The 57,671-nt window shown below is 52.8% G+C and carries 49 protein-coding genes and 2 pseudogenes (1 of these 51 running past the window's edge); 22 read left to right on the top strand and 29 right to left on the bottom strand.

Annotated elements, in window-relative coordinates; translation table 11 throughout:
• Positions 1 to 2,811: pseudogene (locus tag AACY98_RS06820) on the bottom strand (hypothetical protein); the annotation flags it as partial.
• A 457-nt stretch (positions 2,812 to 3,268) separates the two neighbouring features.
• Here AACY98_RS06820 and AACY98_RS06825 point away from each other — a divergent pair.
• Positions 3,269 to 3,736 carry an RcnB family protein gene (locus AACY98_RS06825; protein ID WP_339803237.1) on the top strand — a complete coding sequence of 156 codons (468 nt, stop codon included), beginning with the start codon at positions 3,269 to 3,271 and terminating at the stop codon, positions 3,734 to 3,736.
• A 128-nt stretch (positions 3,737 to 3,864) separates the two neighbouring features.
• On the opposite strand, the gene ettA is transcribed toward AACY98_RS06825, so the two are convergent.
• From ettA to AACY98_RS06845, 4 genes are all read right to left on the bottom strand, one after another.
• Positions 3,865 to 5,529 (bottom strand): energy-dependent translational throttle protein EttA, encoded by a 1,665-nt coding sequence (gene ettA / locus AACY98_RS06830; protein WP_126977016.1) that lies wholly within the window; start codon positions 5,527 to 5,529, stop codon positions 3,865 to 3,867.
• Between the two features lie 221 nt (positions 5,530 to 5,750).
• Positions 5,751 to 6,191 (bottom strand): hypothetical protein, encoded by a 441-nt coding sequence (locus AACY98_RS06835; protein WP_339803243.1) that lies wholly within the window; start codon positions 6,189 to 6,191, stop codon positions 5,751 to 5,753.
• Positions 6,192 to 6,297: 106 nt separating this feature from the next.
• Positions 6,298 to 7,332 (bottom strand): hypothetical protein, encoded by a 1,035-nt coding sequence (locus AACY98_RS06840; protein ID WP_339803246.1) that lies wholly within the window; start codon positions 7,330 to 7,332, stop codon positions 6,298 to 6,300.
• A gap of 236 nt (positions 7,333 to 7,568) precedes the next feature.
• Positions 7,569 to 8,492 (bottom strand): fatty acid desaturase family protein, encoded by a 924-nt coding sequence (locus tag AACY98_RS06845; RefSeq protein ID WP_339803249.1) that lies wholly within the window; start codon positions 8,490 to 8,492, stop codon positions 7,569 to 7,571.
• A 234-nt stretch (positions 8,493 to 8,726) separates the two neighbouring features.
• On the opposite strand from AACY98_RS06845, the gene AACY98_RS06850 reads away from it, so the two are divergent.
• Positions 8,727 to 10,145 carry an FAD-binding oxidoreductase gene (locus AACY98_RS06850; RefSeq protein WP_339803252.1) on the top strand — a complete coding sequence of 473 codons (1,419 nt, stop codon included), beginning with the start codon at positions 8,727 to 8,729 and terminating at the stop codon, positions 10,143 to 10,145.
• Positions 10,146 to 10,239: 94 nt separating this feature from the next.
• On the opposite strand, the gene AACY98_RS06855 is transcribed toward AACY98_RS06850, so the two are convergent.
• Complete coding sequence (locus tag AACY98_RS06855; protein ID WP_339803255.1) at positions 10,240 to 13,617, bottom strand: autotransporter outer membrane beta-barrel domain-containing protein; 3,378 nt, start codon at positions 13,615 to 13,617, stop codon at positions 10,240 to 10,242.
• Between the two features lie 196 nt (positions 13,618 to 13,813).
• On the opposite strand from AACY98_RS06855, the pseudogene AACY98_RS15030 reads away from it, so the two are divergent.
• Positions 13,814 to 13,960 (top strand): annotated as a pseudogene (locus AACY98_RS15030) (FAD-linked oxidase C-terminal domain-containing protein); the annotation flags it as partial.
• A 15-nt stretch (positions 13,961 to 13,975) separates the two neighbouring features.
• Here AACY98_RS15030 and AACY98_RS06860 read toward each other — a convergent pair.
• The 6 genes from AACY98_RS06860 to AACY98_RS06885 form a co-directional block, all read right to left on the bottom strand.
• The gene (locus tag AACY98_RS06860) at positions 13,976 to 14,806 is read right to left on the bottom strand and encodes a M48 family metallopeptidase (RefSeq protein WP_339803257.1); all 831 of its coding nucleotides are present in this window, start codon (positions 14,804 to 14,806) and stop codon (positions 13,976 to 13,978) included.
• Between the two features lie 13 nt (positions 14,807 to 14,819).
• Positions 14,820 to 15,287, bottom strand: a complete 468-nt coding sequence (locus tag AACY98_RS06865) for a YbjQ family protein (RefSeq protein WP_339803260.1) — start codon at positions 15,285 to 15,287, stop codon at positions 14,820 to 14,822.
• Between the two features lie 5 nt (positions 15,288 to 15,292).
• Positions 15,293 to 15,613, bottom strand: a complete 321-nt coding sequence (locus AACY98_RS06870) for a heavy metal-binding domain-containing protein (RefSeq protein ID WP_126978459.1) — start codon at positions 15,611 to 15,613, stop codon at positions 15,293 to 15,295.
• A gap of 295 nt (positions 15,614 to 15,908) precedes the next feature.
• Positions 15,909 to 17,306 carry an MFS transporter gene (locus AACY98_RS06875; protein ID WP_126977028.1) on the bottom strand — a complete coding sequence of 466 codons (1,398 nt, stop codon included), beginning with the start codon at positions 17,304 to 17,306 and terminating at the stop codon, positions 15,909 to 15,911.
• Positions 17,307 to 17,792: 486 nt separating this feature from the next.
• On the bottom strand, positions 17,793 to 18,776 hold the full coding sequence (gene dusA / locus AACY98_RS06880) for a tRNA dihydrouridine(20/20a) synthase DusA (RefSeq protein WP_339803265.1): 984 nt from the start codon (positions 18,774 to 18,776) through the stop codon (positions 17,793 to 17,795).
• A gap of 191 nt (positions 18,777 to 18,967) precedes the next feature.
• Entirely contained in the window at positions 18,968 to 19,393 is a 426-nt protein-coding gene (locus tag AACY98_RS06885) for a DUF4870 domain-containing protein (RefSeq protein ID WP_339803268.1), read from the bottom strand.
• A 236-nt stretch (positions 19,394 to 19,629) separates the two neighbouring features.
• Between AACY98_RS06885 and AACY98_RS06890 the strand changes: the two genes are divergently transcribed.
• The 5 genes from AACY98_RS06890 (at position 19,630) to AACY98_RS06910 (ending at position 23,294) form a co-directional block, all read left to right on the top strand.
• On the top strand, positions 19,630 to 20,280 hold the full coding sequence (locus tag AACY98_RS06890; RefSeq protein WP_339803271.1) for a hypothetical protein: 651 nt from the start codon (positions 19,630 to 19,632) through the stop codon (positions 20,278 to 20,280).
• A gap of 299 nt (positions 20,281 to 20,579) precedes the next feature.
• Positions 20,580 to 21,434, top strand: a complete 855-nt coding sequence (gene panB, locus AACY98_RS06895) for a 3-methyl-2-oxobutanoate hydroxymethyltransferase (protein WP_339803274.1) — start codon at positions 20,580 to 20,582, stop codon at positions 21,432 to 21,434.
• A gap of 2 nt (positions 21,435 to 21,436) precedes the next feature.
• Positions 21,437 to 22,285 (top strand): pantoate--beta-alanine ligase, encoded by an 849-nt coding sequence (gene panC / locus AACY98_RS06900; RefSeq protein ID WP_339803277.1) that lies wholly within the window; start codon positions 21,437 to 21,439, stop codon positions 22,283 to 22,285.
• 16 nt (positions 22,286 to 22,301) lie between these two features.
• Complete coding sequence (gene panD, locus AACY98_RS06905; protein WP_126977038.1) at positions 22,302 to 22,691, top strand: aspartate 1-decarboxylase; 390 nt, start codon at positions 22,302 to 22,304, stop codon at positions 22,689 to 22,691.
• A gap of 270 nt (positions 22,692 to 22,961) precedes the next feature.
• Positions 22,962 to 23,294, top strand: coding sequence for a hypothetical protein (locus AACY98_RS06910; protein ID WP_126977040.1), 333 nt, complete (start codon positions 22,962 to 22,964; stop codon positions 23,292 to 23,294).
• Between the two features lie 178 nt (positions 23,295 to 23,472).
• Here the strand turns inward: AACY98_RS06910 and AACY98_RS06915 are convergent, their stop codons facing one another.
• Entirely contained in the window at positions 23,473 to 23,664 is a 192-nt protein-coding gene (locus AACY98_RS06915) for a hypothetical protein (RefSeq protein WP_339803282.1), read from the bottom strand.
• Between the two features lie 262 nt (positions 23,665 to 23,926).
• Complete coding sequence (locus AACY98_RS06920) at positions 23,927 to 24,211, bottom strand: hypothetical protein (RefSeq protein WP_339803284.1); 285 nt, start codon at positions 24,209 to 24,211, stop codon at positions 23,927 to 23,929.
• 504 nt (positions 24,212 to 24,715) lie between these two features.
• Here AACY98_RS06920 and AACY98_RS06925 point away from each other — a divergent pair.
• The gene (locus AACY98_RS06925) at positions 24,716 to 26,044 is read left to right on the top strand and encodes an MFS transporter (RefSeq protein ID WP_339803287.1); all 1,329 of its coding nucleotides are present in this window, start codon (positions 24,716 to 24,718) and stop codon (positions 26,042 to 26,044) included.
• Positions 26,045 to 26,258: 214 nt separating this feature from the next.
• Here AACY98_RS06925 and AACY98_RS06930 read toward each other — a convergent pair whose 3' ends face one another.
• The gene (locus AACY98_RS06930) at positions 26,259 to 26,555 is read right to left on the bottom strand and encodes a hypothetical protein (protein ID WP_339803290.1); all 297 of its coding nucleotides are present in this window, start codon (positions 26,553 to 26,555) and stop codon (positions 26,259 to 26,261) included.
• A 549-nt stretch (positions 26,556 to 27,104) separates the two neighbouring features.
• Here AACY98_RS06930 and AACY98_RS06935 point away from each other — a divergent pair.
• The gene (locus AACY98_RS06935) at positions 27,105 to 27,929 is read left to right on the top strand and encodes a ZIP family metal transporter (protein ID WP_423817551.1); all 825 of its coding nucleotides are present in this window, start codon (positions 27,105 to 27,107) and stop codon (positions 27,927 to 27,929) included.
• Positions 27,930 to 28,541: 612 nt separating this feature from the next.
• Here the strand turns inward: AACY98_RS06935 and AACY98_RS06940 are convergent.
• Together AACY98_RS06940 and purM are read right to left on the bottom strand one after the other, a co-directional pair.
• Positions 28,542 to 29,762, bottom strand: coding sequence for a DUF445 domain-containing protein (locus AACY98_RS06940; RefSeq protein WP_339803293.1), 1,221 nt, complete (start codon positions 29,760 to 29,762; stop codon positions 28,542 to 28,544).
• 144 nt (positions 29,763 to 29,906) lie between these two features.
• A complete protein-coding gene (purM, locus tag AACY98_RS06945) occupies positions 29,907 to 30,947 on the bottom strand; it encodes a phosphoribosylformylglycinamidine cyclo-ligase (RefSeq protein ID WP_339803296.1) in 1,041 nt (346 codons plus the stop codon).
• A gap of 276 nt (positions 30,948 to 31,223) precedes the next feature.
• On the opposite strand from purM, the gene hda reads away from it, so the two are divergent.
• Genes hda through folK form a run of 4 tightly spaced genes read left to right on the top strand, consistent with a single transcriptional unit; the run spans position 31,224 to position 34,614 of the window.
• The gene (gene hda / locus AACY98_RS06950; protein WP_339803300.1) at positions 31,224 to 31,928 is read left to right on the top strand and encodes a DnaA regulatory inactivator Hda; all 705 of its coding nucleotides are present in this window, start codon (positions 31,224 to 31,226) and stop codon (positions 31,926 to 31,928) included.
• A 21-nt stretch (positions 31,929 to 31,949) separates the two neighbouring features.
• Positions 31,950 to 32,618: an HAD family hydrolase gene (locus AACY98_RS06955; RefSeq protein ID WP_126977054.1), complete on the top strand. Its 669-nt coding sequence runs from the start codon at positions 31,950 to 31,952 to the stop codon at positions 32,616 to 32,618.
• Positions 32,615 to 34,090: a polynucleotide adenylyltransferase PcnB gene (gene pcnB / locus AACY98_RS06960; protein ID WP_339803304.1), complete on the top strand. Its 1,476-nt coding sequence runs from the start codon at positions 32,615 to 32,617 to the stop codon at positions 34,088 to 34,090. The genes AACY98_RS06955 and pcnB overlap by 4 nt, the downstream gene beginning before the upstream one ends.
• A complete protein-coding gene (gene folK / locus AACY98_RS06965; protein WP_339803308.1) occupies positions 34,087 to 34,614 on the top strand; it encodes a 2-amino-4-hydroxy-6-hydroxymethyldihydropteridine diphosphokinase in 528 nt (175 codons plus the stop codon). Before pcnB ends, folK begins: the two co-directional genes overlap by 4 nt.
• On the opposite strand, the gene AACY98_RS06970 is transcribed toward folK, so the two are convergent.
• The 3 genes from AACY98_RS06970 to AACY98_RS06980 all read right to left on the bottom strand — a co-directional run bounded on the left by AACY98_RS06970 (position 34,545) and on the right by AACY98_RS06980 (position 36,047).
• Positions 34,545 to 35,186 carry a YiiX/YebB-like N1pC/P60 family cysteine hydrolase gene (locus AACY98_RS06970; protein WP_339803311.1) on the bottom strand — a complete coding sequence of 214 codons (642 nt, stop codon included), beginning with the start codon at positions 35,184 to 35,186 and terminating at the stop codon, positions 34,545 to 34,547. The two genes, folK and AACY98_RS06970, sit on opposite strands and share 70 nt — an antisense overlap.
• Before the next feature lie 34 nt (positions 35,187 to 35,220).
• A complete protein-coding gene (locus tag AACY98_RS06975; RefSeq protein WP_339803314.1) occupies positions 35,221 to 35,622 on the bottom strand; it encodes a DUF4878 domain-containing protein in 402 nt (133 codons plus the stop codon).
• Positions 35,623 to 35,714: 92 nt separating this feature from the next.
• The gene (locus AACY98_RS06980) at positions 35,715 to 36,047 is read right to left on the bottom strand and encodes a DUF4878 domain-containing protein (RefSeq protein ID WP_339803317.1); all 333 of its coding nucleotides are present in this window, start codon (positions 36,045 to 36,047) and stop codon (positions 35,715 to 35,717) included.
• A 265-nt stretch (positions 36,048 to 36,312) separates the two neighbouring features.
• Between AACY98_RS06980 and AACY98_RS06985 the strand changes: the two genes are divergently transcribed.
• Positions 36,313 to 36,861 (top strand): disulfide bond formation protein B, encoded by a 549-nt coding sequence (locus AACY98_RS06985; RefSeq protein WP_126977066.1) that lies wholly within the window; start codon positions 36,313 to 36,315, stop codon positions 36,859 to 36,861.
• Between the two features lie 183 nt (positions 36,862 to 37,044).
• Here the strand turns inward: AACY98_RS06985 and AACY98_RS06990 are convergent, their stop codons facing one another.
• From AACY98_RS06990 to AACY98_RS07000, 3 genes are all read right to left on the bottom strand, one after another.
• The gene (locus AACY98_RS06990) at positions 37,045 to 38,412 is read right to left on the bottom strand and encodes a metallophosphoesterase family protein (RefSeq protein WP_339803322.1); all 1,368 of its coding nucleotides are present in this window, start codon (positions 38,410 to 38,412) and stop codon (positions 37,045 to 37,047) included.
• 134 nt (positions 38,413 to 38,546) lie between these two features.
• Entirely contained in the window at positions 38,547 to 38,891 is a 345-nt protein-coding gene (locus AACY98_RS06995) for a GlpM family protein (RefSeq protein ID WP_339803325.1), read from the bottom strand.
• Between the two features lie 3 nt (positions 38,892 to 38,894).
• A complete protein-coding gene (locus tag AACY98_RS07000; protein ID WP_339803327.1) occupies positions 38,895 to 39,941 on the bottom strand; it encodes a CDP-6-deoxy-delta-3,4-glucoseen reductase in 1,047 nt (348 codons plus the stop codon).
• 171 nt (positions 39,942 to 40,112) lie between these two features.
• Between AACY98_RS07000 and AACY98_RS07005 the strand changes: the two genes are divergently transcribed.
• Entirely contained in the window at positions 40,113 to 41,039 is a 927-nt protein-coding gene (locus tag AACY98_RS07005; RefSeq protein WP_339803330.1) for an NAD-dependent epimerase/dehydratase family protein, read from the top strand.
• Between the two features lie 60 nt (positions 41,040 to 41,099).
• On the opposite strand, the gene AACY98_RS07010 is transcribed toward AACY98_RS07005, so the two are convergent.
• On the bottom strand, positions 41,100 to 42,077 hold the full coding sequence (locus AACY98_RS07010) for an ABC transporter substrate-binding protein (RefSeq protein ID WP_126977076.1): 978 nt from the start codon (positions 42,075 to 42,077) through the stop codon (positions 41,100 to 41,102).
• A 106-nt stretch (positions 42,078 to 42,183) separates the two neighbouring features.
• Positions 42,184 to 43,152, bottom strand: a complete 969-nt coding sequence (locus tag AACY98_RS07015; RefSeq protein ID WP_339803947.1) for an ABC transporter substrate-binding protein — start codon at positions 43,150 to 43,152, stop codon at positions 42,184 to 42,186.
• A gap of 285 nt (positions 43,153 to 43,437) precedes the next feature.
• Between AACY98_RS07015 and tadA the strand changes: the two genes are divergently transcribed.
• The 3 genes from tadA to AACY98_RS07030 all read left to right on the top strand — a co-directional run bounded on the left by tadA (position 43,438) and on the right by AACY98_RS07030 (position 48,335).
• Entirely contained in the window at positions 43,438 to 44,547 is a 1,110-nt protein-coding gene (gene tadA / locus AACY98_RS07020) for a tRNA adenosine(34) deaminase TadA (RefSeq protein WP_339803333.1), read from the top strand.
• A gap of 399 nt (positions 44,548 to 44,946) precedes the next feature.
• Positions 44,947 to 45,966 carry an LD-carboxypeptidase gene (locus AACY98_RS07025; RefSeq protein WP_339803335.1) on the top strand — a complete coding sequence of 340 codons (1,020 nt, stop codon included), beginning with the start codon at positions 44,947 to 44,949 and terminating at the stop codon, positions 45,964 to 45,966.
• A 68-nt stretch (positions 45,967 to 46,034) separates the two neighbouring features.
• The gene (locus AACY98_RS07030; RefSeq protein ID WP_126977084.1) at positions 46,035 to 48,335 is read left to right on the top strand and encodes an NADP-dependent malic enzyme; all 2,301 of its coding nucleotides are present in this window, start codon (positions 46,035 to 46,037) and stop codon (positions 48,333 to 48,335) included.
• Between the two features lie 62 nt (positions 48,336 to 48,397).
• Here AACY98_RS07030 and AACY98_RS07035 read toward each other — a convergent pair whose 3' ends face one another.
• From AACY98_RS07035 to AACY98_RS07045, 3 genes are all read right to left on the bottom strand, one after another.
• On the bottom strand, positions 48,398 to 48,691 hold the full coding sequence (locus AACY98_RS07035) for a putative quinol monooxygenase (protein ID WP_339803338.1): 294 nt from the start codon (positions 48,689 to 48,691) through the stop codon (positions 48,398 to 48,400).
• A gap of 155 nt (positions 48,692 to 48,846) precedes the next feature.
• Positions 48,847 to 50,154, bottom strand: coding sequence for a Glu/Leu/Phe/Val family dehydrogenase (locus AACY98_RS07040; RefSeq protein WP_339803340.1), 1,308 nt, complete (start codon positions 50,152 to 50,154; stop codon positions 48,847 to 48,849).
• Positions 50,155 to 50,530: 376 nt separating this feature from the next.
• Positions 50,531 to 51,238 carry an HAD family hydrolase gene (locus AACY98_RS07045; protein ID WP_339803343.1) on the bottom strand — a complete coding sequence of 236 codons (708 nt, stop codon included), beginning with the start codon at positions 51,236 to 51,238 and terminating at the stop codon, positions 50,531 to 50,533.
• 103 nt (positions 51,239 to 51,341) lie between these two features.
• On the opposite strand from AACY98_RS07045, the gene hemH reads away from it, so the two are divergent.
• Both hemH and AACY98_RS07055 read left to right on the top strand, forming a co-directional pair.
• Positions 51,342 to 52,370, top strand: coding sequence for a ferrochelatase (hemH, locus tag AACY98_RS07050; protein WP_339803345.1), 1,029 nt, complete (start codon positions 51,342 to 51,344; stop codon positions 52,368 to 52,370).
• A 9-nt stretch (positions 52,371 to 52,379) separates the two neighbouring features.
• Complete coding sequence (locus AACY98_RS07055; protein WP_126977092.1) at positions 52,380 to 52,802, top strand: RNA-binding S4 domain-containing protein; 423 nt, start codon at positions 52,380 to 52,382, stop codon at positions 52,800 to 52,802.
• 70 nt (positions 52,803 to 52,872) lie between these two features.
• On the opposite strand, the gene pbpG is transcribed toward AACY98_RS07055, so the two are convergent.
• Complete coding sequence (gene pbpG / locus AACY98_RS07060; RefSeq protein WP_339803349.1) at positions 52,873 to 54,147, bottom strand: D-alanyl-D-alanine endopeptidase; 1,275 nt, start codon at positions 54,145 to 54,147, stop codon at positions 52,873 to 52,875.
• A gap of 454 nt (positions 54,148 to 54,601) precedes the next feature.
• Here pbpG and AACY98_RS07065 point away from each other — a divergent pair, with 454 nt between their 5' ends.
• Positions 54,602 to 57,671, top strand: the 5' portion of a protein-coding gene (locus AACY98_RS07065; RefSeq protein ID WP_339803352.1) for an autotransporter domain-containing protein. It continues 818 nt past the right edge of the window; only the first 3,070 of its 3,888 coding nucleotides appear in the window; its start codon is at positions 54,602 to 54,604; its stop codon lies beyond the right edge, outside the window.

A 57,671-nucleotide genomic window follows, 5' to 3' on the forward strand; every position in this document is an offset into this window, starting at 1 on the left:
CTGGTCAGGTGAGCGGACGTTGTCGCGCCTATCCAGGATGTTGTGGTTGAACATGGTGGCTGCCGCATACTGGTTGCCCAAGTAGCTGCCAATGTTGGGGTTGTAGATGGGGATACGGATGGTGGGCTGCTCCGGGGTATAAGGTGCCGGAGGGGGTACGACCACAAGGCTGTTTTGAAGGTACCAGTTTTGTGTGTTGGCGCCTGTGCCGTTGGCAAGGATGTATTCAAAGGCGCCATAGGTCATTGGGGATGCCAGGGCAAAGCTGCCTGCATCGGAGGTGCCTGAGACTTCGACGACTTTGATGCCATCCCCCGTGGTGAGTCCGCCGGGGCTGCCGATAATGGGGTTCACATGTATTTTTGTGGCTCCGCTGCCTAAAATGGCGTCATCCAGCACGAGGATGTCGCTCAGGCTGCTGGCATCACCCTGGTTGAGTACGGTGTCTATCCTGAGGTTGCCGCCGTTGGAGATGTATTGGCCGCTGCCATAGCTGCCGGGGGTGGTGCCCCCGGTGATGACGAGCACATCTCCTGCGAGTCCATTGGCGCTGAGGTCAATGGTGCCTGCGTTCTCAAAGCTGTTGAGGTTGAGCAGTTGCCCGTGCACGATGCCTGTATTGCTGCTGCTGAGGGCGCCAACGGGAACGTATTCGCCTGTGGTTACGGTGGTGGCTTCGCCACTGACGGTAGCCAAGCGCAGGGTGGCGCCAGTTTGATTGATAAAGGTGTTGGTGCCGCTGCCAAAGTCGCTTATGGCAACAGATTTGGTGTCGCGTATGCCATCCAGGTTGGTGTCAGAAAATCTGCGTAGGTCCCACAGTCCTGCTGCCTGATTGTGAAAGTTCAGGTCGGCATTGCTGTCAGTGATGTAGCCTTCGATGGTACCGCTGTTCTGAATGGTGACGACGGTGCCGGCCGGCCCTTGTGACGAGATGGCCCTGTCATTCATGGCATTGATGGTGCCTGCATTGTTGATGTCATGAACAGCGGCTGCAGTACCGGTACCGGTGATATGAATACCGCCGCCGGTGCCGCCCAGGACCTGGGCGCCGCTGGCGATATTGATTTTTCCGGTGCCATTGCTCCTGATTTGCAATGCCCATACGCCTTCGGTGGCGTCTACCGTGGCGTTTGTTCCCAGGTTGATGGCCGCCTGCACGGCAGAATTGGTTGAGCCGGTATCCCAGGCTGCAATGCCGATGCTGTTCCCACCGCCCGTGTTGGTGCCCACCACCTTGATGGTGCCGTTATCAAAATTAACCGTGACTTTGCCGCTGGTGTTGCCCGCATCAATGCCATGGTTGTGCGTGGTGGCTGTGGCCTGCCCGGTGGTGATGTCGCCGCTTGCGTTGACGGTGACTTCCCCACTGGTAGACCTGGCATGGATACCGCGGCCATCAGCGGTGGTGATGCCGCCACTGTGCGTAACGGTGGTAGCGCCATCTTGGCTTTGTGCATAAATGCCTGCGGAGTCGGTTCCTGTGACAGTCAGTATGCCGGTATTGGTCACTTCCAGGTTGCCGGAGCTGGTCAGCGTATCAATGGCGCGGGCCGTGGTGCTGATGGCAGCAGTGTTGCCAACCGTGACAGCGCCTGTGCCTGATGCGGATGCGCTGATGCCCATGCCCCCGGTCGAGGAGATGGCACCCTGGTTATCGATGGTTAATGTGCCATCGACCAACTGGGCATAAATGCCGTATCGGGACGACTGTATGGTGCCGGTAGACGCCAGCGCAATATTGCTGCTGCCGCTGGATGTTGCATTGATGCCGGCAGAACTCGTATTTGTGCCCGTTACGGTGATATTGGCAGCGTTGTTCAGGGTCTGGCTTCCCGCGCCTTGCATGGAAATGCCGGTGCCGATGCCTGCGCCTGTGAGGGCCTTGATTTCTCCGGCCAGCGTGGTTACGTTATTGGCGGTAGAGCCCAAGACGTAAATGCCGGTGGCATTGCCATTTGTCGAGTTGGCGGTGATATCCGAATACGTTTGGATGGTGTTGGTTGATGCAAGGGGCGAATAAATGCCGTATGCCGCGCCTGAAATGGTGGTTGCCGTAATGCTGCCGCCCGGTGCTTCTTCTGTGAGCTGCACATTGGTGGTGGCGCCAAAACCAATAGCAAGTGCATTGGCGTTGGAGCTCTGTGTTGTAGCGCTGATGTGGTTTTGCCCTTGAAGCGTCAGGCTGATACTTGGTGAACCGGGAGCGGGTGACCCAGGTGAGCGGGAATACGCATAAACACCCATGGCCTGGCTGTTGGTTGAGGTGCTGCTGATGGTGCTTGACTCTATCGTCAGGTTATGTGTTTGTCCAGTAGAAAAGCTTTCGGATAACAGCGCAACGGTGTTGGAGGCAGTGTTGCCGGAGGAGGTGAACAGAATGCTGGAGTTGCGTATCTCGGTGGTGATGGTGGTTCCGCTTAGCCCGGATGCAACGATCACGCCCCGATCTACCGATGTGGTGGAGGTGATATTGAAGTTCAACCCATTCGCAACCAGTGTCGGGTTTGCGTAGCCTGTACCAGGGTCGCCAATTTGCACAAAGCCATGGCTGATGCCTGAGCCGCCTGCACCTGAGGTCATGGTCAGGTCTGATATCGTCAGGGTGCCTCCGCGCAACTCCTTGATAAAGTCAGCCGTGCCGGTGCAGGTGGTTCCGGCCGGGCATGATGTGATGGCATATGCCGGTATGCTCAGATAAAGCAGGGAGGCAGGAAGCAGCCACATGGCTGTTTTTTTGAGTTGAAAATATTCCAAAGCTTGTTTTTTACCGCGTAAATGGGTACTGCTTTTGCGTTTGTTATTTTTCATATCCGCCTCAAATTCCTTCGCCCGAAAAAATATCTTAAGTGTATGATATATCAATATTTTTAAGTAAATCTAACAGAGCAAAGAGGGTGAAATTGTGGAATAGTTGGTATTTTGAGCAGTTAAGAGAAAGCCTGGTTTGCGTTAACGCAACTGTTTCTTTCATGGCATTCGAATGAACCCCCTATTTTTCCATGAACCAGAGAGGGGATTTTTGCGCTCTACAATGGTGGTGTCAGTTATGTTTTTGCGACTCAGCAATTTTGAACACCATGCATCCATGGGCTGACCAGCCTTCAGGCACGAGGTAACAGGACAGGTTCGATAATAACCGTTCTGAGGTCACTGAAGGCCGATTTCCACAACGACCTCATGCCACCTACACCGGTTTACGTTCATATCTATTTCTTCAGTGAAACATCAAACCGATTTCATTTTGAATGATAAAAGGAGTTGAAAAATGAAGATGAAAAAATCATTGGTATTTTCTTTTGCAGCAGTTTCATTGCTGGGCGGTTCTTTGGCCATGGCGGCTCAGCCCCGGGTGCCTTCCAAGGAGGCCATGTCTCCTTATGTGCAAACCGCACAGGCCGTTCAGCCACAGCGTATCTCGGGGGAGGAGCGCCAGCATGCCGCGCAGGATAGCGCGTATCAGGCCAATCAGCGTGTATCTGGCCAGACAGCCCGGCCTGCCGCAGCGCATTGGGGCAATGAGATGGCCCCGGAATCTGTCCGCCCGGCTGAGCATCTGAGCGAAGGGCAGGTGCTGCCGCAGGAGTACCGTGGCCGCCAATACAGCATTGAAGACTGGAAAGCTTACGGTTTAAATCCGCCGGCCGTAGGACACCGCTGGGTGCTGATTGGCGGTGATTTTATTCAGATCAACAATTCAAGCGGAAAAATTGCTTCCATCCTGCTGAGCCAGTAATCACCTGCTGACAGGGTGCTAAAAGGATATTGACAGGGGAGCCTGGAGCGGCTCTTTGATGTGTTCAATGTTTCAATGTGAAAGGGGGCAGTGATGCCCCCTTTTGCTGTTTGTGTGGTGTTTTCGGGTTATTTCAGCCCTTTGAAGCGCATGCGTTTGGGGCGTGCGCCTTCTTCACCCAGCCGTTTTTTCTTGTCGGCTTCATATTCCTGATAGTTGCCGTCATAGAATACCCATTGGCTGTCGCCCTCGGCGGCCAGGATGTGGGTACAGATGCGGTCAAGGAACCAGCGGTCATGGCTGACCACCATGATGGAGCCGGCAAATTCCAGCAGCGCATCTTCCAGCGCACGCAGGGTTTCCACGTCCAGGTCGTTGGAGGGTTCGTCCAGCAGCAGCACGTTGCCGCCGGCGGCCAGCATTTTGGCCATGTGCAAACGGCCGCGTTCACCACCGGAGAGGTTTTTCACCAGCTTCTGCTGGTCGTTGCCTTTAAAGTTAAAGCGTCCCAGATAGGCGCGGCTGGGAATGACAAATTTTCCGACGGTCAGGTTGTCCAGACCACCGGATACGTCTTCCCATACCGTTTTGTCGCCTTCCAGCGCGTCGCGGCTCTGGTCGACGGTGGAGAGTTTTACCGTGGAGCCGATTTTCACCTCGCCGCTGTCGGGCTGTTCTTTTTGCAGGATCAGCTTGAACAGCGTGGATTTACCGGCACCGTTGGGGCCGATCACCCCGACAATGGCGCCCGGAGGAATCTTGAAGCTCAGGTTATCGATCAGAATACGGTCGCCAAAGCTTTTGGTCACGTTGGTGAATTCGATCACCTCGTTGCCCAGGCGGTCTGCTACCGGAATGAAAATTTCATTGGTTTCGTTGCGTTTCTGGTAATCGAAATCAGACAGCTCCTCAAAGCGGGCCAGACGCGCTTTGCTCTTGGCCTGGCGCCCCTTGGGATTTTGCCGTACCCACTCCAGCTCTTTTTTCATCGCTTTCATGCGGGCATCTTCTGATTTCTGTTCCTGCTCCAGGCGTTTTTCTTTTTGGTCCAGCCAGTTGCTGTAGTTGCCTTTCCAAGGAATACCGTGTCCGCGGTCCAGTTCCAGAATCCACTCAGCCGCGTTATCCAGAAAGTAGCGGTCGTGGGTAATGGCAACCACAGTGCCGGGGAAGCGGTGCAGAAACTGCTCCAGCCATTCGACCGATTCGGCATCCAGGTGGTTGGTGGGCTCGTCCAGCAACAGCATGTCGGGTTTGGACAGCAGCAGGCGGCACAGTGCAACACGGCGTTTTTCACCGCCGGAGAGCGGGCCGATGGGTGCATCCCAGGGCGGCAGGCGCAGGGCGTCGGCGGCAATTTCCAGTTGTGCGTCGGTGCTCTCACCGCTGCCGGCAGCAATGATTGCTTCCAGTTCAGCCTGTTCGGCCGCCAGCTTGTCAAAGTCGGCGTCGGGGTCGGCATATTCGGCATACACTTCATCGAGCCGTTTTTGCGCCGCCAGTACGCCGCCGATGCCTTCTTCCACAGCCTGGCGCACGGTTTGATCGGGGTTTAACTGGGGTTCCTGCGGCAGATAGCCGACGCGCAGGCCGGGCATGGGTGTGGCTTCGCCCTCAATTTCGGTATCGATACCGGCCATGATTTTCAGCAGGGTGGATTTCCCTGCACCATTGAGCCCCAGAACACCAATCTTTGCCCCTGGGAAAAATGACAAGGAAATGTCTTTCAAAATCTGCCGTTTTGGTGGCACGATTTTGCTGACGCGGTTCATCGTATAGACGTATTGAGCCATGTGTATGATTTCAAATCGGTAAAGTGTTTAACGGCCTGATTTTCGATGCGAATGAACCAGGGCGCTTGTTGTCTGTTGGGACAACCTTTAATTGTCGCATCATTAGGAGGGAATTGCCATAGATGCGTGGTTTTCTCCATATATCTTGATTGATATGGCAGGGGGCAGGCTGTTTTGCCGGCCATGCATGCCAGGGATATTCGGCAGCGGTATGGAAGTTTTCAGCGCGTTTCGGCGTAACAGCGGTTGCGCAGGTCACTATCGCGGATGTTGCCGCACGAGCCCGAGCCTGTTGTGGCATAACAGTAGGCGCGCTGGTCGTTGTCGCGGATGCTGCTGCATGAGCCTTTACCGGTTTCGGCATAGCACTGATCGCGCAGGTTTCTGCTGCTGATACTGCCGCATGAGCCTGTGCCGGAGGTGGCGTAGCAGTAGGCGCGCTGGTCATTGTCACGAATGCTGCTGCATGAGCCTTTGCCGGTTTCGGCATAACACTGGCTGCGCAGATCGTTATCGCGGATATTGCCGCAGGAACCTGAGCCGGAGGTGGCGTAGCAATAGGCGCGCTGGTCGTTGTCACGAATACTGCTGCAATTGGCGTATGCCCCCAGGCTGAAAGCGGTGAACAGCAAAGCCAGAAAGACGCGTATCAATGTGTGCATGGATGCGGCTGCCTTTATGTATATCAGGTTGGTACCAGGGTATCTCAGTGATGATGTGCTCAGCAAACCAAATTATACCGGGCAATGTGCATAACACCTTATCGATTTATAGATACTTGGAAAGCGCTACGGTTTGCATATGATGGTCATGCAGGCGATAGAGCATTTCATGCTCTGCGCTGAACATCCATTGTGCAGGGTTTTCAAGCGGAATTTCTGCCAGCAGTTGCCCTTGCAGGTCGATGGCAAATATGCCTTTGCTGCTGATGGCAACCAGCGCTTTCAAAGAGGGGGCGTAATGCAACTGGCCTTTGACCTCGCCATAGTCTACTTTTTCAAACCAGTCGCCATCCAGCATTTTGAACTGGGGCAGCAAGCCGTCGCTTTGTGCATCCTTGAAATTGTAGAACTGCAAGCGCCTGGGAATCCATTGCAGAATTTCGTCTTCGTCATACAGCGCCGGGTCGGGGTCGTCAACACCAATGACAAAAACGTCGTCGTTGATAAAGGTGGCGGGCCGGTCCCAGTTGTAACCGTTGCTGTAGTCTACATGCATGGTACTGGGTTCGTACTGGTTCAAAAAGGTGCTGACCTCGCCGCAGCGAACATTGTCTTGCGGCCCCCAGATCCATCCGTTGATGAGAAAGTTGTTTTTCCCAGGGGAGATATGCAAGCGGCTGTGAAAGTAATCGAGGTAGTTTTTTTGCTGTGAGTGATCAATGGTGCGCTGGGTCAGCAGGGTGCCTGTGGCCGGGTCTGTAACGTCCAGCCGGTTCCATTGTGTCTGGTGCATCAGCAGCGTTTTGTTGTTGTGCCTGACAAAGCCGAGTGCAAAAGAGCAGACATCGCTGTGGTAATTTTCCCTGCTCAGGCGCATGACATAGCCGCTGTCGGTATCAATGACGGCGGCATTCAGGCCAAAGGTTTCGGCCACTGCAATGTAAGGGGCGCTGAAATAAATTGAAGAATGGTTTGAAGGGTGCAGCATTGTCAACTGGAATGTCTGGACAATGTGGTGGTCTTTCAGGCTATACAGGTGCAATGCCTGCTGTTCGTCCAGCAGGGCGAACAGATTGCGATCTGTATCAGAAACCTGGTATGCGCAGATGGGAATGCTTTTAATGACTTCGGAGCTTTGCATGATCTGCGCAGTGTAACAAAGGGGCTTATTTTTTGCTTTATTTGTAAGGAAGAATGAGGCGATGATTAAGGTAAAAGCAAAATGCCGCCGGTTAATGTGATAGGGCAATGTAAAACATGTTGAATGCGTGCAGGCAGACGGCCTGCAATATCTGCAGATGCAGATACTTTGCAAACGGCATTAACCGGATGGTCAAGGGGCATCTATCTGTTTCAAAAATCTGTCTGCATCCATTTTTAGAAAACCTGTTTCAGCGGCAGGTTGGGGTAGGCCTGATCCAGGCGTTTGGCAACCGCAGCCAGCTTGCAGGTGGACAGGGCAGGAAACAGATGGTGTTCATAATGGTAAAGCATGTTGTAGGTGATGAACGATTTAAAGCGGTTGCGGATGGTGCGTGAATGCATGGTTTCGTCGCAGTCGTGGTGTACCAGCCAAACGGCAAAAAAGGAAGTCAGGCATTCACCCAGGCACATGACCAGCAGGTGTGCTTTTAAAAAGAAGATATCCAGAACAAATAAAACCACGATGAACCATGCCAGGCACACAACAATTTCAAACATGATCCAGCGGCGGTAATGGGTGTTGCCGACTTCAAGCGCTTTTTTCAGCAAACGCCAGGGAAACAACGGCCCCGTGATGATGGCTTTCCACCAGGGCATGCGGGCGCTGATGGCTTCGACATCCTCGTGGTTCATGTTGTATTTATGGTGTCTTAAGTGGTTGAGCTGGACGGCATGCAGGGGGCAGAACATCAAAGGGCTCATGATGACCATGAACCATTCGGTGAAAGTGCGGTTAAAGCCGATTGCATAATGGTAGGCGTTATGAACCTGGCGTAAGGCGGTTAGAAAGAACATGAACGAACATAAAAGCCCCAATGGCCAGATACGGTAATGATAGGCGGCAAATGAGCCCAGCAGCCAGGGCAGGCTCAGGGTGACTTCATGAATACTCTCCCAGCGGCTCATGGGGAGCAGGTCTTTCCAGGCGACCGTGCGGATAATGCTTTTTTCAGAGGGAATGCTTTTGGAAGTGGCATCACCTGAAGGCAAAGCGCTTGCATGGTGGCTGTGCTTTGGGGTGGCTGGTTGGTGTGAGGAAGCCGCTTGCAAAGAGGCGGGTTTGGCGATGGTGAAGCGGGCAGGTAAATGACTGGACATGATTTGATCCTCCTGAGTGACAGGATGTGTAAAACCATATTCCTGATGTTGATGAAAAAGGAATATGTCAAAGTCTGGCCAGACAAGACATATTTTATACTTACATAAATTTCTGTCAATACTGAAATTTATGTAGATTGATGACGTGAAAATAGGTAAAACCAGGGATTTACAAGCAGCAGGGCACTCTATAAACTGTCATGCAGTTGCATGAAGGCATGAAATCTGAAAGAGGTGCACATGAGTGATTTTTTGACACGTTTGGTAGTGGCTTTGGGTGAAGATATTGTCGTGACAAGCCCTCAGGACGTTGAGCCCTGGCTGTCTGACTGGCGTGGCCTGTACAAGGGGCAGGCACAGGCGGTGGTGCGCCCGCGAACGACGCAACAGGTGTCTGACTGTGTAAAGCTGTGCCATGAATATGGGGTACCGGTTGTCCCACGTGGCGGTAATACCGGGCTGTGCGGTGCCGCAACACCTGACGAGCGGGCAGAGAACATCATCATCAGCCTGGACCGCATGAATGCCATTCGCGATATTGACACGGTGGGCAATACCATGACGCTGGAGGCGGGCTGCATTTTGAGCAATGTGCAGGATGCGGCCAGTAATGCCGGGCGCATGTTCCCTTTGAGCCTGGCAGCGCAGGGAACCTGTGAAATTGGCGGTAACCTGGCAACCAACGCCGGTGGTGTGAACGTGGTGCGTTACGGCATGGTGCGCGAACTGGTGCTGGGGCTGGAAGTGGTGTTGCCCGATGGGCAGATTCTGAACCAGTTGCATGCCCTGCGCAAAGACAATACCGGATACGATCTGAAGCAGTTGTTTATAGGCTCGGAAGGTACACTGGGCATCATTACGGCTGCTGTGGTCAGGTTGTTGCCGAAAATGCAGGTCCGCACGGTCGCATTTATCGCAGTGGAAAGTGCTGACAAGGCGCTGGCCTGCTATGAGCAACTGACCGCGCAATGCGGGCAGCGCATTCAGGCTTATGAGTATATGACGCAGGAATGCATTGAGCTGGTTCACAAACATTTTGCCGACCTGCGCTCGCCGTTGCAGCAGCCTTATCCGGGCTATGTGCTGCTGGAGCTTGCCGATACGGCAGATGAAGCGGCCTTGAATACATTGGTGGAAGAGTCGGTAGGCTCACTGTTTGAACAGGAACTGTGCATGGATGCGGCGATTTCCACCTCGCTGGCGCAGATAGAAACCATGTGGCGCTTGCGTGAGGAAATTCCTGAAGCACAGCGGCTGGAAAGCGCGCAGTTGAAGCACGATGTTTCCATTCCGATCAAAGACCTGCCAGCGTTCATGGTGCAGGCGCAATCTGTTTTGCATTCACGCTATCCTGATGTGCAGTTGATTGTTTTCGGGCATTTTGGTGACGGTAACCTGCATTACAACGTGAATGCACCATCAGGCGCAGGTAACGCCTATTTCACAGACAACGGGGTCGGTGAAAACATTACGCATGAAGTGATGCAACTGGTATACCGGTTTGGCGGCAGTTTCAGTGCCGAGCATGGCGTGGGGCAGTTGAAGAAGGACTACTTCCAGCAGTACAAATCACCGCTGGAAATTGAACTGATGCGCCAGCTTAAAGCCGTGTTTGACCCGAAGGGCATCATGAATCCGGGGAAAATATTCTGATTCAGTGGCGGTACTGCCTTTTTCACCGGTGCTAGGTGAAAAAGGCAACAGGATAGGACATTACTGGGGCATTACTGTTGTCTGTACTACTGCTCTACCACTGCCAGCCCATGCCCAGTTGCAGTTCATAGCGTTTGAAGTTTTCGCGGCCATATGTCATGCCCACATGACTCCACGCGCTTAAACTTTCGTTGACCTGCCCGCGGAAGCCGAGTTTAAGCTCGCCGGCATTTTTGCCGATATCGCTTTGCATGGCAACACCGTTAAGACTGACGCCGTTGTTCAGCGTATTGTGCAGCCAGTTGGCTTCAATAAAAGGGTTGATACCGTACTCGTCTGCTATTTGCTGCCAATGGAGCCTTGCCCCCAGGCGGGTCTGCCAGCCGCTGCTCTGGTTGTTGCTGTACCGGGTGCCGTGTGAGTCGGTGAAGCTATCGGCACTGATATGTGTATAGCTGACTTGCGCATGGGGCTGCAGTATCCAACTGGTGGTACCCTGCTGCCAGAGTTCAAACCCGTAGCCGACTTCGCTGGAAACGGCGTAACCGGTGCTGTTGTATTTGGTTTGGCTGTACTGTGCATTGCCGGCGAGTTTGTTGTTGTACCACGCGTAGTAGGCCCATCCATCTACATACAGGCCTTTGTTGTGGTTTTGCTCATTGCGCTCGGGCGTCCAGTTGCCGTACACGCCAAGGTGATAGCCATTGACTGTGCCGTTTGCGGTTGTGCCGGTTTGTCTGGAGGTGTTGTCAACCTTGCTGTGCCCGTAGCCGCCGTAAACACCTGCAACAAGGCGGTCGTGTTGCAAGAGGTCAGCGCCGATCTGGAGAATGCCGGTTTTGATGTCAACTTCCTGTTTACTGCCAAGCAGGTCGCTTTTGACGGTGTTGTAACTGGTTCTGGCCCACAGGGTTCGGTCAGGTGAGCGGGGGCTGTTTTTTCTGTCAAACACGTTGTGGTGGAACATGCTGGCTGCGGCATACTGGTTGCCCAGATACGAGCCGATATTGGGGTTGTAAAGCACACCCCCATAAAGCATGCCTGCGAGCCGGCTGCTGAGGTCATCATGGGCTGACTCGTCGTTGCCCGTGGGATCGGTGTTGGTCAGGTACCAGTTCTGGTTGGCGTTGTAGCTGAGTATGTATTCATATGCACCTGCAGTGACTGGTGCGCCGAGTATAAAGGCGTTGTTGTCAGAAGTGGTGGCAACCTGCACCACTTCAATGCCATTGCCGCTGGTATCGGCACCCACGCCACCAGCGTTGATGACATACAACCGGGTTGCCCCGTTGGCTCCGGTCGTCACACTGTCCGCGACTAACCGATCCGTGGGCGAACTGTCATCTCCCAGGACGGTGCGCAGATAAAGGCTGCCACCATTGCTGAGGTAGTTGCCATTGACGGTCAGTGTTGCGCCGACCGGATTGGCCGAAGCTGCTGAACTGATGCGCACGGTGCCGCTGTTCACCAATGAGGCAATGCGCTGGTCGTGGCTGCCCAGGTCGAGGGTGGCATTGCTGCCCACGGTATACGCCGATGGTGCGCTGAATGCGCCGGCAATACCTGCTTTGAGCGTGCCGCTGGTGATGGTGGTAGCGCCGCTATAGGTGTTGACACCGCCGAGGGTGAGTGTGCCGCTGCCGGTTTTCGTCAATCCTCCCACGCCGCTGAAAATGGAGCTGTCAGTGGCAATTGCATAGCCGTTATCGTCAACCGTGAGCCCTCCGGCATCGATGAACAGTTCTCCGGGAGCAAAGCCGGTGATGAACGATGCATTGTCTGCAAGTGCGCGCAGGATACCGTTGTCAAATGTTACGGTGACCGTGCCACTGCCTGCGGTGAGTACCTGTGTTTGCAGCGTACCGCCGGAGGTAAGGCTCAGGTTTGCACTGCCTGTTGTGTTAACCCCAACGGCTACACCGCCGGTTGCATTGACCAGCCCGCTGTTGCGGATGGTGAGTACGCCTGTGCCTTCGTTGCCAATGGTGAGGGTTCCGTTGCTGATCCAGCTTGAGCCGCTGCCATCCACTATGACAGTACCCAACCCGCCTGCATAACGGCCAATGGTGGCTGATGTATTGTTGCTGACAGTGCCGCCGTTACGGATGGTGAGCTCACCTGTGCCTTCATCGCCAACGTAGAGAATACCGTTGTTGATCCAGCTTGAGCCGCTGCCGTCCACCGTCACAGCACCTGACGAGCCTGGGTAACGGCCAATTAAGGTTGATATATTGTTATTGACGGTGCCGCCATTACTGATGGTCAGTGTGCCCGTGCCGTAATGGCCAATGGAAAGCGCGAAGCTGCTGCTCCAGCTTGAGTCGCTGCCGTCCACCGTGACGGTGCCTGACGAGCTTGCTTCAGTGCCAATGTAGCCCGTTGTGTTGCTGACAGTGCCGCCGTTGCGGATAGTGAGTACACCTGTGCCTTCGTAACCGACGTCGAGAGTACCGTTATTGATCCAGTTTGAACTGATGCCGTCCACCGTTACAGTGCCCGACGAACCCGAATAGCGGCCAACAAAAGCGGATGTATTGTTACTGGCAGTGCCGCTGTTGCTGATGGTCAGTTCACCCGTGCCGTAATTGCCAACGGTGAGGGCGCCACTGCTGGTCCAGCTTGAGCCGCTGCCGTCCACCGTGACGGTACCTGACCCGCCTGCATAGCGGCCAATGGTGGCTGATGTGTTGCTGACGGTGCCGCCGTTACGGATGATCAACTCGCCTGTGCCTTCGTCGCCAAGGTAGAGAAGACCGTTGTTGATCCAGCTTGAGCCGTTGCCGTCCACTGTCACGCCGCTTGTCGAACCTGAATATCGGCCAATAAGGGCAGATGTATTGTTGCTGACAGTGCCGCCGTTGCTGATGGTCAGTATGCCTGTGCCGTAGCTGCCAACAATGAGAGAGCTGCTGCTGGTCCAGTTGGAACCGATGCCATCCACCGTTACAGTGCCCGACGAGCCTGCACTGTTGCCGATGTAGGCTGATGTGTTGCTGACAGTGCCGCCGTTGACGATGGTCAGCTCGCCTGCGCCATTGTTGCCAACGTACATAGCGCCGCTGCTGGTCCAGTTCGAGCCGCTGCCATCCACCGTGACATTGCCTGTAGAGCCTGCACTGTAGCCAATATGGCCTGATGTGCTGCTGACTTCGCCGCTGGACTGGATATTCATGGCACCGTTGATATACAGATTCCCGATGCTCCATGGTGTGGCGTATGTGCCTGGAATGGTGACAGTTTCACCTGTGTTGATGGTTGTGTTCTGGGCCTGGACTGCAGGGGTGATAGACAGGATAGATAGGTAGGTGCAGAGTGCGATGAAGGAGATTTTGGAGGGGATTCTGACGGGGCGTTTTTCTGTAGGGTGTTTCAGGCGGGTTGTCGGCCCATACGCTGATTTCCATGTGGCTGTATTTTTAGGAGGAGGATGAGATAGATAACAAAGGCGTGTGCATTGTTTTTTGTCTGTCATAGAACTGCCCTCGAATGTTAATTATTGTTAAATATAGAAATTGTGATTTTTTAGTGAGATCAAGCTGCAAAATACGCAGCGCCAATAAATGAAGCCCCTTAATTAAGGGAGTTCATTCAATTGGGCGAGGTTCAAAACAAAAATGTTAATTTTGTGAAATAGTTCACGACAAGTTTCATATCCCGCACAGTTTGGCGGCAGTTTCAGTGCTTGGCACAGGGTGGGGCAGTTAAAGAAAGGTTACTTCCAGCAGTACAAATTTCCACTGGGAATTGTACTGATGCGCAAAGTGAAACCCGTTTTTGGCCCGAAGGGCATCATGAACCCGGGCAAGATTTTTTAATTCAGGTATTCAGGTTCAGTGACGCTGTATTTTCAGAATGCTGTCCGGCAGTGACGTCAGTTCTGGCGCATGGCCAGTTTGTGAGCGCAAGATAGTTTCAATGCGTTTCTGGGTGCCGGGGTGTGTCTGAAAAAAATCGATCTGGTCGGCTTTGACGCCATGTTCGGCAGCCATAACCTGAAAAAATTCTTCGGCGCCAAAGGTATGCCCGTAATAGCCTTGCAGCGCTGCAATGGCATCTTCATCTGCAAGGCGTTCCTGGCGTCTGGAGAACGACAGTTGTGTGAGGTTGCTGACCATGACATGAATCTGGCTGGCGTCTCCCCCCGTCAGCAGTGATAACAGGATGGAAACAGTTACCCCTGTGCCCAAAGAGGCTAACGGATCGCGGTTTTTCACATGCGCCAGCTCATGTGCGAGTACCATCGCCAGTGCGTTTTCGCTGTGCACGGTGTTGATCAGCCCCTGGGTCACGATGATATGGCCACCCAGTGTGGCAAAAGCATTGGGGGTAGAGCTTTTGTCAATGTGGATGTGGATTGGCATATCATCGGGTGCGTTCATGGCCAGGGCCAGATGCTCTGCCAGTTGCTGCAGGTCTTGGCGGGCTGCGCTGTATTGTGAACCGCACGGATTTTCCACCAGTCTGGAGACGATGCCTTGTGCAATCGAGGACTCGACGCTGAATGGAATGAAGTGTACCGACCACCTGAATGCAAAGTAGATGGCTATGAACGCGGCAACGATGATCAGCAGGATGGCTGTGAGCAGTTTGACCAAGGAGAATACCTGCGACTCCTTGGTCACATTGACTTCATGCGGCACCTGGGGGTTAACGTAAGACATGCGCGGTTTGCAGTCAGGTCATTTTGGGAACCACCCATGCTGTGCCATAGGCCAGAATTTCTGCGCAGGTAGGGCCCTGGTTCCCCTGCTTTTGTCCTAATGTCGCGGTTTGCAGGTGCACATTGAAGATCATGCTGGCGCCCTGGGCTTCGGCCTGCTCTTTCATGCGCAGAATAGCTTCACGGCGCCCCCGGTCCAGCATCGATTCGTAGCTGTTCAGACGACCGCCAAAAATCTGCTTCAAGCCTGCCAGGATCTGTTTGAAATAGTCGCCGGACATGACCACCGAGCCGCTGACCAGCGTAAACTGCTGGCCCGAAACGATTGCAGGAGGGCGCTTTTCATTAAACAGCAGAATGTGCTTGAGCTTTTCTTCGCGCTCTTTGATTTGGCGATAATGCTTTTTCTCACCCATCTTGCCAAAAACCAGTCCGATGGTTAACAAGATCAGGAAAAATATAAGCCAGACGATAAATTCCATGATGCTTATCCTCGCATGACAACAACAGCAGTGCCATAGGCCAGAATTTCAGAGGCGCCGGCGGTGATATTGGCGGTGCTGAAGCGTACATTGATCACGGCATTGGCGCCAATGGCTTGAGCCTGTTGTTTCATGCGGTCAATGGCTTCCTGGCGTGATTCGTTCAATAGCTCGGTATAGCCTTTGAGTTCACCGCCTACAATGTTTTTCAGGCCGGCCATCATGTCGCGGCCAACGTGTTTGGCACGTACGGTACTGCCCTGTACCAGACCCAGATGCTGTGTCACTGTATACCCGGGTAAAAATTCAATGTTGCTGATCAGCATGTTGTTTTGCATTTTGAACCTTTCAAAAACGAAAATAAATACGCAGCGTGCCTGATATCCCTGTCAAAAGGTTGTATGAGGCCACCCGGCAATTCACTGGCAATTTTAAAGCAGTGCGTTTCAAATAAGATATGACCGATGTATGTTTACGACAGTCAAGTGCATCATGGCCTGAAAAGGGGCAGGCCGGTTGATGCCGACAGGTAAAAACAGGCTTAAATAAAAAACCACCGTTGGGGTGACGGTGGTTTGTGTAAAAAGTAATACGAGTTACCGCATTTTGGAAATGCCGTGTTTATGAGGACACTGCGTTTTGTGCCGCGGGCACAGGAGATGCTGCCAGATTCAGCTTTACCTGTGTTGTCCAGCCGCGGTAAGCCAGCGGCAAGTACGCTACCGCAATGGCCAGCAGGGAGACGGCGGCAATGTAAAAGCCCGCGCCCATGTAGCTGTAACTGCCCAGAATATGGTTGGGGTTGAGCAGGTAAAGCGTAAGCTGTGGCGTAATGGCACTGAAAATGGCATAGGCCACGTTATATGAAAATGACAGGCCGGAAAAGCGGATGCTGGGTGGAAACGCACGCGTACCGACAATCGGGGTGAGGGCGATCGCGCCGCAGAACAGCCCCATGATGCCGTAAAGCGTCATCATGCCTGCCACGCTCAGGCCGGTGTGCAATGCCGCAAAGAAGGTCAATGCGCTGATGGCAAGGCCGCCCCAGGCAATGGTCATGGTCATGCGGGTGCGCAGTTTGTCTTCCAGCCAGCCGAAAACGACGCAGCCAATGGTCAGTGTCAGCGCAACAATACAGCCGCCGATGCTGGCGTGCAGTTCATCAAAGCCATAACGGGCTTTTAAAATGGCTGTTGGCGTCATCAGCACGCCCACCATTACCGTGGTGGATAGTGTCCAGGTCAGTAAGAACACAACCACGCAGGCAAATTTGTGGCTTTTTAAAACGTTGACGATGGGCACCTGTTTGGACAGTTCTTTACGGGCGGCCATTTCTTTAAAGATGGGTGTTTCTTTCAGGTAGCGGCGCAGGTAGACCGAGATCACACCAAACAGGCCGCCCACAATGAATGGGATACGCCATGCGTAGTCCAGCGCCTGCTGGTCTGTGAAACAGACCTTGATCAGAATCAGCGCGATAAAGCCCAGCAGGATGCCGCCGGTAATACCGGAGGTGAGAATTCCAATGCCCAGGCCATAGCGCTGGGAGGGTGTATGTTCGGCAATGAAGACCCACGCGCCGGGCATTTCCCCGCCAATAGCCGCACCTTGCAAAATACGCATGCACAACAGCAGAATCGGAGCCATAACGCCTAAAGTGGCATAAGTAGGCAGCAGGCCAATGGCAAATGTGGGCAGGGCCATCATGGCAACGCTGAGTGTGAACATGCGTTTGCGGCCGATGGTATCGCCAAAGTGCGCCATGATGATGCCCCCCAGCGGGCGGGCAATATAAGCAGACGCCACAATACCCCAGCCGAGCAGGCTCTGAGTGAAGGCGTTCATGTCATCGGGCAGGAACAGGCCAATAATGACTTTGTCCACGTACAGTGCACAAATGACAAAGTCATAAAATTCCAGCGTTCCTCCCAGCGATGAAAGTGCCAGGGTTTTGTAATCCTCTTTATTTAAGGGACGCGCTTTGGGCTGTCCTTCATGCGTAACATCGGCGGTATTCATGGATGAATAGTTCCTTGTTTTTCAAAAGATATGGCGTGTGCAATCGAAGTCAAAAATCATGATGCTGAAATACAAGCCCGCATGCTGTGCCTACATAGGCTGTGCCGAACTGCAAGGGGCAAGGGTGCAAAAGCATCCAGAACAATTTCCAAAGAAGAACAGCCGGATGCCATTCTAAGTGAAATTGAAAGTGCCTGATGGCAGCACATGGACTTTGAGACAGTATCAGTTCATTGAAAACACCATAACCGGTTGTGCTGAACTTGCTTCCACAAAAAAGCCCACAGTGCAAATGCCTGCGGGCTTGATATGTTGAAGTGCGTTACAGCGGTTTATTTAAAATGTGCAGACGCAATATGACTTCAGCCTACCAGACCCGAGGGAACCTGGTAGGCTCGTAATCAAAATAATCACGTGGCTACATTTCATGGGAATCTATTCTACACCCATTGAAAAATTGCTTTCAAGTGCGGGCCGATGTTGTTTTTATGGCGTGGGAATCAACTGTTGTATCTGGGTGGCAACCTGCGCAACCGGAAGGTGTTTGTTGCGGTGGTCCGACCAGGCCTGCCGCCAGCGGCGGGCCCCTGGCAAACCGTGCCGCAGCCCGAGCATGTGGCGCATGATTTGTGGCCACGAATTGTGTTCGTCAATGGCGGTTTCGCAATAGTGCACCATGGCCTGCTCGATGGCTTCACGGGAAGGAACCGGGTGCGCATCGTTAAAAAATAATTGATCCCACGGCGCCATCATATAAGGCTCGTGATAAGCCTGGCGTCCAATCATCACGCCATCCACATGAGCCAAATGCTGTGCAATTTCTGCGTTGGTTTTAGCGCCGCCATTGAGCACAATGGTGAGGTGGGAAAAGTCTTTTTTAAGCTGATAAACGGTTTCGTAACGCAGCGGGGGAATATCGCGGTTTTCTTTGGGGCTTAGTCCCTTGAGCCAGGCGTTGCGTGCGTGCACGATAAACACTTGGCAACCGGCATGGCTGAGTGTGCCGATGAAGTCACGCACAAAACTGTATTCTTCAATACGGTCTATGCCGATGCGATGTTTGACGGTGATGGGAATGCTGACCGCATCCAACATGGCTTTGACACCATCGGCGACCAGTTGCGGTTCGTTCATCAGGCAGGCGCCGAAAGCGCCGCGCTGTACACGCTCGCTCGGGCAGCCGCAATTCAGGTTGACTTCGTCGTATTGCCATTGTTCAGCCAGCCGTGCACAGGCTGCCAGGTCAGCCGGCTCGCTGCCGCCTAACTGAAGTGCCAGCGGGTGCTCCACTTCATTGAAGGCCAGATGGCGGGCTACATCACCATGTAACAGGGCGCCTGTTGTCACCATCTCGGTATACAGCCGGGTATGCTGGGTGATCAGGCGGTGCAGATAGCGGCAATGCCGGTCGGTCCAGTCCAGCATGGGGGCTACGCTCAAACGCCAAGGGTTGAAAGGCTGGGAATTCATGGGATAGGTAATGCGGTTGTTCCAAAGAAAGGTAAAGACACGTCAGTGCTTTACTTTGTAGACATAGTTTCCTGTTGCGTCTTCCATATGATAATGGATATGTCAACCTGCACAGTGGCCTGTAGCATTTCTCTGATTGGCAGTAAAAAAGCCTACCGGCTCAGGTAGGCTTTTCATGATGCACAAAAGGTTTATTTGATAAACATGATGGCATAAGGAATTTTCGGTTTAGCCGTGCCTTCTTTAACGGCTTTGAAATGCAGGTAGCAGATGTAAGCCCAGCCAGCCCAAGCGGCCAGTACCACCAAATAAGCAATGTAAAAGAGAAATGCAGCAATCATACCGAGGATACTGCATACAATGCTCAGCGCAATGATGACGATCACATAGTTGATAGACAGGTTCAATGCCAGTTTGGACTCTTCTTGTACTAAAGCATCATCCTTTTTGGTGAAATAGAAAATGGCAGAGGAGATAAGGCTAAAGAAAATAGCCAAAATCCACATCAGACCAGCGGTATCCTTCGATTCTTTGCTAACAGATTCATTATTTGCCATGAACAAAACTCCTTGTGGCGTTAAAGTTGATAGTTGGGCAGCCTGCGGCGATTCTAGCATGGGGGTTATGGCGTAAAAAACAGATGTTGAGTTTTTGACACATTTTTGTACTATAAAGAGGCATATTTTGGCAGTTTTACGGTAAATTTAGCAAAGTGTATTGACTGGCGATACTGTCAAAGCATGCTGCCATATATGACGAAAAAAGAAACCTAAACAGGGGGCGACTTTTGGCATAATAGGTAATATATATACATACGAGACTGTATGTATGAGGTTTATTTATCCGCTACACCATGTTTTCTCTAATTTCCCGTTTTATCCTTGTGGCCGGGTTGGTTACCTGTTATGTGCTGGCGCATGTGCTTCCTATTCGTACGGGGTGGGAAAATGGCCTGATTGAAAATACCCAGGTAGCTCTTTTGCTGTTGGGCTTGCTTATGGCCGTATGCAGTGCAGTATGTGCCCGGGATAAGAGGCTGCGCTGGTTCTGGATCATGCTGGTGCCGATCTGGTTTTTGCTGGTGGCCCGTGAACTGAGCTGGGGAACTGCGATTTTGATGCCCCCGCTGTATGTGCACCCCGAAACGGGGCCGATTTACTCATCGACGCTTCAACTGTGGTACCGGCCTGCGGTTGCTCCTGTTATGGGGCTTCTTTTGTTGGGTATGGTGGTGATCTTTTTTGTCACCAGGCAATACCGTACTGTGGTGCAATTGTTCCAACAGCACCTGATTCCCTGGTTTGAAATTGCTTTGGCAGTGATTGCTGCATTGCTGTGTGCGTCGGCAGAAGGGCATGGCTTGTCTATTTTTCAGGCTTTATCGCATCCGCAACAACAGGTATTGGAAGAGTTGTTCGAGTTCTGGATGTATGCGTCTGTTTTTGTCGGGCAATGGCTGTTAATCAGAAAGATGAAAGCAAACCAGGCAATGCATTTGCAATGAAACCTGAGCTGAGGCCTACAGGAATGAAAAACATAAGCTGTATGCTGGGGCAGCAGGCAGAAAAGCAGACGTTTTCCATAATTGTGAGAAAATACCCCTCTTTTTCGTTGCCACATATTGACTGGGCATGGAGTTTTGGTCTGCCGCTGATAGATGCGCTGTGATCTCAGCCAGTCATATTGTGAAGACGAAGTGGTTTCCCCTTGATGGTATGGTCTTCGTGACAGGTATCACAGACTGTATGTGTGGGCAAACAGGGGCGGGGTTTTGGAATTGAGAATGGCCACAGGAGAAGTTGTATGAAGCACACTGTTACGACACTGCATAAACAAAAAATCGATGGCGACAAAATCACCATGCTTACCGCCTACGATTACTACACCGCTAGGCTGATGGATGAAGCCGGCATTGAATGCATTCTGGTCGGCGATTCACTGGGCATGGTGATGCTGGGCTATGAAGATACGCTGGCGGTGACCATGGAAGACATGATTCACCATACCCGGGCAGTAGCCAGGGGGGCCTCAAAGGCGCTGGTGATTGCAGACCTGCCTTTCATGTCGTACCAGACTTCTGTTTACGATGCTGTGGTCAATGCCGGCCGGCTGGTTAAAGAGGGCCACGCGGCTGCGGTCAAACTTGAGGGGGGTGAGGTGATTGCCCCGCAGATCAAGGCGATTGTGGAGGCTTCAATTCCGGTGGTGGCGCATCTAGGTTTGACGCCGCAGTCGGTCAACGCATTTGGCGGGTTTAAAGTCCAGGGTAAGGATGAGGCCGCAGCTATCAAGTTGCTGGCCGATGCCAGGGCTGCACAGGCCGCGGGTGCATTTATGGTCGTAATTGAATGTGTGCCGGAAAAACTGGCACGCCTGGTGACCCGGGAGCTGGATATTCCGGTGATTGGCATTGGTGCAGGCGCTGGATGCGATGGCCAGGTGCTGGTGTACCAGGACATGCTGGGCATGTACGGGGGCATTGCACCTAAATTTGCCAAGCAGTTTGCCGATATGGGGGTTGCCATGAAAGCGGCTTTTATGGCGTATGGCGATCAGACCAAGGCAGGCACTTTCCCCGGGCCTGAGCATGTGTTTTCCATCAGTGACGACGTCATGGCTGCGGTGCAAAAGGTCGCTGCCCATGGCAAAGGAGCGTAGCCATGATTCAGATTGCAAGCACGGTTGCCGAGGTTCAAAACCAGGTCAGGCAGTGGAAGCAGGACGGGTTGACTGTAGCGCTGGTGCCCACCATGGGCTACCTGCATGAGGGGCATGGCAGCCTGATTGCACAGGCCGCAAAAGAAAATGACCGGGTGGTGGTCAGTATTTTTGTTAACCCCATGCAGTTTGGCCCCGCGGAGGACCTGGCAACGTATCCACGCGATCTGGTGCGTGATCAGCAGGTATGCGCGCAATATGGTGCGCATCTGATTTTTCATCCCACCGTTGAAGAAATGTATACACCCGGATTTTCCAGCTACGTGGATGTGAGCGGGCTGACCGAAGGCCTGTGCGGCAGCAGCAGGCCAGGCCACTTTCGGGGCGTGTGCACAGTAGTCAATAAGCTGTTGCATATTGTGGCGCCGCACAAGGCTTATTTCGGACAAAAAGATGCCCAGCAACTGGCGGTGATTCGGCGCATGGTGCGCGACCTGAATATGGACCCAGATATTGTCGGCTGCCCGATTGTTCGGGAGCCTGACGGCCTGGCCAAAAGCTCGCGCAATACTTACCTCAGTGCGCAGGAGCGCGCGGCTGCGCTATGCCTTTCGCAGGCGCTTGATCTGGGGCGCAACATGGCAGCACATGGGGAGCGTGATGCGGCGGCCATCATTGAGGCTGTGGGAGCCAGAATCAGGCAGGAGCCACTGGCCAAGATAGATTACGTTCACATTGTTGATCTGGATACTTTAAAGCCTGTTCAGCAGATTGACAGACCGGTGCTGTGCGCCCTGGCCGTGTTCATTGGCAAAACCAGGCTGATTGATAATTTCATATTTACCCCCTAAAGAGGAGACATTCCGGATGGAACTGTGTATGCTGAAAGGCAAAATACACCGTGCCACTGTGGTTCAGGCCGAACTGGATTACGTGGGCAGTATCACTGTAGACCAAAATCTGCTGGAAGCAGCCGGGATTTTGGAATATGAGAAAGTACAGATCGTTGACATCAACAACGGCAGCCGATTTGAGACCTACACCATTGCCGGAAAACGCGGCTCCGGGCTGATCTGCCTGAACGGCGCGGCAGCACGCTGTGTACAACCCGGCGACAAAATCATCATCATGTGCTATGCCCATATGAGCCCGGAAGAAGCCAGAAACGCCAGACCCAATGTGGTTTTTGTCGATGATGAAAACAAGGTCCAGCGCGTTACCCGGTACGAACAACATGGGCGGCTGGAGGAGATGTAATTTTCCCCAAGCCGCCGCGAGTTCATGTCTGTGTAAAAGCCCTGATACAGGGCTTTATTTCATCTTGCACACAGACGGTCATATCCGCATTGCTTTCGGGCTGAAACAAAAGAGAGTAAAAGCAAGTTAACAAAAATTTACACAGCTTGAATACAGGGTTTACATGCCGGGCTTACGATACCCTTAAGCAAAGAGATGATCTGACAATGTTTGATCATTTGGCTGTTGGACGATTTTGTTTCAAACATGACTTATCTTGGAGGTGATCATATGAAAAAACTACTCATTTGCCTGGGTCTGCTTGCAGTGACTGCAACGGCTGCCAATGCGGAAGTGACCATTTATCGCCGTTCAGGAAATGCGGTTGTCGGTTCAGATGGCTCCGGCTTTCTTGTGCGTGACCGGTATGTTCAGGATTCACAAGGCAATCGCCGCGAAATCGGCAGTGCCGGGGTTGGCAGCAATGGCCGGGCTTATATCAGAGACGGCAACATCACAATCTCCAATGATGGTGCGACCTATGTTGACATGGGAAATGGATGGAGCATGGGTAATAACGGCAAGGCTTGTTATACAACCAAGGGTTATACGTATTGCAACTGATAAAGCATCAGCAGCCCATTACATTCATTTCATGTTCTGTTCCCAAAGCCCTCCATGTGAGGGCTTTTGATTGTCTGCAACGCCCAGATGTGTATGCGCCATAAGGCAGGAATACCGCGCATGCCATGAAGTTGATTGAGACGGCAGGTTCACTGGTACCAGGGAGTGTTAACACGCCCTAGATTTTAAAACGAAAGGTATCTCCATCGTTAAATGCCAGGTCAAGCACCATCCATGCGCCTAATACAACAGCAACGGGAGCAGCGGCGATATTGGCTGCAATGTTACCGGGATGCAGCGGGTGCTCCCCTACAAGCTGGCAGCCTGTCAGGCTGAGGCTGGCGGCACACAGCAATGAACAAAGTGCCATTGATAGTTTCTTTTTCCTCGTGCTCATGATGATGTTCTCCTGCGAATGTACATGGATACAGCATTGTCCATAAGGTGTCATGCTGTCTGGAATTGTATGGACCATGTGCACCGTTTTCGCTGTCTATCAATAAAGTATTGTTTGCAGCTACAGGCAGTATCGTCAGACAACACCTGTTTCATCCCAGCGCCTTTTACAAAGGCAGAGACACAGGTGTGGATGCATCGGGAAGAATGATGCTTAAGGCGTGTGAGGCTGTTTGTTAAGGGGTGGAATTCGGGAAATATCCTTTTTGCTGATAGAGCTGCTCAATGCGGGTTTTAACAATGCTGGCAGTCGCTTCTCCAACACTTTGTTTGATGTTGTTGATACTTTCTTCCCAGGCAAACTGGCAGATGAGCCAATTGTGGCTCATGTACTGATTGCGGCACATGCCTAAATAAGCCATCGCCGCATATTCGGTATTGACCGGCCGGCCTGGTGTGTCAATGCTTTTGACAAACAGTGCGATTTCAGATGTTGTCGCCGTTGGAGGAATTGTGCTCATGAGATTCCTTTGTGAAGAAATTTGTGGAGCATGATAATTTGCGGGAAAAAGTAAGGACCTCACAAGGGGCATCGTTGAAGCAGTGCGCATCGAAGAAGAGGGGGGTGAAAATCCTGGAAGATAAAGTGGTTTCGTTGTGAGAATTTATGGTGCTAACGTGCACCAGCGCAGTGCTTTCATGCGAATGTTGGTGCATGGAAAATGTCTGTTGAATCATCCCGCGATGTGACTTTAAATCCAGGCTGTTTGTAATGTCATGCATGCATGATGCAATCTGGCCGCACTGCCAATCACTTGGCGTCACTCTGTGCCAATTGACAGTTTTGAATTCTGTTCATCAATGACTCAGTTGATTACTCACGATGCATATAAAGTGTTTTGACAGTTTTGTCATCGCTTTGTAAAAAGGGAATGGTTTGTAAAGTTAGGCATATTTTTTGCACTCGTTTTTCTGGTGGTGTTGTGCATGGACGGTAATCGAATACAGAAAAAAGGAGACGGCATATGTCTAGTTTGAGACGCAGGGCTTTAATAGCCAGTTTGACCGGTAGCTCGATTGAATGGTTTGATTTTTTTCTTTATGGTTCAGCGGCTGCTCTGGTTTTCAATAAGGTGTTTTTTACAAATCTGGATCCGGTAACAGGGTTGTTGCTGTCGTATCTGACGTTTTCTCTGACATTTTTCATTCGACCTTTTGGCGGTGTTTTGTTTGCCCATATTGGAGACCGTATCGGGCGCAAAAAAACGCTTGTGGCCACTCTCAGTCTGATGGGCGGGGCTACGGTGATGATCGGGTTATTGCCTACGTATAACAGCATTGGAATTGCTGCACCTTTACTGCTGATTTTGTGCCGCCTGGTTCAGGGGCTGGGAATTGGTGGCGAGTGGGGCGGGGCTTTATTGCTGGCGTATGAATACGCGCCTAAAGAAAAGCGCGGCCTATTTGGCAGTGTGCCGCAGATAGGCGTCACAATTGGTTTGCTGCTGGCATCTTCTTTTATGGCGTTAATGGCTTTGCTGCCCGATGAAAGCTTTATGGCCTGGGGCTGGCGTGTGCCTTTTGTTTCCAGTATTGTGCTGGTGGCGCTGGGGCTGTGGATTCGCAGCGGCCTGGAGGAAACGCCGGATTTTCTGGCCGCGAAAAAGTCAGGCAACGTATCCAAAATGCCGGTGGTTGAAACGGTCAAATATCACTGGAGAGAGGTTTTGCAGGCAGCAGGTTTAAAGGTGGCTGAAACAGCACCTTTTTATATTTTTTCAACACTGGTTATCAGCTATGCGATATCTCTGGGGTATCAGAAGACATCCGCACTCACCGCCGTGATGATTGGCGCTGCGGTTTCCAGCTTGATGATTCCTTTGTGCGGAGCCTTGTCAGACCGGTTTGGCCGCCCGGCCGTGTACATTACCGGTCTTCTGGCCATGGGGGCGTTTATTATTCCCTACTTTATGCTGCTGGATTTGAAAGCAACATGGGCCATCGTGCTGGCAACATTTTTGATCTTTGGCATTATCTGGTCACCGATCACCGCTACTCTGGGGACGCTGTCATCTGAGATTTTTGACACCCGGGTGCGCTATACCGGGGTGACTCTGGGTTATCAGATCGGGGCTTCTGTGGCCGGGGGTACGGCCCCGCTGGTCGCAACGTATCTGCTCAAAGAGTTTCATAACAGTTGGTTGCCCATCGCCTTGTATGTCATGATGCTGGTGGGTGTTTCACTGCTGGCCGTCGTGACGGTGATGCTCAGAAGCAGGCGTACAGTATTTTCACCAATCACACATCCCGCAATGGGAATGAGCCCTCAAGCCGTTATGGTAGAAGGCAAGTAAAGACGCCTGGCGTGAAGAAGAATGACCACACCCTTGGCTGATTGAGCCGGGGTGTGGTTTTTGTTATGGAGTCATGCAGACGCGCCTGATCTGGCTAAATTTGCACAAAAGAGCGTATGCCTTTTAGCAGGTATACCGCAGGACAAGATGATGGTTGAATACGCCAAAACCGGGTCAGGCTGTTCCAGCTTGCAGCGTGTTTGCCTTTTTGGCATCAGGCCTGTGAAATCGGTAACGGGGGCAATGTGTCTGTTACCGCTGGATTGTCTTCAATAAAGAGCTTTCCATGGTCAGTTTTGATCATTTCAGAACCAATCAGCCATTCGTTTTTATTCAACAGGTGCACGGATTGCACAATGGCTTCACCGCTATCGATTAAATACGCAATGTGTTCGCCCATGAAGGTATGGCCGGAGGATAAAATACCATTGCTGATTTGGTGCACGGCAACATATTGAACACTGCCGTCGGTGCGGACAGTCGCTGCAGAAATGTATAAATGAGTAGGCATTTCGTATCCTTTCTCCGTTCAAGGATGGAGCTACGCAGATGCGCAACCACCTTTCGCATGCATGACATTTCTTTCGCTATATCCAATGGTGCAATAGATTTGTTGCCGGCGTCAAAATATTTGTGTCAATAATCCTGCATAATAATCGGGTAAAAATGATGGAAAAAAGGCCCGGCAGGTGTGAAGTGAACACGGGTTTTGCACAGTGGGCTCCATCTGATTTGCTGGGCGTTGGGCTTGAAGCGTTTTATGCGTTGAAGAATGGCCCTGAGCTGTGCGGCAGTAGGCAATGTTTTGAAACGGACATAAAATCATGCATCGGGCGCAGTATGCCTGATGGAACTTCTTGTTCTGAGATGCCTTCAATGGTCTGCAATGCGGCTGACGGTTAAAGAGGAAAATAAATGTGAGCACGATGAAAAGGTTTACATACCGCATCAGGTGGGGGCGGTTTTTAATTGAATTTCAACCGGTCTGGTGGAGGTATCGGTGACTGAAAATAAGAGATCTCCATTCCTGTACGTTGATCCTGCGCTGTTCATTTTGTGTGTGGTCACGGTACTGGTTGGCTACAAGGCCTGGGGGTATTTCCATATCCAAAATCCGATGGTTGCCAATGCGCTGCTGGGCGGTGCTGTGGCTGCATTCGGAACGGCGATCGGAACCTTGCCGGTTTTGCTGGCACGCAGCCTGTCTGTTCGCACACAGGATACCATGCTGGGGTTTGCCGCAGGGGTGATGCTGGCGGCATGTTCTTTTTCTTTGATCATTCCGGGCATTGATGCGGCCCGCAGCCAGGGGGTGGGCGCCTGGGGCTCAGGGTTTATTGTTGCCGGCAGTATCATGCTGGGTGCCGGGCTGATGTTTCTGATTGAGCGTTTTGTACCGCATGAGCACTTTATCAAAGGGGTGGAAGGCCAGCAGGCGCTGCTGATCCGGCGTACCTGGCTGTTTGTTTTTGCCATTGCTTTGCACAATGTTCCTGAAGGGCTGGCAATTGGTGTCGGGTTTGGCGGGACGGATCAGTTGCGTGCATCGGCGCTGGCCGCAGGGATTGCCATACAGGATATTCCAGAAGGGCTGGTTGTTGCCGTGGCGCTGGTTGGCGCAGGCTATAAGCGCAGCAGCGCGGTGTTGCTGGGGATTGTTTCAGGGCTGATCGAACCCATTGCGGCTGTATTGGGCGCGCTTGTCATTAATTTGTCTACCATCCTGCTGCCGTGGGGGCTAGGGTTTGCCGCTGGTGCCATGCTGTTTGTTGTCAGCCACGAAATGATTCCGGAGTCGCACCGCAAAGGGCATGAGGCTTATGCCACAGGGGGGCTGATCATTGGTTTTGTGATCATGATGCTGCTGGATACGGTGCTGGCCTGACCTGATGGGATTCTGATCAGTACAGGTAACCACTGTCTTCCACCAGCGTAAAGAGGCGCCGCATGGTTTCAATGCGGCGCCTCTTTGTATTTGAGATTGACTACAGAAGAAAAAAAGAATCAGTGATGGTTGCAGTTGGCACAGTCGCCGCCGCAGGTACACGCCTTTTTAATCGTGTCTAGGCTGACTTTGACGCTTTGCCCGCAATGAGGGCATTGAACTGCCGGATTTGCTCTTACTTGAGCCAAGTTTTCCTCCCATGTGTGATTGCATTTGGGACATGTTGCTTCAACCTTTTTCATTTGAAACTCCTTCGTGCTTTTCCACAAATTTAAGATGAGCCAGTTGGTCGCGGCATCAGCCGGAAGCCTGTTTCCGTTATCCGATCCAATCGGGAGGTATGCTTGGACGAATGATTGTGCCCCGATAAGGGCTGCATAGTTGCAAACGGCGTTAATGCGTAAATCAAACTGGGTACATGCGTGATTTAATCACGTTTGTTCAGGCAAAAGGGGTTTTCAAAGTGAAAATCTGGTCTAACCAGAAAAGGGCGTATTTAGCTGTGTTTTAGCAGTGTTTCAGCATGTTTTTGAGCCGATAAGGGCATTTTTATCAGGCGAGCAATTGGGTTACCGTATGAATGGTCAGCCCGACCAGGCCGCCGACCAGTGTTCCGTTGATGCGGATAAACTGCAGGTCGCGTCCGACGTATTTTTCAATGCCGCTGCTCATTTCTTCAGGTGTCCAGGCATTGACGGTATTGACAATATACTGCCGGATGGTGGAGCGGTAACGGGCAATCCACTGCGGTACCAGTGTAAATATTTTCTGGTTTAACCATTGCCGGGTTTCGTCGCTGGCCTGCAACTGGCGTGCAATGGTCTGTATGCCTTGTTCCAGATGGTTCTGGGTTATCGGGTAGGGCTTGGCACAATCGTCTTTGATCCATTGAATGAGGCTGTCCCAGCTCTGTTCCAGTGCCTGGCTGAGTGCAGGCTGCTGGGCCAGTTGCTGCTGAAATGTGCGGATACGCTGATGGTAGTCCGGACTGTCTTTCAAACCGTCGATCAGGTGGCGGATGAAATGGTCAAACCGCTGTCTGAAGGGGTGCTCCGTATTTTGTGCCATTTCCTCCATCAGGTGGGCCACGGTGGCCACAATTTTCCGGGTGGCATATTTGCCGGCCGCAGCGTCCAGTCCGATGTAGCGCAAGTAGCGGACTTCAGTAGCCACCTGGCTGGCGATGTGGTCACGAATTTCCTCGTCTGTCAGCAGCTTGCCCAATTGCATGACGGCCTGGTCCAGAATTCGCTGGTGCGAACCTTCCTGAGCAATGATGGTCAGCAGGGCACTGCCGGTGCGGGTCAGGTCTGCTGACTGAATCGCATTGAGTACATTGGTTTTGACGTAGGCGCGCAGCTGTTCACTGGCCAGTACCGGCACCAGGTGTTCAATGCTTTTGCACAACTGCCCGGCCACTTTGCGTGCATTGGTGGGTTGTGAAAGCCAGCGTGCGACAATGCGCACAGGGTCGCCTATACCCAGGTGTTTGGCGATTTGCTCGGTATCAATGAATTTATTGCACAAAAAGTCAGCCAGTCGTTTGGCGATTCGTTCCCGGTTGGCCGGGATAACGGCGGTATGGGGAATGGGAATTCCCAACGGGTGCCTAAACAGGGCAACCACGGCGAACCAGTCAGCAATGGCACCAACCGTGCCGGCTTCGGCAAATGCCGCCACATAACCCCAGACTACAGACCGGGGCTCCATCCATGTTGCCAGCACATACAGCAGTGCAACGGCAATCAGCATGAGTGTGGCGGTGCGTTTCATTTTGAGTCAGTATGGTGTTATCGGCAGCAGTCCCATTTTTCTGCGCTAAATGGGTTGATACAGGATACTAACGCATTTTGAAGGGAGGCGGTGTTACCGCCTCCCGTGTGCATCAAGCGAATCGGGTCTCAGGAAATGTCCGTTTTATACCACTGAAACGGTATTTCCTGCCGCCGGAGCGTTGGTAATGCTCCCGATCTGGTAAACGGTTTCACCGTGTTCACGCAGTGTTGCCGTGACAGACTCTGCGGCGCTGGCGGCTACCACAATGGCCATGCCGATGCCGGCGTTGAAAGTGCGGAAGAACTCATGGTCGTCGAGGTTGGCGGTTTGCTGCAACCAGGCAAACAGCTCGCTTTGGGGCCAGCTGCCTTTGCGCAACTGCGCACCCATACCCTGCGGGAACACGCGGGGCAGGTTTTCAATCAGCCCACCTCCGGTGATATGGGCCATGGCCTTGATCTGTGGTACTGGGTGTTTGGCCAGTGCTGCAAGCACAGACTTGACATACAGGCGGGTCGGGGCCATGACGGCCTCTTTGAACGGTTTGCCGTCAAGCTGTTGTGGCAGGTTGTTTGCAGCCCGCTCGATGATTTTACGCACCAGGCTGAAACCGTTGGAATGTACGCCGTTGGATGCCAGCCCCAGTATCACATCTCCGGGCTGAACATGCTGGCCGGTGATGATTTTGGATTTTTCCACCACGCCCACAGCAAACCCGGCCAGATCGTACTCGCCTTCAGGGTACATGCCGGGCATTTCGGCGGTTTCTCCACCGATCAGGGCGCAGCCGGAGAGCTCACAGCCCTGTGCAATACCTTTGACAACAGCGGCGGCCGTGTCCACGTCCAGCTTGCCGCAGGCAAAATAATCGAGGAAAAACAAGGGTTCTGCGCCTTGTACCAGCACATCGTTGACGCTCATGGCGACCAGGTCAATGCCGACCGTGTCGTGCATTTGCCACTCAAAGGCCAGCCGCAGTTTGGTCCCCACGCCGTCCGTGCCTGAAACCAGTACCGGCTCCTGATAGCGTTTGGGAATTTCGAACAGCGCGCCAAAGCCGCCAATACCGCCAAGCACACCCTCGCGCAATGTCTTTTTGGCAAAAGGTTTGATGCGCTCAACCAGGGCATCACCGGCATCAATATCGACGCCGGCATCTTTGTAAGATAATGTAGAGGTCATAAGGTCAACGTGTTTCGTATTGGGGGTAAAACCAGAGGCGCCCACTTAAAAGCAACCACAGACAGCCCCCCATTTTATCGGGGCTTGGAAGTTTTGGAAGGCATCCCCTAAAATATCAACCGAAATCGCATAGCGCTGCCTTTTGTTCCCTTTTAAAACCTGTGCGAAACCGGCCCGGCTGTAACGTATGGCCTTTTTGATCAACTTTTCGAAAGTTGTGGTGTTGTTATTTTTGGCCGATACCCGGGTTGCCTATAAAGAGATACCGCTGTTTACATGAAGCAACTGCCACTGGCACTTCCTACCTACTCAGGTCCCAGTCTGGATAATTATGTTCCGGGCGCCAACCTCGATTGCCTGCTTTATTTGCAGGATGCCATGGCACAGATCGATACCCAGGTGCCTGCGCCGACCTACCTGTGGGGGGAGCGGGGGTGCGGAAAGACGCATTTGTTGAAATCAGTCGCCTCTGCCGTAGAGCAGCGGGGCGGAAGCTGCGGCTGGCTGACGCCCCAACAGATCATCAGCGAGTTTGATCCGCGCTGGGCGGTGGTGCTGATGGATGACTGTGAGCAGTTGAGTGAGCGGCACCAGGCGGCAGCGTTTCGTGTGTTCATTGATGCGCAGTCTTTCGGTGCCTGGGTGGTGGCTGCGGGTGCGGTGCCGCCGGTAGACCTGTCCGTGCGGGAGGATTTGCGTACCCGTTTGGGCTGGGGGCATATTTTTGCCTTGAAAAGGCTGACCGATGAAGAATTGCAGGCGGCGCTGTGGCAGGCATTCCATTCCCGTGGGCTGGTGTTAAGCCAGGAGGTTCAGGACTATCTGCTGCACCACTTTTCCCGCGACATGACGTCACTGATGTTTTTGATGGAGCAAATGGATCAATACGCTCTGGCTTCCAAGCGTGCTGTGACCGTTCCGCTCATTAAAAGTATGCTCAGCGATAATGAGCCTGTGCCAAAGAACAGGTCAGACATTTGATTTTTATATAGGAAAACAGTTTTGAAAATTGCGCTTTTTGATTTAGACAGCACGCTGCTGCCCATTGATTCAGACCATAGCTGGGGTGCTTTCACACAGCAGATCGGGTGGGTTGATGCGCAGGTGTTTAAGCAGCAGAACGATGTGTTTTACCAGCAGTACAAAGAGCAGATACTCAATATTGATGAATACGTTGCTTTTACAACCCAGGCAATCCGCGCCAAAGGGATGCGTGAGGCGCTGAAGGCGCGTGTACAGTTCATGCAGCAGATGATCGAGCCGCATATTCTGCCGCAGGCGCGTGCCGTTGTAGACCAGCGCATGGATGCAGGGTATGAGTGCATTCTGGTAACGGCGACCAACGACTTTGTGACGTCTCCCATTGCCCAGGCATTTGGTTTTAAACATCTGATTGCCACCACGCTGGAATACAATGCACAAGGCGAGCTGACCGGCAATTATGTCGGGGTGCCATCGTTTCGTGAAGGGAAGGTCGAGCGCGTTGCCCAGTGGCTGCAAGAACGCGGGCACGACTGGCAGACGCTCGAAGACAGCGTTTTTTACAGCGATTCGATGAATGACTTTCCGCTGCTTTCTCAGGTCAGGCATCCTGTCGTGACCAATCCTGATAAACTGCTGGAAGCTGAGGCCAAGCAGCGTGGCTGGCCGATACTGAGGCTTTTTGAATGATAAAAAATCTGATTGGAAAAATACTGGGCATGCCCAAGTCCTTTCTGGGCAAGCGGGTGGAAATTCCGCTTGAAAAGCATCGCATTGACGTGCACCAGGTGGACAAGCGCGCCAGCGAGGTGGTGAACACCCTGCGTGATCATGGTTATGACGCTTATATCGTCGGCGGTGCTGTGCGTGACCTGCTGCTGGGACTGCCGCCCAAAGATTTTGACGTGGCTACCAATGCAACACCAGAGCAGGTCAAGGCGCTTTTCAGGCGCTCTTTTATTATTGGCCGGCGTTTTCGCATTGTGCATGTGGTATATGGGCGCGGGCGGGCACATGAAGTGATTGAAGTGTCAACCTACCGGGCTTCGGTGGATATGTCCACGGCGCAAACGGTGCACGGCAATGAGCGCACCGCCAAGGCCGAGCTGGCTGATAAAAGCCTGGCGGTGGATGAAAGCGGGCGAGTGTTACGCGACAACGTCTGGGGCTCGCAGGAGCAGGATGCGGCGCGCCGTGACTTCACGATCAACGCCATGTATTACGACCCGATCAGGCAGGTGGTGGTGGATTATCACCATGGGTTTCAGGATGCCAAAAAGCACATTCTGCGCATGATTGGTGATGCGGCGGTGCGCTACCGTGAAGACCCGGTGCGGATTTTGCGGGTGGTGCGGTTTTCGGCCAAGTTGGCGCATTTAGGTTTTACGATTGATGAAAAGACACGTATGCCTATTCAAGACTGTATTTCATTGCTCAAAAATATTCCTGCATCGCGCATGTTTGACGAAATGATCAAGCTGCTGCAAACCGGGCATGCCCAGGCCAGCATTGAGGCGTTGCGCAAAGAAGGGCTGTTGAAGGTTTTCCCGATGCTGGATGGCCTGATCAAGGATGAAAAAAAATATCCTTTGGCCTGGCTGGCGCTCGAAGATACGGATGAGCGTGTGGCCCAGGGCAAATCGGTTGCCCCCAGCTTCATGCTGGCCTGTTTGTTGTGGCCGGAGGTGAAAAAACACTGGGATAACTTGATGGCTGCTGGTGAGCATGAGGTTCCGGCCTTGCAGCACGCGATTGATGAAGTGTTTGAACGCCGCGTGGGCGATGTTTCCGGGCGCGGCAAACTGGGTGCCGATATGCGCGAGATCTGGCTGATGCAGCCGCGCTTTGACCGGCGTACCGGGAAAACACCGTTCAGTCTGGTAAACCAGCCCCGTTTCCGGGCTGCATTTGATTTCATGCGGCTGCGTGCAGAAGTGGGTGAATACAATTCGGCCGTTGCGCATTGGTGGGAGGTGTTTGCCTCAGGCGATGAGCCGGTGCGCCAGGAGTTGATTCAGCAGGCACGGGCCGAAAAAACCACGGGCGGTACTGCCACTGCGGCGGCCAATCCTGAGAAAAAGCGCCGTCGCCGGCGCAGGCCAAGCAAAGCATCGGCGGCCAAAGAAAATGCCGTGCCGGTGCCTAAGATACAGGTGTCATGACAACTGCACAGGCCTGGATCGGGCTGGGGGCAAACCTGGGAGATGCCCGGGCGACACTGGAAGCTGCCTTGCAGGCGCTGAATGCCCTGCCTGAAACCCGCCTGCTCAGGCGGTCGTCTTTTTACCGCAGCGCCCCGGTGGATGCTGATGGCCCTGATTTCATCAATGCCGTTGCATGCTGTGAAACGGCCATGCCCCCTTTAGCTCTGCTGCATGAGATGCAGCGAATCGAGCTGGCGTATGGAAGGCAGAGGCCGTATTACCATGCGCCCCGGACACTGGATCTGGATTTGCTGCTGTATGGCGACCAGACCATGCAAACGGCTGAATTGATGCTGCCGCATCCGGCTATTGGCAAGCGGGCTTTTGTATTGCTGCCTTTGGCTGAGCTGGATATGGCTTTATGGATACCGGGGCAGGGGTACGTTAAAGACCTGTTGCCTCAGGTGCAGGATCAGCGGATTGAACGGCTGTCTGCCGTGGCAGGAACCAGTACAGACGGAATTTCAGGCGTTTCAGGCTGAATTTCTGTATGCGCTGTATGCACGAGCAGTGGTGATGCCAGCAGCCCGCTGGGCAGCAGATAATGGCCGCTGATCATCGGGAGTTTTACCTGCGTGTAAACGGGTTGCAGATCGACGCCCGCAGCCAGCCATGCGTTTTCAATCAGGGTAGTGCAGTACAGGCCGGTTTCGACAACTGAAAATGGTTTGCCAAGATCTTGCAGCGCGGCGGCTACTGCCTGTTCATGCTGTTGGGGGGTGGCTTGTACCTGGTATATAGCGTATTGCAATGAACGCTCGGGCGCAGTGAAAAATGCCAGATCATCTATCACAACCGCATTGCCGCGGCCGGGCACTTCTTCCGGTGTGGCGTGAATAACCTGCCATGCGCCGGGTTGGCCGATGATCATGCCGACATGGCTGAAAAGGCCACGGTCAGCAAGCCGTACCAAGTCGCTGACCGGTTCATTGCCTTCTCTGAAAATCAGATCCCCTGCCTGCCACGCTTCCTGCGCGTGGCCGGCTTTGGACAGACAGAGCACGCAGAAAAGGCCTGCGATCAGCAGGCCAAATGACTGGCAGAGTTTTTTCAAACAGCATGGCATTTGAAAAAATGCCCCTTAACCTTTATTTCATGCTGATTTTCCAGTCGCTGCCGACTTTGATCAGATTCATGGTTTCTGTTTTGGTGGTGCCGTTACCGAAGGTGAGCGTCAAGGTCACCTCGGCGGTCTTGCCATCAGAAGCCACGGTTTTGTTGGTGACGTCAACCGATTTAAGGCCACCCATCTGGTCAAACTGATTTTTCAGCTCATCAAAAATCATTTTCAACTTGCTGTTAGCCATGGACAGCTCTTGAGCGGATACCGATGACAGGTCCAGCATGGCAATGGCTTCGTCAGACTTTCCGCTGGCAATAGAGGTGTAAAAGCCTTTGGCAACATCTGCCTCGCTTTTACCACCGCAGGCGCTCAGTACAAATGCGCTGCAGAACAAAGCCAGAAAAAGTTTCAAAAAATGCAGTTTCATAAGGGTTCCTTTTGTGGTGGGATTGAATAAAAATGAAATCGTGAGTCAGGTAAACATGAATTGTTTCTAAATGCAGCTTGGCTCCAGACAGGTCAGGTGATTTTCCAGCCTGTATCTGTTTTAATCAACTGCATGTGGTCATTTTTGCTGGACCCGTCGCCAAAATGAATCAGCAAGTCCAGATTAACCTTGCGGCCGTCATCCTGCGCTGTCTGGTCAATAATTTCAACGCGCTCAATACCTCCTTGAGCATTGATTTCCTTGCTGATTTCAGCGACCAGCAAAATCAGCTTGCTTTGCAGCAGGGGAGCCTCTTCTTCAGACAGGTCAGACAGGTCAAACATGGCAAAAACTTCATCAGCCTTGTTATCTGCCATGTTTTGGTAAAAGCGCGAGGCGAACTTTAATGGGGTTTCCTGATTCACATAACCGATACAGCCTGTGATAAAAAAGGCTGTGATCAAAAAGCTTATAAACAGACGACACAATTTCATATAAGTGTTGCAGGTAAATGGGCTTACAATTTATGCTTTAATTAATTGAGCAATTTTAGAGGAGATTTCAGTTTGACCCTAGTGTAGCAGATGATTGCTATCCAATGATAATATCAGAAGAGTCACTGGGGCCTGTTGTTCCTGAATGAACCGGCGCGCACTGTTATTTGAAACGAAACCATAAAGAGGGGTGATTGTGATTTTTCGATGGTTTGAGCGTTATCCCAGTACATTATTCACCTTGATGGCTCTGGTTTGCTGGGGGCTGGTGGGCGCAGGGATCTATATCCAGAAAAGCGATCCGTTTATCAACCCTTGCCCCATGTGCATATTCCAGCGGATTTTGTTTCTGATCATTGGCATTATTGCCATGGTCGCTGCCGTGAGCGCTCGCTGGTCAAAAAAGTCGGTTCCTGTATTTTCCGTGCTGGGGTTGCTGGTGGCTGCTGTAGGTGTCTACACGGCAGGCAAACAAAGCTGGATGCAGTGGCATCCGCTGGAAGGTTCATCCTGCGGACGCGATGATGATTTCTACACCATGGTCGAGCGCATGCCAATGCGGGACTGGTTGCCCACCATTTTTAAAGGGACCGGAGACTGCGCCAATATCGACTGGACTTTTCTGGGCTTGTCCATTGCGAACTGGTCATTCATTGCCTTTGTCTGCTGCATTATCGCGCTGCTTCTGATGCTCTTTAAAGGCGGCAAACTGCGCCGGTCAGAGCGCTGGAAGGGCTATCATTAAGCCGGATTGGTCGTTACCCAATCTGACAGTCCGCTATGAGCGAGGAGCGGACATAACACCGTACCCTGCAGCAATCTTGGAGCACAGCGGAAAAATTGTTCGATAGCTGCGCTTTGTTAGCTGCTTTACGCGCGACAAATACACCCTTCACTTGTATCTGAACACATTTGGTAACCCTGCCTTCTATTTCACAAATTCACTTGTCGCATCATGCACATTAACAAGCAGGTTATCATCATTTATAGTATATACAGGGTATACAGCGCTCAAGAATAATCCGTTTATTTTACCCTGTACCCCCCCAGCAATCCAGATATTCTTAGGTGGATCATAATTTCTGATCTCGTTATTTTTCCAGCTTTCGTCCTTTCGCGTTACGTGAGCGTGACCATAGAAAATACCCTTTACCTTATAGCCCTGAAGCGCGGCCAAATAGGTCTGTCGTTCTTCTAAGGACCAGTACCGATTTGGATTTTCTGAGTCAGGTAATTCAAAGCCATAATGATGGAAGAGAAACACAGGCGATGATTTGTCCTCGATGGTCGATAATTTTTTTTTGAGAAATGTCAGCGCGTTGCTGCCGTTTCGCTCTCGTATTTGACCGTCATCATCGCCATACCCATATCCTGTTGTTGGCAACAAGTTGAGCATGAAAAAATAGACTTTCGTTTCCCTCAGCTTTGTGCGAATCATGTAATGTAGTCCGTTAGCGCTATCACATGGGTCTGTGTCGTAAATCTCTATGTTTTCTTTGAGAATGTTTTTACGAATTGTGTTTCTATCACGGATTAGCTGAGCTATGTCACAAGAATGTCCGCCACTGTAAATCATGTCATGGTTTCCAAACCCGTCGCACAAAAGAGGCTGATTGGGCAGATCTTCTTTGCAGGGCCACAGATATCCGTACATCTCGTCATAATTATTGGACGTAGTATTAACCAGATCGCCCGGTAGAAATATAAAATCATAGGTGTGATAATCCGGCGTACGCAGCATCGCATCGCGTATTTGATAGCTATGGATGGACTGGCTATCCTCTCTATCCGCCTGAATGTGAACATCTGACAGAACAAAGAATTTAATTGCATTTATTTCCCGTTTCTTTGTCGGTCGTATATAGATGTTCAGTGTCCCCCGAAACTCCGTGTCTTTATCTTCATAGCTCTCATTGCTTGGATGTAGTGGGCGAAGATTCTCGTCGTTCTTAAACTCGCCCTTGTATTTGTACCAGTTGTTGACAACCGTGATACACATACCGCCAACTTTGGCACCTATCTCATAGAAACAATCATCCTCGTGCGCTTTCTTTTGGTCAAAAGTGATCTCTTTCGAATCTGATCCAACAGTGATGAAAAGACTATATCCTCCTCCTGATCGCAATAAAAGACGCGCCAAGTGATAGGTTCCATCTGCAATGGAAACACCTTGATCCCCATCGAATTGTGTATGTGGATCAAACTTACCGGACCAGTCGCTGTCATGATTGTTATTTGCCTTGACATGAATGGCGCTGCCAGTAAAGTTGTATACGCGTGCATAGGATGCTTCCATGTCTCTTTCCCCCTTTTCAGTGTATTTGGATATTTGCTAACGTCCGCTTCTGGCACTGAGCGGACTATCAGATCAAGTATGAGTCAGTATAAATTAAACGATAGTGCGCGGGAATTCAGGGTAAATATGGTTCGTCAGGCAGAATAAAGCCGGGTCCATACCAGCAGAATGATCGCCGCAAAAACAATCCATACGCCGATGGCACCGATGAGTGTGACAGCCAGGCTGTAGCGCAGGCTCAGTACATAAACGGCACCCAGGTAGGCCGCGTAAGGAATCAGTGACCACAGACCAAACAGTGCGGTGAGGCGCAGTTGTTCCATGCTTCTTTCTGTGCCGACAATGTAATGGGCAATCAATGCAAATGTGGGAAACAGTGGCACCAACCCTGCAATGAAAAAGACTTTTGTTCTGGACAGCAGGGCGATGATCAGTACGGTGACCGCACCGATCAGGCACTTGATGAATAGCGCAGCCACTTTTTATTTGACCGTTTGCTGGTGGTCTGCCGCGCTGGTGAATGCATCGGCATAAAACTCATTTTCGGGCAGGCCGCATTGGGCGCTAAAGTCGCGCTGGGCTGATTCAACCATCACAGGGGCGCCACAGGCATAGACCTGGTAAGCCGACAGGTCGGGGAAGTCTGCCATGACGGCCTGGTGTACATACCCGGTTCTGCCTGACCACTGGTCTTGCGGCAATGCATCGGAGATGACGGGGATGAATGACAGGTTGGGCATGAGCGCCATTTGTTGTTCCAGCCATTCAAGCATATAGAGGTCTTTGGGGCGTCTGCCGCCCCAGTACAGGTGGGCCGGGCGTGATATGTTCTGGTGCTGCATGTGTTCGAGAATGGCTTTGATGGGCGCAAAGCCTGTGCCTGAGACCAGAAAGATGATGGGCTTGTCGGAGTCTTCACGCAGGAAGAATGTACCGAAGGGGCCTTCAATGCGCAATATGTCGCGCTCTTTCATGCCGTCAAACACATGCGTTGTGAACAGGCCACCGGCCATCAGGCGGATATGCAGTTCAATCCCGACGCCGTTGGGGACTTGTGTGTACGGTGCATTGGCCATTGAATAGCTGCGGCGGTTGCCGTCTTTGAGGATGAATTCAATATACTGGCCTGCATGGTATTGCAGTGTATCGTTGGCCGGTAACTGCAGGTGCACGATCATGACGTCATCTCTGCAGCGTTCCATGCGCGTGACCCGGCACGGCAGTTTACGGATGTCGAATGTGTCTGCTGACGATACGATATTGGCGTGCAGCACCAGGTCTGTTGCCGGTTTGGCGCAGCAGGTCAGAATGAGTCCGGCGTCCAGCTCAGCCTGGCTCAGCACATTTTCCTGATAAGGGGTTTGGTTGACTTTTCCGCTGGTCATCTGGCACTTGCATGAACTGCAGGCACCGGATTTGCATCCATAAGGCAGACCAACCTGTGCGCGAATGGCTGCTTCCAGTACGGTCTCATCAGGTTCTACAGAAAACGTACGACCGCTTGGCTCTACCGTGACCTGGAACGACATAATGACCTTTCCTTATTGAATAGATAGTTATGGGGAAAATGGATATGATGGCTTATATTTTCTCTCAAATTAATCAAAGCAGGGAAATAAGGGGTGTTGTTTGCCGAGGGAATGCCGCTTTTCTTTTATTTTGGCAGTCCGGTGTGTGTTTTCAGAGTTGATGGCGGTGTAATGCAGAGTTTGCTGATTGTGGGTTGTGGTGATATCGGGCTGCGCGTGGTGCGGCAGTTGAAACCGCATATACGTGTTGTGGCGCTGACCTCATCTCCTGAACGTGTGCCTGAGCTCAGGGCGTGCGGTGTGACGCCGATGGTTGGAAACCTGGATGACATGAGCAGCCTGCAAAGGCTGGGCGGGCTTTGCTCGCATGTGTTGTATCTGGCGCCGCCGCTTCAGGAAATGCGCACGGATGCCCAGCAGGCGCCGTTACTGGGCAGGGCAGATGTCGATTCACGTTGCCTGCACCTGTGTGCCACGTTGCTGAAACATAAGCGGGCGCAACGGCTGGTGTATATCAGCACCACCGGGGTGTATGCCAGTGGTGGGCAGCGATGGATGGATGAGACCACGCCGGTGAATCCGGTGACTTCAAGGGCGCATAAGCGTATTGCCGCTGAGATGACCATGCGCCATTTCGGACGGGTAGGCGGGACGACAGTTTCTATCCTGCGCGTGCCAGGTATTTATGCGCTGGACCGCCAGGGCGGCAATCCGGCACAGCGCTTGCAACAGGGTATGCAGGTGCTAGCGCGCGAGGATGATGTTTACACCCAGCATATTCAGGCTGATGATCTGGCGCGCATCTGTATTGCAGCGCTGTTTCACGGAAAGCCGCAGCGTGTGGTGAATGCGGTGGATGACAGTGACATGCGTATGGGTGATTATTTTGATCTGGCAGCAGACCTAGCCGGTATGCCGCGGCCTGAGCGTCTGACCCGGCAAGACGCTGCCCGGGTGATGTCGCCGTTGCTCTATTCCTTTATGAGTGAATCCCGGCGTATCCGTAATCAGCGCTTGAAGCGGGAGTTAGGTGTTCGCCTCACATACCCGACCGTGCGCGAAGGGTTGGCAGGGCTTGCAAAAAAAGCCTCTGAATGACCAGAGGCTTTAGGATCAGGATGCGTTAACACGCCCTGGTTGCATGATGAATAGTGCCGCTTACTGGTTTACGATTTCATCGGCAGCGTCCAGCAGTTCCTGCGACAGGGTGACACCTTGGCGTTGCGCTGCGGCCGGGTTGACGTAGAGCTGGATTTTGTCGCTGATCTGCGGTTTGATATCGCCGGGTTTTTCACCGTTGAGAATACGCAGCACAATGCGGCCGGTCTGGCGGCCCAGTTCCTTGTAGTCAACGCCCAGTCCGGCAACGGCGCCACGGGCCACAATGGTGGCGTCTGAGGCGATGAGCGGAATCTTGGCATCCTGCCCGACTTTGGCCAGTGCTTCATAGGCCGATACCACGTTGTTGTCGGTATTGGTGTAGATCACATCCACCTTGCCGGCCAGAGAGCGGGCAGCAGAGCCAACATCCACCGAGCGCGGCGCGGCCGCCGTGACCAGTGTCATACCTCTTTGCGCCAGCAGTTCCTGCAGGCTTTTGACCACGGCCACCGAGTTAGCTTCGGCCGGGTTGTAAACCATGCCCACGCGTTTGGCATCGGGTACGATGCGCAAAATCAGGTCAATCTGGGGCCCCAGTTCAACCACATCGGAAAGCCCGGTCACATTGGTGCCGGTAGCTTCCCAACTGCTGGTGAGTTTGGCGGCAACCGGGTCGGTAACGGCTGAGAACACCACCGGAATGGTTTTGGTGCCAGCCACCACTGTTTGCGCCGAAGGGGTGGAGATAGCGACAATCACATCGGGCTTGTCACCAATGAACTTGCGGGCAATCTGGGCGGCAATGCTGGTATTGCCCTGGGCGCTCTGGTATTGCCAGCGCAGGTTTTTGCCGTCTTCGTAGCCGGCTTCTGTGAGCACTTCACGCACACCGTCCCGAATGGCATCGAGCGCCGGGTGTTCAACAATGGCCGTGACAGCAACAGATTTTTGTTGCGCCCAGGCGCTCGGGCTGATCAGCGCCAGCGCTGCAAACCCTGCCAGCAGCAGGCGTGCAGGGAGTTTGAATCTCAACATAGTGGCATTCCTTTATAAACGCTCATATTTTTCAAAATGCATACATGGCACCCGGCAGTGATGTTTTCTAAACAAAGCTGCCGGAGTGCAGAACCGGTGCACAGCTTCATTGACGGATGATTTCAGTGGCGTCTTTGAGCAGGTCTTCCGAAAGCGTAACACCCTGTTTCTGGGCTGCATCGGGGTTCAGATGCAACTGGATCTTGTCGCTGGTCTGCGGCTTGATGTCGCCGGGTTTTTCACCGTTGAGAATACGCAGCACAACGCGACCGGTCTGGCGCCCCAGTTCCTTATAGTCAACGCCCAAGGCTGCAACGGCACCGCGCTGCACGCTGGGGGTGTCCGATGCGATGACCGGGATCTTGGCATCCTGCCCGACTTTGACCAGCGCTTCATAGGCCGATACCACGTTGTTGTCGGTATTGGAGTAAAAAACATCCACTTTGCCGACCAGAGAGCGGGCGGCAGAGCCAACGTCCACCGAGCGCGGTGCGGCTGCCGTGACCAGTGTCATGCCTCTTTGCGCCAGCAGTTCCTGCAGGCTTTTGACTACGGCGACCGAATTGGCCTCGGCCGGGTTGTAGACCATGCCCACGCGTTTGGCATTGGGTACGATGCGCAAGATCAGGTCAATCTGCGGGCCCAGTTCCAGCACGTCGGATACGCCTGTGACATTGGTGCCACTGGCTTCCCAACTGGTGGTGAGTTTGGCGGCAACCGGGTCGGTAACCGCAGAGAATACCACCGGAATGGTTTTGGTGCCGGCCACTACCGTTTGCGCCGAAGGGGTGGAAACGGCAACAATCACATCGGGCTTGTCACCAATGAACTTGCGGGCAATCTGGGCGGCAATGCTGGTATTGCCCTGGGCGCTCTGGTATTGCCAGCGCAGGTTTTTGCCGTCTTCGTAGCCGGCTTCTGTAAGCACTTCACGCACACCGTCCCGAATGGCATCCAATGCCGGGTGTTCAACAATGGCTGTGACAGCAACAGATTTTTGCTGCGCCATGGCTGGTGTGCCTGCCATGGCCAGTACGGCAAAGCCTGCTGCCAGCAAATACGTGTGAAGTTTCATTCTCAACATGTTGGCGTTCCTTTTTTTGACCTGATTAGAAGTGCTGTAAAGATTTATTGGGGTAGAGCCAGTAAACTTAAGATCGCTGTAAACAATTTGCAATATTACCTTGTTTGTAAAATCTGCGTGTGACTTTTAGCGGTTTGATGGCAGCGCATGGCTGTGGGCAGATTGGGTAAAATGGGCCCAGGTTTTTGGTCTGGTTTATGAAAACATCGGTTCAGAGAATATATATTCAGACCCATGCCAATACCTGCACAACGCTTCTGACTGCCTGCCTTATTTATGACAACTGAGACCGATCATATTGCTGATGAGCACTGGATGCAACTGGCATTGGCGCAGGCGCAGTTGGCGCGCACCTCTGGGGAGGTTCCTGTAGGCGCTGTGGTGGTGCGTGATGGGCAGTGCATTGCCGCGGGGCATAATGCGCCCATTTCGCATAGCGATCCGACCGCACACGCTGAAATCAATGCACTGCGCCAGGCGGCCCAGACGCTGGAAAACTACCGCTTGCAGGGCTGTACGCTGTATGTCACGCTGGAGCCCTGTGCCATGTGTGCCATGGCGATGCTGCATGCCCGTGTGGACCGTGTTGTTTTTGGCGCCTACGATCCGAAGACCGGTGCGGCAGGTTCGGTGGTGAATCTGTTTGCCTCGCGGCAGTTGAATCACCATACGCAGATCACAGGCGGTGTGCTGGAGTCTGAATGCAGTGATGTATTGAAACAGTTTTTCCAGGAAAAGAGACAGGTTTCAACCATACCGTTGCGGGATGACGCATTGCGCACACCTGCGCAACAGTTTTCCGGCTTTCGGCTGGATGAGGCCAATTGGATTTCTGATTTGCCGGCGCTGAACGGGTTGCGGCTGCACTACCATCATGGTCTGCCCCAGACAGCGGATGCGAAGGGGACACTGCTATGTGTTCATGATGAACGGGGGAGTTCTGAGCAATATGCAGAACTGCTGTCGCAGATGCCTGAAGGGTGGGCCGTGCTGGTACCCGACCTGATCGGGTTCGGGCGCAGCGATAAGCCTAAGAAAACGCAGTGGCATACCCCTGAATGCCATGCAAGGGTTTTAATACAGTTGTTACAGGCAACCGGTCCGCATGGTGGAGTCCGTATTGTGCTTCCATCCACCTTGAGCGGGTTACTGCCTGTATTGCAGCAGCAGGAAGCACATTTGATTTCCACCGCAGATATCATTTCACGGCTGCCGCCATTGGCTGAAGGTGTTGAACGTGCGCCATTTCCGGATGACGGGCATCGGGCAGGTGTACGGGCACTGCATCTGTGGCGTTCCCGAGACGATTTTGCGTCGCACACTTTCCCGCTGAACTTCTATGATGATTTGCATATCTGGCTGCGGCAGTTTGAGCACAGGCCATAGCCAGAACAGGCGTGGCTCAAACAGGAAAGACGATGAAGCAGGTAGTCCGGGAGCCTGAACTCTGTTGCCGGGTTGAAAAATGCCGGGCTGTTTTTTTGTCATCCGGCGGAGTTTTCATTGACGGTGCGGCGCTGAGCTGAGCTAAGTCATTCGCTTGTCTTTGTGGAATATCTGCTATGAGGGCGATATGGCCTTTGCAAAAGCGAAGAAACCACAAAGGTACCAAGCAGTATCATCTGGACTCCGCAGCCTGTTTTCAATTTACGCCGTATCAGCAGGCTGTCGGTGAATTTTTGCAGAGCAAAAATCCTTTCTGAAAGTATTTATCATTCTGCCCAATGCAGCATATTAAGCTGTGAAGCGCTAGAATAGCAGACCTGCCTGAATCCGATTGTTCAAATGAAAATCACCATTTTTTCCCCTTCAGGTGTGATTCTGGAGGGAAAGCGTCTGCGGTTAGCAGTGAAACGACTCCAGCAGTTGGGTGTTGAGGTGTCTGTGGACAGTGCTGCCAAGTTGCGCACGCAGCGTTTTGCCGGTTCAGATCAGGCGCGTCTAGAGGCGATTATGCGTGTGGCGCAGGATGACTCCGATGTGGCGCTGGCTTCGCGTGGTGGCTACGGGCTGACCCGGTTGCTGGATGTGATTGACTGGAAGCGGATTGCCCAAAGTGTGGAGCAGGGCAAGCACTGGGTCGGGCACAGCGATTTCACGGTTTTTCAACTGGCGTTACTGGCGCATACAGGTGCCTGTAGCTGGGCCGGCCCGATGGCGCTAGCTGATTTTGGCCAGGCCGATGGCTCTGAGCCGGATGAAATTACCAGCGCCTGTTTCATGGAGGCCGTGTCCGGCGAACTGGAAGCAGTGGGTTTTCGCACTGAAAAAGGCTTTGACGGCCTGAGCGCACATGGTGTTCTGTGGGGCGGTAATCTGTCCATGGTGTGCAGCCTGCTGGCAACCCGGCACTGGCCGCAGATTGAAGGCGGTATTTTATTCCTTGAAGATGTCAACGAACGCCCATACCGTGTTGAGCGGATGCTGCTGCAACTGCATCAGGCCGGTGTGCTGAGCCGGCAGAAAGCAATTTTGTTGGGAGATTTCGGCAAATGGGAGCCTACCAGCATAGATAAAGGCTATCGTTTGACACATGCCGTTCAATACCTGCGCACCATTTGCGATACGCCCATTTTGACCGGGCTGCCTTTTGGCCACATTACGACCAAGCTGACTTTACCGGTAGGCAAACCTGTTGAACTGGCGGTTGACCGGCGCGAAGTATTTTTGCATTGGGGGCATCAGCATACCGATGCCCATGGGCACGGACAGGAACAGGCTGAACCGGTTGACCCCAGAGCGCTGGAGGACGAAGAAACCGGTGGCTGCTGTGGCGGCCATTGCACGCACCATTTATTGAGGTAGGCTTGTATGCCTTTGGGACATGCCTATCTGAGAAAAGAATTTTTTAACTTGAGTGAGATGTAACTTAAATGAGTAAATCCAAACCATTGACTGAAGCCGAAAGTGCCTTGCGCACAGCCGCCCTTGAGTACCATAGCTTGCCCACCAAGGGCAAGATCAGTATCAAGCCGACCAAGCCGCTGTCCAACCAGCGCGACTTGTCTTTGGCGTATTCTCCCGGCGTGGCGTATGCCTGCCTGGATATTTATGAGGACCCGTCCAAAGCGGCTGATTACACGTCGCGCGCTAACCTGGTGGGGGTGATCACCAATGGTACCGCTGTGCTGGGGTTGGGCAATATCGGCCCGCTGGCCGGCAAACCGGTTATGGAGGGCAAGGCCTGCCTGTTCAAGAAATTTGCCGGGGTCGATGTTTTTGACATTGAGCTCAATGAGAATGACCCGGATAAGCTGGTTGAAATCATTGCCGCGCTGGAGCCCACGCTGGGCGGGATCAATCTGGAAGACATCAAGGCCCCGGAATGTTTTTATGTGGAGCAAAAGCTTTCAGAGCGGCTCAATATTCCTGTATTCCATGACGACCAGCACGGTACAGCGATTATTTCCTCCGCCGCGTTGATCAACGGGCTGGAACTGGTGGGCAAAAAAATCGACCAGATCAAACTGGCGGTGTCCGGTGCCGGTGCGGCTGCCATTGCTTGTCTGACACTGATGATGTCTCTGGGCGTTAAGCGGGAAAACATCACCGTATGTGATTCCAAGGGTGTGATTTACGAAGGCCGCCCGGGTAATCTGGACAAGTCCAAACAGGTGTTTGCGCAAAAGACCGAGGCGCGTACGCTGGCTGACGCGGTGAACGGGGCCGATGTGTTCCTGGGCTGCTCCGCAGCAGATGTGCTGACGGGCGAAATGGTCAAAACCATGGCAGACCACCCGATCATTCTGGCTTTGGCTAACCCGAACCCCGAGATTCGTCCGGAAATTGCCAAAGAGGCTCGGCCCGACTGCATCATTGCCACTGGCCGTTCTGATTTCCCCAACCAGGTGAATAACGTCCTGTGCTTCCCGTATATTTTCCGCGGTGCACTGGATGCCGGCGCAACCCGGATTACCGAAGAGATGAAAATCGCAACCGTGCGGGAAATTGCCGCACTGGCCAAAGAGGATGTCAGCGATGAAGTCGCCAGCGCCTACTCGGGCCGTGAACTGTCGTTCGGGCCGGAATACATCATTCCGACGCCGTTTGATATGCGGCTGATTCTGCGCATAGCCCCGGCTGTAGCCAAAGCCGCCGAGGAGTCAGGCGTTGCGACGCGGCCGATCCAGGATCTGGATGCATACCGCCACTCGCTGGAGCGTTTTGTGCTGCGTACCAGCATGTTCATGCGCCCGGTGTTTCAGGCGGCAAAAAGCGATCCCAAGCGTATTGTGTACGCGGAAGGGGAAGACGAGCGTGTGCTGCGTGCGGTGCAGGCCTGTGTCGATGAGAAAATGGTCAAACCCATTGTCATCGGGCGGCCTTCGGTGATTGAAATGCGCATCCAGCGTGCGGGGCTGCATATCCAGCCTGGGCGTGATCTGGAGATTGTGGACCCGGAATACGACAGCCGCTACCGCCAGTACTGGGAGGCTTATCACAAGATCATGGCACGTAACGGCGTAACGCCCGATATGGCCAAAGCGACCATGCGCCGCTCAAATACCACCATTGCGGCGATGATGGTGCGCCAGGGTGAGGCAGACGGTATGCTGTGCGGTCTGGTAGGGCGCTTTGAAAGCCACCTGGAACATGTGCAGGAGATTTTCGGGCGTAAAAACCATGACGCACCGCTGGCAACCATGCATGCCATCATGCTGGAAGGCAATACGCTGTTTGTGGCAGATACATCAGTGAATCTGGACCCGACCGCCGAAGAGCTGGCCGCGATTGCCGAGGTGGCTGCGGAAGAGATCAAGCGCTTTGGATTGCCGCCGCAGGTTGCATTCCTGTCGCACTCGATGTTTGGCGGGCGTAAGAACCCGGCTGCGCGCAAAATGCGTGCGGCGCGCGATCTGTTCCTGCTGCGCTGCCCCGATATTCCTGCCGATGGCGAAATGCATGGCGATGCGGCATTGAGCCAGACCATCCGTTCACACTTCATGCCAGATTCCACCTTGAAGGGTGCGGCCAATCTGCTGATTGCGCCGAACCTGGATGCGGCCAGCATTTTGTTCAATGTGCTGAAGATCACCGGTGGTCAGGGTGTGACTGTGGGGCCGATGTTGCTGGGCTGCGGTGCGCCGGCGCATATCCTGTCGCCGGGCTCTACCGCACGGCGTATCATCAACATGACGTCGCTGGTGGTGGCGCAGGCCAAAGGCGTATCCTGATTGGCTGTTGATGTAACGGACTGATAGAAAAATTCCCTGCTTTGGCAGGGAATTTTTTATGCTCAGATGATTTTTTGCATCAACTCAATCGACAGCGCATCGACCTTGTCTTTGATAAAGGCCTCAAACGCTTTGAAGTGCGGGGTTTGGCCATGTGTATCGACAGCCTTTTGCGATTCCCAGATTTCAATGAATGTCAGTTTATTGGCATCGGTGGTGCTTTGGTGCAGGTTGTACTGAATGTTGCCGGCTTCCTCGCGGCTTTTTTCAATCAGCCCCTTGAGGAATTGCAGCACTTCCTGCTTGCATTCGGGTTTAACGGACAGAGCGGCAACAATGATGATTTGATTGGTCATGAAGGGTTCCTTTTTTGCCGGTATGAAGATATGGCGCTGGCCTGTCCGCTTGGTGCAGGAAAGGCCAACGCCGCATATCCAGATGGATGTTCAACTGTCTATGATAAACCAACATAAAAGACACATCCAGTCGTTTCCGCTTATGAAACTGTTTTTTAAGGATACAGGCCGCGCATAGAGCGGGCTTCCAGAATGCGGTTGCACGCCACAATGTAGGCTGCGGTGCGCAGGGAGACATGGCGGTCTACCGACATCTGCCATACCGCGGCAAAGGCGTCACGCATGATGCGGGACAACCGTTCATTGATTTCATCTTCGGTCCAGAAAAAGCTGGAAAAGTCCTGCACCCATTCAAAATAGCTGACGGTAACCCCGCCGGCATTGGCGACCACGTCAGGAACAACGGTCACACCCTTGTCACGCAAAATATCGTCGGCTGCCGGGTTGGTCGGGCCGTTGGCGCCTTCAACAATCAGCTTGGCACGGATTTTGGCTGCGTTGGCAGATGTGATCTGGTTTTCCAGTGCGGCCGGTACCAGGATATCCACATCGGCCTGCCAGAACTCTTCGGGTTTCATGGTTTCTGCATTTTTAAATCCGCCAACGCCGCCGGTTTTTTCAACATGCAGGCGCAGCTTTTCAACGTCCAGACCGGATGCGTTGTAAATGGTGCCACTGGCATCCTGCACCGCAACGATGCGCGCGCCGGCTTTGCTGAAAAGCTGTGCTGCCACGCTGCCCACGTTACCGAAGCCCTGCACGGCAATCCGGCTGTTTTCAAGCGACATGCCCAAACGGCGAATGGCTTCAACCGCCACCACAAACACGCCGCGCCCGGTGGCTTCTACGCGCCCCAGCGAGCCGCCCAGAACAATCGGTTTGCCGGTGACAACGCCTGTTGTTGTGGAGCCGGTGTTGACAGAGTAAGTGTCCATCATCCAGGCCATGATGCGGGCGTCGGTATTGACGTCCGGCGCGGGAATGTCTTTGTTGGGGCCGATCAGAATGCCGATTTCGCTGGTATAGCGTCGGGTCAGGCGTTGCAGTTCTCCGGCAGAGAGTTTTTTCGGGTCAATGCGCACACCGCCTTTGGCGCCGCCAAAAGGAACATTGACCGCAGCGTTTTTAATGGTCATCCAGGCTGCCAGGGCCATGACTTCGGAGAGCGTGACATCCTGGTGGAAGCGTACACCGCCTTTGCCCGGCCCACGGCTGGTATTGTGCTGGACACGGTATCCTTCAAAGTGGGCAATGGTGCCATTGTCCAGCTCAATGGGTACATCCACAATCAGTGCGCGCTTGGGGCGTTTCAGCGCCTCTATCCAGAAAGCAAGCTCTCCCATGTAGGGCGTTACCCGGTCAATCTGCTCCAGGTAGATCTGCCAGGGCCCCAGATTGTCCGCCGGCAGGTAAGAAGGGACGTCAGTGCGTTTGGTATTGGTTTTATCGTTGCTTTTAGTCATGATAATGATGGTGTGAGTTGATGATCGATGACAGTCTTTTGAATTGTCAGCTTCGGCAATGAAAAATCGACAGAAACCGTTGTCATTCAAATGTGCTCAGACGGTTTCATGAACCGCGCCATCCAGGTGCGTATTGCCCGCCGCACATGGTGAAGTAAAACACTTTAGCCGCTGTGAAAAAAGCCTGTTTCAAGCAGTGGCTATCTCGGCAATGAATGTGGAAGCATTATTTTCTTTTAGAGAAAAAATGTGTCATGGAGTTCATGTTGCGTGAGGTGCTTTGAACACGCGCAGCACGGGCAGAATAAATAAGTCAATAAATAAGGCCTGCATGCAGCAGGCCTGGGTGTCACGTTTTTATTTGAGAGGTGTTTTATCAGCAGCCTAGTGCATCGCACAATTGCAGCAAGTCTGTGACGGTATACTGCGGCTGAACGTCCTGGCTGCCAGTGTTCTGCTGTGCCGGGCCGCGTACCACCCATGCGGTCTGCATGCCGGCCTGAAGGGCTCCGCTCACATCAAGCTGAAGGTCATCTCCCACATGCAAAATATCAGCAGCATTTTGTCCGCTGACCCTGGCGGCCTCGTGGAAAATGCGTTTGTCCGGCTTGCTCACGCCGAAGTTCTGCGCACTGACGGCGGCCTGAAAATAATGTTTCAGCCCCATGCGTTGCAGGTCGGAATTGCCATTGGAAAGGGCAATCAGCGGGTAACGGGCGCTTAAGCGCCTCAGTGCCGGCAGCGCATCGTCAAACAGGTCAACCTGTTGCCGCGCTTCAAAAAAAACGGAAAATCCTTCTTCCGTCAGCGATTCATCATCACCTGCCTGGCGCAGCGCCAGGCGGATAGCCTCGCGCCGGTAGGCGCTCAAATCATGTTTCCATTGCGGATGCGCTGTTTCCACCTGTTGGCGCAGGGCGCGCAGTCCTTCCAGCGAAGTAGTGGCAGCAGTAGCTGGGGCGCGCTGGCTCATCCAGTTATACAAATGCTGCTCTGCGCGCTGGATGGTGGGCCAGATGGGCCATAGCGTATCATCCAGATCAAGGGTAATGGCTTTAACGGTGGTAGGTGTCATCTTGCCCATGAGGATAATGCTTTTTATTTTACAATTGGCGCTGTATCTGTAAAACCCCTGTATTGAACTTGGCCCTGTCATGAGTAACCCTTTCAAAAATTCTAAAAATGGTATGCACTCTGCGCAACCCGGTATCGGGGTTTTGCTGGTCAATCTGGGAACGCCCGACGAGCCGACGGCTGGCGCAGTGCGCCGTTATCTGGCTGAATTCCTGAGCGATAAACGCGTGGTTGAATTACCGGGCTGGTTGTGGAAGCCTGTGTTACACGGCATTGTGCTGCGCACACGCCCGGCGCAATCGGCCGCCAAATATGCATCCATCTGGATGGAGCAGGGCTCTCCTTTGCTGGTACATGTGGCAGCACAAACGGCTGCGGTGCAACAGCAGTTGCAGGCGCAAGAACCAGAACGCTTTGTGGTCCGTTATGCCATGCGTTATGGCAATCCGGCAATTGGCAACGTGCTGAATGATTTTGTCCGTGAGGGCATCTCGCGTATTCTGGTGTTGCCGCTGTACCCGCAATATTCGGGAACCAGTACCGCCAGCGTGCTGGATGCTGTGTATGGCTGGGGTTTACAGCAGCGCCACATTCCTGAAATGCGTTTTGTGAACGATTACCACGATGATGCCGGTTATATTCAAGCGCTTAAACACCAGATCGAAACGCACTGGCAACAGCATGGGCGCAGCCAGCATTTGCTGATGAGTTTTCATGGTGTGCCGCAAAAAGTGATTGATGCCGGTGACCCTTACCAGCAGCAGTGCCTGGCGACAGCCGCGCAACTGACCGCAGCGCTGGGGTTGACGCCTGAGCAGTACAGCGTTTCATTTCAAAGCCGGTTTGGCAAAGCGCAATGGATAGAGCCTGCCACAGAGCCCACTTTATGCAAACTGGCCCGGCAGGGCGTGCAGTCGGTTGACGTGGCTTGCCCCGGTTTTACTGCCGATTGTCTTGAAACGCTGGAAGAGATCAATATGGAGTGCCGGCAGGCATTTCTTGACAACGGCGGCGTTTCGTTTCAATATATTCCCTGTCTGAATGCACAACCAACTTGGGTGGATGCACTGGTTGATCTGGTGCGGTCACATACCCAGGGGTGGGGGCAGTGCGAAACACAAACTCAGAGTTCACCAAGCTAAGGAGTATATTTGAGTCAGAACCCTGAAAAAATCCGTCTGGACAAATGGTTGTGGGCGGCCCGTTTTTATAAAACACGCTCACTGGCAGCCGAAGAAATCGGGCGCAACCGGGTTCAGGTGAATGAGCAGGCGGCCAAACCTGCGCGTGAAGTCAAGGTTGGAGACAAAATCCAACTGCGCCAGGGGGCTGGGCTGAACCTGACCCAGACGACGGTCATTGTCAAAATACTGAGCCCGGTGCGCGGACCTGCACCCGTGGCCCGTACTTTGTACGAGGAAACGCCCGAAAGCATCCAGGCGCGCGAAGCGCACCGTGAGAAACGGCGCATCATGAATGAGCCGGCAACCAGCATTGAAGATGGCCGCCCGACAAAGCGTGACCGGCGAAAACTGTCACAGTGGGAGCGCTGGAGTGCGTCGCTGGACGATTAAGGCATGGGTGTAGAAAAAGCATGAGGCCTGTGAAAGGCCTCATGCCATGTACCTCTGCAACGTATCTGTGTTACAGGTTTGAATTGTTGCGGCGCGATGCAACCGTGCTCTGGCGTGCCTGTGCAGTAACCCAGTTACGCATTTTTTCGGCATCATTGATGCGCCCGGTGCTGCCGCTGGAATCCAAGAACACCATGATCAGGCGGCGATTGGATATGGTGGCCTGCATGACCAGGCAATGGCCAGCCTCTCTGATATAGCCGGTTTTCTGCACGCCGATCTGCCAGTTGGCATTGTGTGTGAGCCGGTTGGAGTTGATGTAATTGACCTGGCGCTTGCCAATGGAGATCTGATAGCCTGAAGATGTGCTCAACTGGCGGATCATGTCGTAATCGTATGCCGCCTTGACCAGCCATACCAGATCGCGTGCGCTTGAGCGGTTCTGGCTGCTGAGCCCGGTCGGTTCAATGTAACGAGTTTGTGACATGCCCAAGGCTTGGGCCTTGTTGTTCATGGCCCTGACAAATGCTGTGGTTCCACCGGGGTAGCGGCGTGCCAGGGCATGTGCGGCGCGGTTTTCCGAGGACATCAGGGCCAGATGCAGCAACTCACGCCGCGTCAACCGGGCACCTACCGACAAACGGGAAGATGAATTCTTGAGCGTATCCACATCGGCTTGGGTGATCGTGATCATTTCGCCCATAGGCTGCTTGGCATCCAGCACAACCATGGCCGTCATCAGTTTGGTGATGGAGGCAATCGGCACCACATTCTGTGGGTTCTTGCTGTACAAAACCTCGCGTGTATCCTGATCGACAATCAGTGCAATGCTGGCTTCTACATCAAATGGCAGCCCGCTGGAACGTATGCTGTGCGCATCCAGTGCGGCTACAGGTGTTTTGGCAGGCGAAGACAAATACGTACCCAGTGCAGCAGCGCTGTTTCGCTGTGTCTGGGTTGATGTGGCAATGGCAGGCACTGTGCTGACCGCTACTTTAGAAGGCGTGGTCTGCAAGCTTTGCACCAGGGCGCCTAACTGATCATGGTTGTTGGCTGGCGCAGACGAAGAGGGCGTTAAAGAAAGGCTGGCTTCCAGCACGGGCACATTGGCTCTGGCATCTGACGCGCTGGCGGTCGGTGTCTGTACAGCGACTTTGGAAGGTGTTGACGAACTGTTGTTATTTGGCCGAGCGGCAGCGGTTTGTGTGCTTGCAGGTGCTGAAACCGCTACTTTCGATGGCGTTGAATGTCTGGTCTGTGCGTATGCCGGTACTGCAAATATACTGCTGCTTAAAAATGCAGCAAAAACCCATGCCTGGGCAAATGCTTTTGGCCTGCTTTTCATGACGTTCTCCCACACTCGCGAACCTATGCTGCCAGTATATGAAAAAATAAAAAACCATGCAATATCAAATTATTAGGCACTTTATCTAAAGTGTTATATGGCTAATGCCGCGCAACCACTTCAAAATAGGCTTTATTTCATCTGTATTTAGCAAATATCATGCCTGCATGTGCAGGCAGTTGTAACGCTCTCATTTATAAAAAAAGCAGGCCATATCATGCCAATGGAACAGGGTTTTGTGTTAACTCATTAGCATAATATTTCACAAAATATTGTTTAAAAACAAATGTTAACGTATGCAAAAATTATAATTGGTAGCTTTGGTGACTATTGCCTGGGTACTTGTGCCTATACGCCATGTTGCCATTAAAAGCATTGCAGATATCAGCTTTGAATTAAGCTTTTAGACATGCATTAAAAACTGAAATAAATTCAACTGAGCGGGTACAACTAAATGGGCAAAAACTGTAAAAATGCAGGGTATAAAAAAACGGCGCTTACAAAAAATACGCTCAAAATAAAAAGAAAAGCCGCCAGACATACTCGTGCATATCATCCTTTACTCAAAACCACGGTACTGGTTTCCCTTGGCCTTACCGCCGCACAGTCCTGGGCGCTGACACATTCTCTGGCAGACGGAGACAACATCTACTCGCTTGCAACGTCATTGAACAGTGGCGATGAAATTAATTTTTCGGGCAATGCCGTCATGTTTGGCTCGGGCTCTTCAGTTAGCATGACTTTGCCGGACTCGCTCACGATGAGTGGCGCAGCCGGTGGTACAACCATCACCATGAATAATGGGGCTGGCAGCTATGGTCGCTTTGCCCTCAGTACCAGCAGCACCAACAAAACATTTTCCATTTCTAACGTTACCTTTACCGGTGGTTATGTGAGCGGGTCCGGCGCTGTGTTCGGGTTGACCGGGGGCTCGTCAAAAATCACCATTGCTGGAAACGGTGTGGCATTCACAAGTAACATTGCCACCAACCAGGGCGGCGCTATTTATGCCAACAATACCGGGGGCATCGAGTTCAGTGGAGAAGTGACATTCAGCAACAATTACGCACAAAATACTTCCAGTGCAGGGGGCGCCATTTATTCTGCCTCTAATGTCATTTTTTCTGATGCCTCTGCGACAGCAACGTTTACAGGAAATTACAGCAAGGGCTCCGGCGGTGCCATTTGGACCGATGGCAGTGTGACCGTTGCAGGAAATGCCGAATTTCAAAACAACCAGACCAGCTATCAGCAAAGCTATGGTTATGGTGGCGCCATTCGTACAAAAAGCGGCTTTTATGCAACCAACATCAATGGAAGCATCAACTTTGCAAACAACAGCGCTTATTCGGGTGGTGGTGCTCTTGACTCCAATAGCAATGTCAGTTTTGCAGGGAATGCTTCCTTCATCAATAACCGGACAACCACCGGCGTTGGCGGTGCCATACGCATAGACTCGGCGGCTGCAACCAGCAACGTTACATTCACCAACCCCAATGGCATCATCCAGTTTGAGCAGAACTATGCAGCCACCTATGGCGGTGGTATTTATGCCTATACAGTCACGGGTGCTGGCCATATGTTTTTGAATCAAAATATTGCAGGCCAGTCTGGAGGCGCAATTTACGCACTTGCCAGTACATCCTTGGGCAGCACGGGTACACAGCTTGAGATCACAGGCAATAAGGCAGGCTTTAATAATACGGGAACATCTGTTGTAACCACCTCGGGTTATGGCGGCGCAGTCTTTAGTGCAGGGATAATCCGCCTAGCCAGTAATGCGGGTGATATTTCCAGCAATATCGCCAGTGGCTATGGCGGTGCGCTTTACGCGCAGGGCCAGACTGAATTGGCAGGCCAGATGTCGTTTGCTGATAATTTGGCGCTCTATTACGATGGGGGGGCAGTTTATGCCCAGCAGGCACTGCAGATTGAAGCCACAGGCAGTTCAGGCATCAGTTTTGTGTCGAACATGGTGGCTCAAAATGGCGGCGCTATTTTTCTGCAAGGCAGCGGCACTGCAGCGCAAAACACATCGACATTACAAGCAAACAGCGGCAATATTATTTTTTCAGGAAATAAAAGCCAGGCCACACGCGTGGGCCTTACGCTGACAGGGGGTGTGGCTAACGCAATCCACCTGAACAACGCAAGTGCAAACTCGACGTTAAACCTGCTGGCGCAAAGCAACCAGTACATTGCCTTTCTGGACCCGATCACCAGCACAGCAGCCAATGGCAATGTCGCCATTAACATCAATAGCAATGATGGCGGGGTTTCAACCACTGGCGGGCGGGTCATATTTTCCGGTGAAAATTTTGCCGCGGGCAGCGTTGACGTGCAATCCAACGTGTATGCCAACACCACTGTTTATGGCGGTACATTTGAAGTTAAAGACAATGCACAGTATGGTGCAAGCACGGCAGACAACACATCATTCACTGTAAAGCAAGGGGGGCAGCTACTCAGCACGGCCAGCAGCAGTGTTGTTGACAACATCGTCCGCGCGCAGGATATCGGGTTTGACCATGGCGCCAGCATCACAGCGAATGGCAGCGGCACACTAACCCTGGATGCGCAAGCCGTCACACTTGGCAGCAGTGCGTCAGATGCGGTGAACGTCAATGTCAACAACAGCGATGTATTCATTTTAGATGCCACTTTGTCCGGTGCAGGCGGAATTGCCAAACAAGGCAGCGGTACACTGGTACTCAACACCGTCAATACCAACACGGGTTTAAACACCATCAATCATGGCACGCTGCTGTTGGGAGAAAGCTCCGCGCATACGACAGCACAGCTTTCCGGCGACATACAGGTTAACAATGGCGGTGTGCTCAGTGGTTTTGGGGCGGCCACAGGGGTTGTCCATGTCGGCAATGGCGGCACGATCGCGCCAGGCAATGCCGCTGGCGTGCAAACAGGAACGCTTTACCTTGGGCAGGCCATATTGGGTGCTGGCTCCACCTTTCAGTATGAAGCACTGCCCGATGGTTCGGTCGACCTGCTGGTTGTCGATTCCACACTGGGCACCGGTGACGGCACAGTCACCATCAATTCTGGCGCCAGGCTTGACGTACAGGGTGGCCCCGGCACATGGAAAGCTGACCGTGAATACACATTGATCACCGCAGATGGAGGTGTCAGCGGCACTTTCACCGAAGTGGACAAGCACCTGGCATTTCTTGATCATGAGGTTTTATATAACCCCGACAGTGTGCAGCTCGTATTCACACGCAACAGCACCCGTTTTGACAATGTGGGGCTGACCTACAACCAGCGTAACACCGGCACAGGGATTGAAAGTCTGGGAGCTGGAAACCTTGTATACGATGCCATTGTCAGCATGACTGCCCAGCAGGCCAGGGATTCATTTGACAACCTCAGTGGTGAAATTCATGGCAGCGTTAAAAGTGCAGCACTTCATAACAGCCGCTATGTACGCAATGCGGTGAGCCAACACCTCTCAGGAAATCAGGGTGCTGCACAGCCTGATCCCGATGCGCACCGGAACTTGTGGGTCA

This window comes from Saezia sanguinis, from assembly GCF_963921665.1.
Taxonomy (GTDB): domain Bacteria; phylum Pseudomonadota; class Gammaproteobacteria; order Burkholderiales; family Burkholderiaceae_C; genus Saezia; species Saezia sanguinis.

Coding starts and splice junctions, on each gene's coding strand:
- AACY98_RS06835 (WP_339803243.1), bottom strand. CDS start 6,191: ATGCACACATTGATACGCGTCTTTCTGGCTTTGCTGTTCACCGCTTTC.
- panC (WP_339803277.1), top strand. CDS start 21,437: ATGATTCAGATTGCAAGCACGGTTGCCGAGGTTCAAAACCAGGTCAGG.
- AACY98_RS06870 (WP_126978459.1), bottom strand. CDS start 15,613: ATGCTGATCAGCAACATTGAATTTTTACCCGGGTATACAGTGACACAG.
- panB (WP_339803274.1), top strand. CDS start 20,580: ATGAAGCACACTGTTACGACACTGCATAAACAAAAAATCGATGGCGAC.
- AACY98_RS06940 (WP_339803293.1), bottom strand. CDS start 29,762: ATGAAACGCACCGCCACACTCATGCTGATTGCCGTTGCACTGCTGTAT.
- AACY98_RS07005 (WP_339803330.1), top strand. CDS start 40,113: ATGCAGAGTTTGCTGATTGTGGGTTGTGGTGATATCGGGCTGCGCGTG.
- ettA (WP_126977016.1), bottom strand. CDS start 5,529: ATGGCTCAATACGTCTATACGATGAACCGCGTCAGCAAAATCGTGCCA.
- purM (WP_339803296.1), bottom strand. CDS start 30,947: ATGACCTCTACATTATCTTACAAAGATGCCGGCGTCGATATTGATGCC.
- AACY98_RS06910 (WP_126977040.1), top strand. CDS start 22,962: ATGAAAAAACTACTCATTTGCCTGGGTCTGCTTGCAGTGACTGCAACG.
- AACY98_RS06840 (WP_339803246.1), bottom strand. CDS start 7,332: ATGCAAAGCTCCGAAGTCATTAAAAGCATTCCCATCTGCGCATACCAG.
- AACY98_RS06875 (WP_126977028.1), bottom strand. CDS start 17,306: ATGAATACCGCCGATGTTACGCATGAAGGACAGCCCAAAGCGCGTCCC.
- AACY98_RS06860 (WP_339803257.1), bottom strand. CDS start 14,806: ATGTCTTACGTTAACCCCCAGGTGCCGCATGAAGTCAATGTGACCAAG.
- AACY98_RS06930 (WP_339803290.1), bottom strand. CDS start 26,555: ATGCCTACTCATTTATACATTTCTGCAGCGACTGTCCGCACCGACGGC.
- folK (WP_339803308.1), top strand. CDS start 34,087: ATGACAACTGCACAGGCCTGGATCGGGCTGGGGGCAAACCTGGGAGAT.
- AACY98_RS06920 (WP_339803284.1), bottom strand. CDS start 24,211: ATGAGCACAATTCCTCCAACGGCGACAACATCTGAAATCGCACTGTTT.
- AACY98_RS07025 (WP_339803335.1), top strand. CDS start 44,947: ATGAAAATCACCATTTTTTCCCCTTCAGGTGTGATTCTGGAGGGAAAG.
- hda (WP_339803300.1), top strand. CDS start 31,224: ATGAAGCAACTGCCACTGGCACTTCCTACCTACTCAGGTCCCAGTCTG.
- panD (WP_126977038.1), top strand. CDS start 22,302: ATGGAACTGTGTATGCTGAAAGGCAAAATACACCGTGCCACTGTGGTT.
- hemH (WP_339803345.1), top strand. CDS start 51,342: ATGCACTCTGCGCAACCCGGTATCGGGGTTTTGCTGGTCAATCTGGGA.
- AACY98_RS07035 (WP_339803338.1), bottom strand. CDS start 48,691: ATGACCAATCAAATCATCATTGTTGCCGCTCTGTCCGTTAAACCCGAA.
- tadA (WP_339803333.1), top strand. CDS start 43,438: ATGACAACTGAGACCGATCATATTGCTGATGAGCACTGGATGCAACTG.
- AACY98_RS07045 (WP_339803343.1), bottom strand. CDS start 51,238: ATGGGCAAGATGACACCTACCACCGTTAAAGCCATTACCCTTGATCTG.
- AACY98_RS06885 (WP_339803268.1), bottom strand. CDS start 19,393: ATGCTAGAATCGCCGCAGGCTGCCCAACTATCAACTTTAACGCCACAA.
- AACY98_RS07010 (WP_126977076.1), bottom strand. CDS start 42,077: ATGTTGAGATTCAAACTCCCTGCACGCCTGCTGCTGGCAGGGTTTGCA.
- AACY98_RS06915 (WP_339803282.1), bottom strand. CDS start 23,664: ATGGCACTTTGTTCATTGCTGTGTGCCGCCAGCCTCAGCCTGACAGGC.
- pbpG (WP_339803349.1), bottom strand. CDS start 54,147: ATGAAAAGCAGGCCAAAAGCATTTGCCCAGGCATGGGTTTTTGCTGCA.
- AACY98_RS07040 (WP_339803340.1), bottom strand. CDS start 50,154: ATGACTAAAAGCAACGATAAAACCAATACCAAACGCACTGACGTCCCT.
- AACY98_RS06990 (WP_339803322.1), bottom strand. CDS start 38,412: ATGGAAGCATCCTATGCACGCGTATACAACTTTACTGGCAGCGCCATT.
- AACY98_RS07015 (WP_339803947.1), bottom strand. CDS start 43,152: ATGAAACTTCACACGTATTTGCTGGCAGCAGGCTTTGCCGTACTGGCC.
- dusA (WP_339803265.1), bottom strand. CDS start 18,776: ATGAATTCCCAGCCTTTCAACCCTTGGCGTTTGAGCGTAGCCCCCATG.
- AACY98_RS06975 (WP_339803314.1), bottom strand. CDS start 35,622: ATGAAACTGCATTTTTTGAAACTTTTTCTGGCTTTGTTCTGCAGCGCA.
- AACY98_RS06845 (WP_339803249.1), bottom strand. CDS start 8,492: ATGTCCAGTCATTTACCTGCCCGCTTCACCATCGCCAAACCCGCCTCT.
- AACY98_RS06890 (WP_339803271.1), top strand. CDS start 19,630: ATGTTTTCTCTAATTTCCCGTTTTATCCTTGTGGCCGGGTTGGTTACC.
- AACY98_RS07030 (WP_126977084.1), top strand. CDS start 46,035: ATGAGTAAATCCAAACCATTGACTGAAGCCGAAAGTGCCTTGCGCACA.
- AACY98_RS06865 (WP_339803260.1), bottom strand. CDS start 15,287: ATGGAATTTATCGTCTGGCTTATATTTTTCCTGATCTTGTTAACCATC.
- AACY98_RS06855 (WP_339803255.1), bottom strand. CDS start 13,617: ATGACAGACAAAAAACAATGCACACGCCTTTGTTATCTATCTCATCCT.
- AACY98_RS06825 (WP_339803237.1), top strand. CDS start 3,269: ATGAAGATGAAAAAATCATTGGTATTTTCTTTTGCAGCAGTTTCATTG.
- pcnB (WP_339803304.1), top strand. CDS start 32,615: ATGATAAAAAATCTGATTGGAAAAATACTGGGCATGCCCAAGTCCTTT.
- AACY98_RS06925 (WP_339803287.1), top strand. CDS start 24,716: ATGTCTAGTTTGAGACGCAGGGCTTTAATAGCCAGTTTGACCGGTAGC.
- AACY98_RS07000 (WP_339803327.1), bottom strand. CDS start 39,941: ATGTCGTTCCAGGTCACGGTAGAGCCAAGCGGTCGTACGTTTTCTGTA.